The sequence below is a fragment of the Streptomyces sporangiiformans genome (assembly GCF_005768555.2).
GTDB classification, from domain to species: Bacteria; Actinomycetota; Actinomycetes; order Streptomycetales; family Streptomycetaceae; genus Streptomyces; species Streptomyces sporangiiformans.
In genome coordinates, this window is the sequence record NZ_VCHX02000345.1 from 1 (window position 1) to 48,158 (window position 48,158).

Below are 48,158 nucleotides of genomic sequence, written 5' to 3' on the forward strand. Positions count from 1 at the left end.
GAACCCGGAAGCTAAGCCTTTCAGCGCCGATGGTACTGCAGGGGGGACCCTGTGGGAGAGTAGGACGCCGCCGAACAATCTTTCAAAGAGCTGGTCCCCGAACTTCGGTTCGGCGACCAGCTCTTTTTTGTTGTGCGTCACTTGAAGTTCACGTTGCGCACGAAGCATCTGCAGCATGGGGACTGTGGGAATGCTCAGGGCAGCGGGCGTCGGCGTAGGTGACGAGGTCATCGTGCCGGCGTTCGGGAACGTCGAGGTCGCTGAGGCCGTGAGCCAGACCGGTGCGATGCCGGTGTTCGCCGACATAGATCCGACGACGTACTGCCTCGACGCCGCAGCGGTCGACGCCGTCGTCGGCCCGCGGACAGTGGCCGTCGTCGCCGTACACCGCTTCGGACGGCCCGCTGACGTCCCGCGGCTGCGGGACGTAGTGCAGCGGCACGGTCTGCTGGTGCTGGAGCAGGCGGAGTCCGAGGCACCGTACGACGAGATCGAGCAGCGAAGGGCGCACGCGGCATATCTCGACGGGCGTTTGAGCGGGGTGCGGACGCCGGAGCGCGGCAAGGGGCACACGTACCAGCAGTACGTCGTGCGTGTGCCGGGCAACGGGCGGCCGGACCGGGACGCCTTCGCACGGGCCGTACGGGCCAGAAGAGTCGACTGCCGGGTGCCGGTGAAGACACCGGTGCACCGTATGCCAGGGTTCCGACGGGACGTGTATCTGCCGGAGACCGAGCGAGCAGCCGACGAGACGCTGACGCTGCCTGTGGACGCGTCTTTGACGAAGCGTGAGATGCATCGGATCGTGTCCGCGTGCAATGCCCTCGGTGGGCTGCTGCAGCCCGCTTTCTAGGCGAACGCGGTTGGGAGCACTCAGCCGTTCGGGGTATGATCTATGTCGTTGCGGCGGGGAAACCCGAAGGCGCAACAGGCCCCTATAGCTCAGTCGGCAGAGCGTCTCCATGGTAAGGAGAAGGTCAACGGTTCGATTCCGTTTGGGGGCTCTGACAGGAAAGGCCTCCGCCCCAATGGGCGGAGGCCTTTTGCGTGCTCCGGAACTGCGGTGCCTCAGTCCTTGTGGAGGCCCGGAACGCGCATGGCCAGGATGGCCATGTCGTCGGACGGCGCATCGGACGCGAAGCGCTCGACCGCGCGCATGATGCGGGCGGCGACCGCGCCGGCCGTCAGACCCGTGCAGGTGGTGAGGACGTCCGTGAGGCCGTCGTCGCCCAACATCCTTGTGCCCTCGCGGCGTTCGGTGACGCCGTCCGTCACGCAGAGGAGGACGTCTCCGGGATCGAGCGTCACCGTCTGCTCGTACAACTCGAGGTCGTCCATGACGCCGAGGAGGGGCTGTGGTTCGGCGGCCGGTTCGACGGTGCCGTCCTGGCGCAGGCGCAGCGGGAGCGGGTGGCCGGCGCAGACGACCTTCAGCACGGCGCTGCCGTCCTCCTGGGGCCACAACTCGCCGTACAGCAGCGTCAGAAAGCGGCTGCGGGCCCCCTCGTCGAGGATCGCGGAGTTGAGGCGCTCCAGTACGGCCGGACCGCCGAAGCCCTCGCGGGCGAGGAGACGGAGGGCGTGGCGGGCCAGTCCTGTGACCGCCGCCGCCTCCGGGCCCGTACCGCACACGTCGCCGATGGCGAAGCCGTACGCGCCGTCGCGGATGGGGAAGAGGTCGTAGAAGTCGCCGCCGACCTCGTTGCCCTCGCCCGCCGCGCGGTAGATGACCTCGACCTCCACGCCCTCGATGTCGGGGAGTTCGGGAGGCAGGAGGCTGCGCTGGAGGGACTGGCTGATGGCCATGCGCTCCGAGTACAGGCGGGCGTTGTCCAGGGCCAGGGCGGCCCTTCGGGAGAGGTCCTCGGCGAGTTCCAGGATCTCCTGACGGAAGTGTTCGTCCGACGGTTTGCCGAGCGTCAGCATGCCGATGACGCGGTTGCGGGCCACCAGGGGGAGTACGACCGTCTCGCCGCCGACCGCCGAGGCCGTCTCCAGCGTCGTTCCGATGCCCGAACTCACCGTCGCGGGTTCGCCCAGGCCCAGGTTGCGCATGGAGGTCCTCAAGGCCGCCTGATGGGCGGCCTCCGCCGGCGCCGACCAGATTCGGGCGCCCGGAGTCGGTACGGGGTCCGGTGGGGCGATCTTCGACAACAGGGCCTTGAGTCCGTCGATGCGCTCCTCGTCCTCATGCAGAACGTACGAGAGATACGGGTCCGAGGCCTGGTCGGCGATCGTGTAGACGGCACACCAAGTGGCCAGGGTCGGGACCGTCATCTGTGCCATCAGGGCCAGTGTCTGATCGCGGTCCAGGGTGCCCGCGAGGAGGTCCGAGGCCTCGACGAGGAAGGACAACGATCCGCGGCGCAGGCGCTCCAGCTCGCCCAGGCGGGCCGATTCGACGGCGAGCGCGATGCGGTCGGCGGCGAACTGCAGACGCAGCGCTTCCTCGTTGGAGTACCGCGTGGGGGCCTCGGCCGCGACGCCGAGCGAGCCGGTGAGGCGGCCCTCGACCTTCAGCGGGACCGTGACGACCGATCGCATGCCCGTGCCGCTCAGCAGCGGTACGGCGCCAGGAACGGCCGTGAGGTCGTCGTGGACGGCCGGCATCCGTGCCGAGCCGTAGCGGCCGGGGCCCGCCTCGACGGGGACGCGTGCGAAGCGCTGGCGGGCGGAGGGAAGCCCGGTGGAGGCGCGCACCTCCAACTCGGTCTCGTCGTCGGTGGCCAGCAGCAGGAAGGCGGAGTCGCCGTCGAGCATGTCGCGGGCGCGCTCCACGGTGCGCTGGAGAAGGCCGTCGAGGTCGTCCGGTGCCGGGGAGCCGATGAAGACCTCGAAGGGGTCGGTGGGCTGGCCCCCTTCAGAGTGGTTCGCCGTGTCCGGGGCGGGTACGCGCAGGGGAGTCTGAAGGACGGCGCGTTCGTGATCTCGTACGAGAAGGCAGACCGTGGAAGGATCGCCGTCGGTGTCGCGGACGCGCAGATGCGAGGCGTAGACGGGCGTCACGCGGCCGTTGGCGCCGCGGATGCCGTAACTGCCCTCCCAGCGCGAGAGTTGGAGGGCATCGGCGATGCCGGTACTGGTGCCGGGGGTGTGCGGCCAGGCCGCGAGGTCGGTCAGTGGTTTGCCGATGACCTGGTCGGCCGGGTACCCGAAGAGTTCTTCCGCGTCCTCGCTCCAGGCGGAGATGGCGCCGGCTCGGTCGATCTGGACGACGGCGACGCGTACGCGGCCGTCGGCGAGGGGCAGGAGGTCGGCGGGCAGCGAGGGACCGGCGGTGCGCGTCCCCACCGCGCGTTCGGGCAGGTCGAGTTGGAACCAGACCTGCTTGTGGGTGGGCGTGTACTCGACGCCCCAGCGGCCGGACAGGGCCGCGCAGAGCTGGAGGCCGCGACCACCCTCGCGGTCGGGACTGCCCATGTTGATCGCCGCCGCCTGGAGCGGGATCTCACGCTCCGGATAGCGGTCCGCGACCTCGATGCGCACGCCGTCGTCACTGCGCAGGCACAGGACGTCCGCGGATGTGCCCGCGTGCACCACCGCGTTGGTGACGAGTTCGCTGGTGAGGACCACGGCGTCGTCGACGATATCGGCGAAGCCCCAGCCCTGGAGGGTGTCACGGACAAAGGAGCGGGCGGTCGCGACGGACCGCCCGACGGGGTCGAAACTGGCAGCCGCGCGCGCGGTGATCACAGAACTCCTTGTCCGGTTCTCGACGTGCAAGGCTTCGTGGCCGACTTGCTCCTGCCGTGGCAGAAGACGGTTCCCCGTCGGCCCGGGTTCTTGAGGCTGTCCCCCAGGATGCAGTCCGGTGGTCATGCGGCCGCCCCTCCGATGCCTGCCCGCTCGTGCTCGTGCCACCGCCCAGGCCGGGCGGACCGGCGTGGCTGGACAGCCGTATGCAAGGTTACTTACCTTCGCGGTCCATGCGGATGCCGGTCACCCGTGTTTCCGTCCGGAGGGTGTGTGCGGACGATGTGCGAAGCTGCCGAACTGTTATGGCCTGGTTCAGCCATGGTGAAACACTGGGCAAGCTTCATGAGACGGTCCGAAGACGCACAGCAGTACCCGAGCACGCCGAGCAGTAATGGTCGACCCTTGCGGGAGGGACACAGTGGAGTCTGGCGCAGCGACGCAGGGCACTAAATCGCGCGCGAAAGGCGGACAGTCCCTGAGTAACCAGCGCAAACCACGCAACGGAACCACCACGGTGGACACCGCGGCGCTGAACAGGCTGATGGCGGCCCTTGTGTCGATGCGGGAGGGGAACTTCCGCAAGCGCCTGACGGTGTCGGGTGACGGCGTGATGGCCGAGATCGCGGCGGTTTTCAATGAGGTGGCCGACCGCAATCTGCATCTGACGGGCGAGTTGTCGCGCGTACGGCGCATGGTGGGGCGCGAGGGGAAGCTCACCGAACGCCTGGAGACGGGCGTCTGCGAGGGTTCCTGGGCCTCGGCGATCGATGCCTCCAACGCGCTGGTCGACGACCTCGTACGCCCCGTTTCCGAGGTCGGACGGGTGCTGTCCGCGGTGGCCGACGGTGACCTGTCGCCGCGTATGGAGCTGCGGGCGCCGGCGGCGGACGGCAACGGGCATCCGCTGCGTGGGGAGTTCCTCAAGGTCGGGCGCACGGTCAACAACCTGGTCGACCAGCTGTCCACGTTCACCGACGAGGTCACGCGTGTGGCCAGTGAGGTGGGCACGGAGGGCAAGCTGGGCGGGCAGGCCCGGGTGCGCGGTATGTCCGGTTCGTGGAAGGATCTCACGGATTCCGTCAACACGATGGCGTACCGGCTGACCGCACAGGTGCGTGACATCGCGCTGGTGACGACGGCGGTCGCCAAGGGTGACTTGTCCCGAAAGGTCACGGTTCATGTGGCCGGCGAGATGCTGGAGCTCAAGAACACCGTCAACACGATGGTGGATCAGCTCTCCTCCTTCTCCTCCGAGGTGACGCGAGTCGCGCGCGAGGTCGGCACCGAGGGGGAGCTCGGCGGCCAGGCGCAGGTGCCGGGTGTGGCAGGAGTGTGGAAGGACCTCACCGATTCGGTGAATCTTATGGCCGGGAATTTGACGGCCCAGGTGCGTGGGATCGCCCAGGTGACGACGGCCGTCGCCAACGGTGATCTGTCGCAGAAGGTGACTGTTTCGGCGCGCGGTGAGATGGCGCAGCTCGCCGAGACGATCAACCAGATGACCGAGACGCTGCGTACGTTCGCGGACGAGGTGACGCGGGTCGCCAACGAGGTCGGCGGCGAGGGGCGGCTCGGCGGTCAGGCGAATGTGCCGGGTGCGGCGGGAACGTGGAAGGACCTCACCGATTCGGTGAACACGGTCTTCCGGAATCTCACCACCCAGGTGCGCGACATCGCCGCCGTGACGACGGCGGTGGCCAACGGTGATCTGTCGCAGAAGGTCACCGTCGATGTGGCCGGCGAGATGCTGGAGCTGAAGAACACCGTCAACACGATGGTGGATCAGTTGTCCTCCTTCGGTGACGAAGTCACGCGGGTGGCGCGGGAGATCGGCGTCGAGGGCGAGCTGGGCGGTCAGGCGCAGGTGCCGGGCGCCGCCGGTACGTGGAAGGACCTGACGGACTCCGTCAACACGGCGTTCCGCAACCTCACCGGGCAGGTCCGCAACATCGCCCAGGTGACGACGGCGGTGGCCAACGGTGACCTGTCGCAGAAGGTCACCGTGGACGTCTCCGGCGAGATGCTCCAGCTGAAGAACACCGTCAACACGATGGTGGACCAGCTGTCGTCCTTCGCCGACCAGGTGACGCGGATGGCGCGTGACGTGGGGACGGAGGGCCGTCTGGGCGGGCAGGCGCGCGTGGACGGCGTCAGCGGCACCTGGAAGGACCTCACCGACTCCGTCAACTTCATGGCGGGCAACCTGACATCCCAGGTCCGCAACATCGCCCAGGTGACGACGGCGGTGGCGCGCGGCGATCTGTCGCAGAAGATCGAGGTCGACGCGCGCGGCGAGATCCTGGAACTGAAGAACACCATCAACACCATGGTCGACCAGCTCAGCGCCTTCGCCGAGCAGGTGACCCGGGTGGCGCGTGAGGTGGGCACGGACGGCCGGCTCGGCGGTCAGGCGCAGGTGCCCGGCGTGGCCGGTGTGTGGCGCGACCTGACCGACTCCGTGAACGGCATGGCGGGCAACCTCACCGCGCAGGTGCGCAACATCGCCCAGGTCGCGACCGCGGTGGCCCGCGGTGACCTGTCGCAGAAGATCGATGTGGACGCGCGCGGCGAGATCCTGGAGCTGAAGAACACCCTCAACACGATGGTGGACCAGCTGTCGAACTTCGCCGAGCAGGTCACGCGGGTGGCCCGTGAGGTGGGCACGGAGGGCATCCTCGGCGGTCAGGCCGAGGTGCAGGGTGTCTCCGGCACCTGGAAGGACCTCACGCAGTCCGTGAACTTCATGGCGAACAACCTGACCATCCAGGTGCGCAACATCGCCGAGGTCACCACGGCGGTCGCCAACGGTGACCTGTCCAAGAAGATCACCGTCGACGCGAAGGGCGAGATCCTGGCGCTCGTCACCACCGTCAACACGATGGTGGACCAGCTGTCGAACTTCGCCGAGCAGGTGACCCGGGTGGCCCGCGAGGTGGGCACGGACGGCAACCTCGGCGGTCAGGCGCGGGTGCCCGGTGTCACGGGCATCTGGAAGGACCTGAGCGACAACGTCAACGTGATGGCGGCCAACCTGACCAACCAGGTGCGCAACATCTCCCAGGTCGCGACGGCGGTGGCCAACGGTGACCTGACCAAGAAGGTCACGGTCGAGGCGAGTGGCGAGGTCGCCCAGCTCGCGGACACCGTCAACACGATGGTGAAGACGCTGAGTTCGTTCGCCGAGCAGGTCACGCGGGTGGCCCGCGAGGTGGGCACGGACGGCATCCTCGGCGGTCAGGCACATGTCCCGGGTGTCGCCGGTACGTGGAAGGACCTCACGGAGTCCGTGAACGGCATGGCGTCGAACCTGACGGGCCAGGTGCGGAACATCGCGATGGTCACCACGGCCATCGCGAAGGGCGACCTGACCAAGAAGATCGACATCGACGCGCGCGGCGAGATCCTGGAGCTCAAGACCACCATCAACACCATGGTGGACCAGCTCTCGTCCTTCGCCGAAGAGGTCACCCGAGTCGCCCGGGAAGTGGGCACCGAGGGGCAGTTGGGCGGCCAGGCGCGCGTACGCGACGTCGACGGCACCTGGCGCGACCTCACCGAGTCGGTGAACGAGATGGCCGGGAACCTGACCCGGCAGGTACGCGCCATCGCGCGCGTGGCGACCGCGGTGACCCGTGGCGACCTCAACCTGAAGATCGATGTGGACGCCTCCGGCGAGATCCAGGAACTTCAGGACTACATCAACAAGATGATCGCCAACCTGCGCGACACCACCATCGCCAACAAGGAGCAGGACTGGCTGAAGGGCAACCTGGCCCGGATCTCCGGACTGATGCAGGGCCGCCGCGACCTCGCCGACGTGGCCTCCCTCATCATGAGCGAGCTGACTCCGGTCGTCTCGGCGCAGCACGGAGCGTTCTTCCTGGCGATGCCGCTGGATGACGGCAAGGAACTGGGCGCGGCGCAGGACGACTCGTACGAACTGCGCATGCTCGGGTCCTACGGCTACTCCATGGGGTCCATGCCGACGTCGTTCCGGCCCGGTGAGACGCTCATCGGGACGGCCGGCAAGGAGAAGCGCACGATTCTCGTCGAGAACGTGCCGCCGGGGTACCTGAAGATCGCGTCCGGGCTCGGGGAGGCGCCACCGGCGCATGTGATCGTGCTGCCGGTGCTCTTCGAGGGGACCGTTCTGGGCGTGATCGAGCTGGCGTCGTTCCAGCCGTTCACACAGATCCAGAAGGACTTCCTCAACCAGATCGCCGAGATGATCGCGACGAGCGTCAACACGATCGCCGTCAACACGAAGACCGAGGTACTGCTCAAGCAGTCGCAGGAGCTGACCGAGCAGCTGAGGGAGCGGTCGGCCGAGCTGGAGAACCGGCAGAAGGCACTCCAGGCGTCCAACGCCGAACTGGAGGAGAAGGCCGAGCTGCTGGCCCAGCAGAACCGCGACATCGAGGTCAAGAACACCGAGATCGAGGAGGCGCGCCAGGTGCTGGAGGAGCGCGCCGAACAGCTCGCGGTCTCCATGCGCTACAAGAGCGAGTTCCTCGCGAACATGTCGCACGAGCTGCGCACGCCGCTCAACTCGTTGCTGATCCTGGCCAAGCTGCTCGCCGACAACGCGGACACCAACCTCACTCCGAAGCAGGTCGAGTTCGCCGAGACGATCCACGGTGCGGGCTCCGACCTGCTCCAGCTGATCAACGACATCCTCGACCTGTCGAAGGTCGAGGCGGGCAAGATGGACGTGTCGCCGACCCGTATCGCGCTGGTCCAGCTCGTCGACTACGTAGAGGCCACTTTCCGTCCGCTGACCGCGGAGAAGGGCCTCGATTTCTCCGTACGCGTGTCGCCCGAGCTGCCCGCCACGCTGCACACGGACGAGCAGCGGCTCCTTCAGGTGCTGCGCAACCTGCTCTCCAACGCGGTGAAGTTCACCGACTCCGGAGCGGTCGAGCTGGTCATCCGGCCTGCCGGGGCGGAGGTGCCGGTCGCCATCCGGGAGCAGCTCCTGGAGGCGGGCTCACTGCGGGACGCGGACGCCGATCTGATCGCGTTCTCCGTGACCGACACCGGCATCGGTATCGCGGCCAGCAAGATGCGGGTCATCTTCGAGGCCTTCAAGCAGGCGGACGGAACCACGAGCCGCAAGTACGGCGGTACGGGACTGGGGCTGTCCATCTCGCGGGAGATCGCGCGGCTGCTGGGCGGTGAGATCCACGCTCAGAGCGAGCCGGGGCGCGGCTCGACGTTCACGCTGTATTTGCCGCTGCACCCGAGTGAACTGCCGCCTCAGGGCTACCCGCAGCTGGCGGCGCCGGCGATGGAGGGCAGGGAGCTCCTCGATGCCGTGACGAACGGGGACGGGCCCGTGGAGACGCCCGCCGAGGTCAAGTCGTACCGGGAGACCCAGAACGGGGCCGCCGCGCTCTTCAGGCGGCGCCGCAAGGCGGTGACCGCGTCCGAACCGCGACCCGCGCTGTCGGCGCAGCAGGCGCAGGCACCGGAGTCCTGGGCCATGGGCGGACAGGAGAAGTCCACCCAGCCGCGCGGGGTTTTCCACTTCGAGGGCGAGAAGGTGCTGATCGTCGACGACGACATCCGCAACGTGTTCGCGCTCACCAGCGTCCTGGAGCAGCACGGCCTGTCGGTGCTGTATGCCGAGAACGGCCGCGAGGGCATCGAAGTCCTGGAGCAGCACGATGATGTGACGGTCGTTCTGATGGACATCATGATGCCCGAGATGGACGGGTACGCGACCACGACGGCGATCCGTCGGATGCCCCAGTTCGCCGGACTGCCGATCATCGCGCTGACGGCCAAGGCGATGAAGGGCGACCGCGAGAAGGCGATCGAGTCGGGCGCTTCCGACTACGTCACCAAGCCGGTCGATCCCGATCATCTGCTCGAGGTGATGGATCAGTGGATGCGCGAGGTGTGAGTGGATGGGACCCTCTTCGGACGGAGCCGAGAGCCCGACATCGGGCAGGGCACACAGAGTTGCTGACTGACTGTGCCCGGGGCCGTGTAGAAACCCGGGATTCGGGGAACCTTCTGGTCTCCCGCTACGTTTCTGCTACGTGCACAGTGACATCGCGGTGACAGGGTGTGGCGACAGGCAGGGTGCGGCTACCATGACCGGCACAAGGACGGGCGGCGTAAGGGAGTCGTCCCCTGGGGCGGCGCCCGGTGCACTGCCGGGGCGAGGAGGGCGGGCCATGGTGCAGAAGGCCAAGATCCTCCTGGTCGATGACCGGCCGGAGAATCTGCTGGCGCTGGAGGCCATCCTCTCTGCGCTCGATCAGACACTGGTTCGGGCATCGTCCGGGGAGGAAGCGCTCAAAGCACTGCTCACGGACGACTTCGCGGTCATTCTGCTGGACGTCCAGATGCCGGGCATGGACGGTTTCGAAACCGCCGCGCACATCAAGAGGCGAGAACGGACCCGGGACATCCCGATCATCTTCCTCACGGCCATCAACCACGGGCCCCACCACACCTTCCGGGGGTACGCGGCGGGTGCGGTGGACTACATCTCCAAGCCGTTCGATCCGTGGGTGCTGCGCGCGAAGGTCTCGGTCTTCGTCGAGCTCTATATGAAGAACTGTCAACTCCGGGAGCAGGCGGCTCTGCTGAGGCTCCAGCTCGAGGGCGGCGGTGGCGGCAAGGCCGAGCTCGGCGAGGCCAAGGAGCCCGCCGGGCTGCTCGCCGAACTCTCCGCGCGGCTCGCGGCCGTGGAGGAGCAGGCCGAGGCGCTCTCCAAGCAGCTCGACGACGACTCGGCGGACGCGGCGGCGGTGGCGACCGCGGCTCATCTCGAGCGCAAACTCACCGGCCTGCGCAGGGCTCTGGACGCGCTGGAGCCGGGGACAGGGAACGGGGCGGCTTCGCTGCCTTCGCAAAACTGAACGGGTGCTCCGCGTCGGCCCGGCTCGGCTGAGAGCGGCCGGCGGGCGCGGCCACACGGCCACGCCGCCCGTTGGCAGAGCTGGATCGCGGGGCTGGGTGTGCGCCCGGTCGCCGTGCCGGTGGGCCAGTAGGCCGGGGCCACAGCATGCTCCGCGGGTTCTCACAGCGCCGTCGTGTCCGGTGTGAGCTGAGCCGAATGGCGTTGCCCGGCGGCCGCCAACTCGCCTACGCCCGACGCGGCTGCGTCAACCTGACGCCTCGGTCGGGGCGACACGAATGAGTGAAGCAGTGGGCACACGTGTCCGCAGGGGTCTCCACCGGTAACCTCACACCCATGGCCCCACGTCAGTCCGCAGCCAAGAAGTCGCCCGCGAAGAAGGCGGCCGCTCCCAAGAAGGCTGCGGCGAAGAAGGCCCCCGCGAAGAAAGCCCCGGCGAAAAAGGCGCCCGCGAAGAAGGCCGCGGCCAAGAAAGCCGCGCCCAAGCCGGCGCCCAATCCCACCGGGGGCGTGTACAAGCTGGTGCGCGCCCTCTGGCTCGGAGTCGCGCACGCCGTCGGCGCTCTGTTCCGCGGCATAGGGCGGGGCGCGAAGGGGCTCGACCCGGCGCACCGCAAGGACGGTCTCGCCCTCCTGCTGCTCGGCGTGGGGCTGGTTGTCGCCGCCGGCACCTGGTCCAACCTCCGCGGCCCCGTCGGCGACCTCGTCGAAATGCTGGTGACCGGCGCGTTCGGCCGACTCGACCTGCTCGTACCGATTCTGCTCGCAGTCATCGCCGTACGGCTCATCCGGCACCCCGAGAAGCCCGACGCCAACGGGCGCATCGTCATCGGCCTGTCCGCGCTCGTCATCGGTGTGCTCGGCCAGGTCCACATCGCCTGCGGGGCGCCCGCGCGCAGTGACGGCATGCAGGCGATAAGGGACGCCGGCGGGCTCATCGGCTGGGGTGCGGCGACGCCCCTGAGGTTCACGATGGGCGACGTCCTGGCCGTGCCGCTCCTCGTGCTGCTCACGATCTTCGGCCTCCTGGTGGTCACGGCGACTCCCGTCAACGCCATTCCCCATCGACTTCGGCTGCTCGGCGCCAAGCTCGGCCTCGCACCGTCCCACGAGGCCGCGGACGGCTTCAGCGAGGACGACGAGAGTTACGACGACGAGCGCTACGACGACCAGTGGCGCCAGGCGCTGCCCGCGCGCTCCCGCAAGCGCCGCTCCACGCCTGAGACGTACGACCCGGACGGGGCCGAGCAGGAGGCGCTCGCCAAGCGCCGCGGTCGCGCCAGGCGGCCCGCGGTGCAGCAGCCCGCCCTGGACCGGCCGATGGACGCGGTCGACGTGGCGGCGGCCGCCGCGGCGGCGCTCGACGGCGCCGTCATGCACGGGATGCCGCCCTCGGCGCTGGTGGCCGATCTGACGCAGGGCGTCGGGACCGATCGCGGCGAGCGCGAGGACACGGACGGGCGCGACGAGACCACGCCCGTACCCGCCGCGCGCGCCAAGGGCGCCAAGGCGGCCAAGGGCGGCAAGCCCAAGCAGGAGATGCTGAAGACCGAGGTCCCCGATCTGACCAAGGCCGCGCCGGACGCGCCGCGCGAGCTGCCGCCGCGCGCCGAACAGCTCCAGCTCTCCGGCGACGTCACGTACGCGCTGCCGTCGCTCGACCTCCTGGAGCGCGGCGGCCCCGGCAAGGCGCGCAGCGCCGCCAACGACGCCATAGTCGACTCGCTCACCACGGTCTTCACCGAGTTCAAGGTCGACGCCTCCGTCACCGGCTTCACGCGCGGCCCGACGGTCACGCGGTACGAGGTCGAGCTCGGGCCGGCCGTGAAGGTCGAGCGCATCACGGCGCTCACCAAGAACATCGCGTACGCCGTCGCCAGTCCGGACGTGCGGATCATCAGCCCGATCCCCGGCAAGTCCGCGGTCGGCATCGAGATCCCCAACACCGACCGCGAGATGGTCAACCTGGGCGCTGTGCTGCGCCTCGCGGAGTCCGCGGAGGACGACGACCCGATGCTGGTCGCGTTCGGCAAGGACGTCGAGGGCGGCTACGTCATGCACAGCCTGGCGAAGATGCCGCACGTCCTGGTCGCGGGCGCCACCGGATCCGGCAAGTCGTCCTGCATCAACTGCCTGATCACCTCGGTCATGATGCGCGCGACCCCGGAAGACGTCCGGATGGTCCTCGTCGACCCCAAGCGCGTCGAGCTGACCGCGTACGAGGGCATCCCGCACCTGATCACGCCCATCATCACCAACCCGAAGCGGGCCGCGGAGGCGCTGCAGTGGGTGGTGCGGGAGATGGACCTGCGCTACGACGACCTGGCGGCGTTCGGCTACCGCCACATCGACGACTTCAACCGAGCCGTCCGCGAGGGCAAGGTCAAGCTGCCCGAGGGCAGCGAGCGCGAGCTGCAGCCGTACCCGTATCTGCTGGTCATCGTGGACGAGCTGGCCGACCTGATGATGGTCGCGCCCCGGGACGTCGAGGACGCGATCGTACGCATCACCCAGCTCGCCCGCGCGGCCGGCATCCACCTCGTGCTGGCCACGCAGCGCCCCTCGGTGGACGTCGTCACCGGCCTGATCAAGGCGAACGTGCCCTCCCGCCTGGCCTTCGCCACCTCCTCGCTCGCCGACAGCCGCGTCATCCTCGACCAGCCGGGCGCCGAGAAGCTGATCGGCAAGGGCGACGGTCTCTTCCTGCCGATGGGGGCCAACAAGCCCACACGCATGCAGGGTGCCTTCGTCACCGAGGAGGAGATCGCCGTCGTCGTCCAGCACTGCAAGGACCAGATGACACCGGTCTTCCGGGACGACGTCGTGGTGGGCACCAAGCAGAAGAAGGAGATCGACGAGGACATCGGCGACGACCTCGACCTGCTGTGCCAGGCCGCCGAGCTGGTCGTCTCCACGCAGTTCGGGTCCACCTCGATGCTCCAGCGCAAGCTGCGCGTCGGATTCGCCAAGGCCGGCCGGCTGATGGACCTCATGGAGTCCCGCAACATCGTGGGTCCGAGCGAGGGTTCCAAGGCTCGTGACGTTTTGGTGAAAGCTGATGAGCTGGACGGCGTGCTCGCGGTGATCCGTGGGGAGGCTCAACCGTAAGGAATCACCGTGAGGAACCGATGCGGGCCGGGTCCCTGTGCGGAGTGGGTCGAGGGTGCGCAGGTATTCGAACGAGACTCACCCGTTAGGGAAGCGTGAGCAACCGTTTCCCTTCGGTGCGCGTCAAGTTGAGGGAGGGGACGGGTACATGTCCCACCATCGGATGTCCGGCCATTCTGATGGCGTACAAAGTCCTACCGCCCGGTTGCCCCACCCTTTCGCACCCCCCCTAAACTGAACCCCCAGCACAGGTGGCTACACGCTCGAAAGGCGCCCCCGTGTCCATCGGCAACTCCCCTGAGGACAACTCCCCTGAGGACGAGCGTCCCTTCGTAGAGGACGACCGCCCCTCGATCGGCCGTGTCTTGCAACAGGCACGTATCGAGGCAGGGCTGACCGTTGACGAAATCAGTAACGCCACCCGGGTCCGCGTCGCCATCGTGCACGCGATCGAACAGGACGACTTCGCCGCCTGCGGCGGAGACGTCTACGCGCGCGGTCACATCCGGACCTTGGCACGCGCCGTCCACACCGATCCGGCGCGGCTGCTCGCGCAGTACGACGATGATCACGGAGGGCGCCCGTCGCCGACGCCGGCGGCACCGCTGTTCGAGGCGGAGCGGATCCGTCCGGAGCGCCAGCGGCCCAACTGGACCGCGGCCATGGTCGCCGCGATAGTCGCCGTGATCGGCTTCGTCGGGTTCACGCTGCTCAACGACAGCGACGACGGGGCCGGTACGAAGACGCAGGTCGCCGAGGGGTCCACGCCCACCACCAGCAAGTCCCCCAAGCCGAAACCGACCAAGCCCAACGACCCCAAGCCCGACCCGTCGGACAGCGCCATCGCGGCCGCGCCCCGGGACAAGGTCACCGTCAAGGTGAATGCGGCAGACGGCCGCAGCTGGATCTCGGCCAAGGACCACAACGGCCGGACGATCTTCGACGGCACCTTGCAGCAGGGCGACTCGCAGACCTTCCAGGACAAGGAGCAGATCGACCTCATCCTGGGCAACGCCGGCGCGATCCAGCTGTTCGTGAACGGCAAGCAGATCGAGGACGAGTTCCAGACGGGGCAGGTCGAGCGTCTGAGGTACACGAAGGGTGATCCCGAGGTCGGCTGAGCCGCCCGGTTCTTCCGCGCGGTTCTTCCGTTCGGACGTCTTCCGTTCGGACGAGGGCAGGCCGCTGCCGGACGAACGGGCACAGGCTTTTCGGGCAGGCGGGCACGGGGTTGGCCAAGCTCGGCCAACCCCGTCGACGTGGGCTGTCACTGGGACGAAGTAGTCTTGAGCCCATGCCTGAACGCCGTACCGTCGCACTCGTCACTCTTGGCTGCGCTCGTAACGAGGTGGACTCGGAGGAGCTCGCAGGCCGTTTGGAGGCGGACGGCTGGCACCTCGTGGAGGACGCCGAGAACGCGGACGTCGCCGTCGTCAACACGTGTGGCTTCGTCGAGGCCGCCAAGAAGGACTCCGTCGACGCGCTCTTGGAGGCCAACGACCTCAAGGGAGAGGGCAGAACCCAGGCCGTGGTCGCTGTCGGCTGCATGGCCGAGCGATACGGCAAGGAGCTCGCAGAGGCACTGCCAGAGGCCGATGGTGTGCTGGGCTTCGACGACTACGCGGACATCTCCGACCGGCTCCAGACCATCCTGTCCGGCGGCATCCACGCCGCACACACGCCACGGGACCGGCGCAAGCTCCTGCCGATCAGCCCTGCGGAGCGGCAGGAGTCCGCCTCCGAGGTCGCGCTTCCGGGGCACGGCCCTGCCGATCTTCCGGAGGGCCTCGCTCCGTCTTCGGGCCCCCGTGCGCCCCTGCGGCGCCGTCTCGACGGCTCCCCGGTCGCCTCGGTCAAGCTGGCCTCCGGCTGCGACCGGCGCTGCTCCTTCTGCGCCATCCCGTCCTTCCGCGGCTCCTTCATCTCGCGACGGCCGTCCGACGTCCTGGGCGAGACGCGCTGGCTCGCCGAACAGGGCGTCAAGGAGATCATGCTGGTCTCCGAGAACAACACCTCGTACGGCAAGGACCTCGGCGACATCAGGCTCCTGGAGACGCTGCTCCCCGAGCTCGCCGACGTCGACGGGATCGAGCGGGTGCGCGTCAGCTATCTGCAGCCCGCCGAGATGCGCCCCGGGCTCATCGACGTGCTGACCTCCACGCCCAAGGTCGCGCCCTACTTCGACCTGTCGTTCCAGCACTCCGCTCCGGGTGTACTGCGTGCGATGCGGCGCTTCGGGGACACCGACCGGTTCCTGGAACTGCTCGACACGATCCGCGCCAAGGCCCCGCAGGCCGGTGTGCGGTCCAACTTCATCGTGGGCTTCCCCGGCGAGAGCGCGGACGACCTGGCCGAGCTGGAGCGGTTCCTGAACGGCGCGCGGCTGGACGCGATCGGCGTCTTCGGATACTCCGACGAGGAGGGCACGGAGGCAGCGACGTACGAGAACAAGCTGGACGAGGACGTCGTCGCCGAGCGGCTCGCGAGGGTCTCGCGGCTCGCGGAGGAACTGGTCTCCCAGCGAGCGGAGGAGCGCGTCGGCGAGACCCTGGAGGTGCTCGTCGAGTCGGTCGATGCCGTGGAGGGCGTGACAGGCCGTGCGGCGCACCAGGCGCCGGAGACCGACGGCCAGGTGCTGTTCACGAGCGGTGAGGGTTTGACCGCCGGTCGTATGGTCGAGGCGAAGGTGGTCGGTACGGAAGGTGTCGACCTGGTGGCCGAGCCGCTGCTCGGCTCGCTCGCATGTCCTGAGGAGGCGGCCAGATGACGGGAGTCCCGGCATCCGCGGCGGGCGGCCCCGGCACGCCTGGTACGCACGGTGCCGCCGGCGTTTCCGGTGCGGGCGCTGCCGGTGCTCAGGGCTCGAAGTCGCCGCGCGGCGGAAAGCTGGGTGCCGCGGCCGTCAACCAGGCCAGCCTCTGGAACGTCGCCAATCTCCTGACCATGCTCCGGCTCGTGCTCGTACCGGGCTTCGTGGCGCTGATGCTGGCCGACGGGGGATACGACCCCGTCTGGCGGGCCTGGGCCTGGGCCGCCTTCGCGGTCGCCATGATCACCGACATCTTCGACGGTCACCTGGCGCGGACGTACGACCTCGTCACCGACTTCGGAAAGATCGCCGACCCGATCGCCGACAAGGCGATCATGGGAGCGGCGCTGATCTGTCTGTCCTCGCTCGGCGATCTGCCGTGGTGGGTGACAGCAGTCATCCTCGGGCGCGAGCTCGGGGTCACACTGCTGCGCTTCGTGGTGATCCGCTACGGCGTGATCCCCGCGAGCCGCGGCGGAAAGATGAAGACGCTCGCTCAGGGCATGGCGGTCGGCATGTACGTCCTGGCGCTCACGGGGCCGCTGGCGACCCTGAGGTTCTGGGTGATGGCTGTGGCGGTCGCCCTGACCGTGGTGACCGGACTCGACTATGTGAGACAAGCCATTGTGTTGCGACGCCAGGGTCTCGCCGACCGGAAGGCCGCGGCGGAGGAGGCGGAAGGATGACTTCCGTGGCCGCTGAAGTGCTGCGACTACTCAAAGTGAGGGGCGAGACGCTCGCTGTCGCCGAGTCGCTGACGGGTGGACTCGTGGCGGCGGAGATCGCCGCATTGCCCGGGGCCTCCGAAGCCTTCCGCGGTTCCGTCACCGCGTACGCCACCGATCTGAAGCGGGATGTACTCGGCGTGGACGCCACCCTGCTGGATCAGCGCGGGGCGGTGAATCCGCAGGTCGCGGCCCAGATGGCGGCGGGCGTACGCAAGCTGCTCGGCGCGGACTGGGGCATCGCGACCACCGGTGTCGCGGGGCCCGAGCCCCAGGACGGCCAGCCGGTCGGGACCGTTTTCGTGGCCGTCGACGGGCCGCTCGGCCCGGTTTCCGGGCCGGCTGATGGCGAGAAAGTGGCGTCGCTGCGGTTGAACGGCGACCGGACGGAAATCCGTATGGAGAGTGTACGGAGCGTACTCGCACTGCTCCTGAAGGAGCTTGCGGGCGAACAGACCGGGAATGAGCGGGCACAGGATACGGAACAGAACGGGGGGACTTGATGTTTGCAGCCCTGAGTGAACACGACATCGCTCCCCGCACGGCCGCGGCGCGAGGCGGTACGGTGGGGCGAGAAGGATGCGGCTACGCGGTCCGAGGAGGGAGCCACCGATGATTCTGCTCCGTCGCCTGCTTGGTGACGTGCTGCGTCGGCAGCGCCAGCGCCAGGGCCGTACTCTGCGCGAAGTCTCCTCGTCCGCCCGAGTTTCGCTCGGCTATCTCTCCGAGGTGGAGCGGGGGCAGAAGGAGGCTTCCTCCGAGCTGCTCTCCGCGATCTGCGACGCGCTGGACGTACGGATGTCCGAGCTCATGCGAGAAGTGAGCGACGAGCTTGCCCTCGCCGAGCTGGCCCAGTCGGCAGCGGTCACTGAGCCGGTGCCCACGCCGGTGCGCCCGATGCTCAATTCTGTGTCGGTAACCGGTGTGCCACCGGAACGAGTGACAATCAAGGCGCCTGCCGAGGCGGTGGACGTCGTCGCCGCCTGACGCTTGCGGGCGTGCGGTCATGAGCTCCGTGCTCGTGGGCGTGCAGGCCATGGGTGCGAGCCCATGAGCTGAGAACGTGTGAGAGCCCCGGCCGGGGGCTTCTCCAGGGACACCTGGAGGGGTGCGGTCGGGGTTTTTGCGTTCTTACCCCGTTTGCCGGTGTGTCGTGCTGCGGCCATGGTGGAGGGGCCGGGTGCGCCTCGTCGGGGTGGCTGCGCCCTCCCGGTGGGTGACGGTGCGGTCTGGCTTCGGTTGGCGGGTTGGAGGTGGCGCCATGGCGGGGCGGACGGGATGGGCTGGGCGGGCTGGGCGAATAGAGCGCATGGAGCGGATCGGGCGCGTGCAGCGCATCGGGCGCATGGGGCGGTGGGGGCTGGCTTTGGGGGGCGGGGTGCTGTGGTGGTGGGGAGCGACGCGGTTGGCCTTCACGGCGGACGCGGGTGTGCTGGAGGGGGCGGTCATGGCGGGCGGGTGGGGGCTGAGTCTGCTTCCGGTCCACTGCGCGCCCAAGGCGCGGGTGGGGCGTGAGGCCGGTGTCCAAGGCTGGGGACGTGGGTCTGGCCGGGGCGGATCAGTGAGTGAGTCGAGTCACTGAGCCACTGAGTCGCTGAGTCGGCAGGGGTGGTGGATTTCGGAGGCTCAGGGGCGTTACCGGGCGCCTGGAGGCTCCCGGGGCGCCTATCACCTCCCGGGTGTGACCGAGGGGCGCTCAGGCCCTTCTGGGGCGAATGAGGGGCTTTTCTCTTGGGGTGGGTGAGGGGTGTCCGGGTGGTCGCCGTCACTCGCTACCAAGGCATGGCCACGCCGCCGTTCGGCCGCAGGATCTGGCCCGTCGTAAAGGCCGAGGCGTCGGAAGCGAGATGCAGGACCGCGTGCGCGATGTCCTCCGGCTCGCCGACTCTGCCCAGCGGTGACATTCGGGCCATGAACGCCTCGGTGCGCGCCTGGGCCTCGCCGTCGTGGTGGTCCGTCATGGGCGTGCGGATCCAGCCCGGCGCGACCGCGTTGACGCGGATGCCGTGCGGTCCCATCTCGGTCGCCAGGGTCTTCGTCAACTGGACGACGGCCGCTTTCGTGACGCCGTAGCAGAGCAGCCCGGCCCCGCCGGTGTCGACGGCGCCCGATGCCATGGTGATGATGCTGCCGCGGGTACTGGACGCGATCATGGCGCGGGCCGCCTCCTGGCAGGCGTACAGCACACCTTTGAAGTTGACGTCGAGGACGCGGTCGAGGTCCTCGTCCCGGGTCTCCAGGACCGGGCTGCTGTGCATGATCCCGGCGATGGCGGCCATCACGTCGAGGCGCTCGCAGGCCGCGACCGCCTGGCTCAGCTGGGTTCGGTCGGTGACGTCGAGAGGGTGTGTGTGGGGCGTGCCGCCCTTGTCCTTGATCAGGGCGGCCGTCTCGTCGAGACCCTGGGCATCGCGGTCCGCGCAGTGAACGTCGGCGCCCGCTTCCGCAAGCAACACGGCACTGGCGCGGCCGATTCCGCTCGCGGCGCCGGTGACGAATGCGGTGCGTCCGGTGAGGTCGTACGCCGTGACGGGCATGAAGTGACGGTACGAGGGTTTCTGACGGATCGTCAATTGCCCGTGCGTGACGGTTCCGTCCGCGTCCGGGGGGCTGGGCCGGGCTGGCATGCCGGGCACCAGTAGGTGGGGCGCTCGCGGGAACCGTCGCCCTGGCTCGCCACACGGATCGAGGTGCGGCAGCGCAGACAGGGGCGGGGTGCGCGACCGTACACGTAGTGGTTCTGGTCGCGGTGGCCCGTGGTGCTGCGCAGCGGCCGCTCGCGGTTGGCTTCCAGGAGTTTCCTGGCGAGGGCGGGCAGTTGGGCGGCGCGTTCGGCGGGAAGTTGGCCGATGGGCAGCCATGGGCTGGCCCGCAGGAGGAAGCAGAGCTCGCTCTTGTAGACGTTGCCGATCCCGGCGAGGTTTCGCTGGTCGAGGAGGGCTTCACCGAGGGGGCGGGCCGGGTCGCGCAGGAGATTCTCCAGGGCCTTGTCGGGGTCCCAGTCCGGGCCGAGGAGGTCGGGGCCTAGGTGGCCCACGGCCCGGTGTTCGTCGGTGGTGCGCAGCAGCTCCAGTACGGGGAGCCGGTAGCCGACGGCAGTGCGCTCCGCGGTACCGAGGATCGCGCGGATCTGGTGACCGGGGCCGCCGCTCCAGCGCTCGCCGGGTGCGTACACCTTCCAGGAGCCGTCCATCTGCAGATGAGAGTGCAGCGTCAGCCCGCCCTCGATACGAGTGAGCAGGTGCTTTCCGCGCGGGGTGACGTCCAGGACGGTGCGCCCGGTGAGGTCGGCCGTGGCGTACTTGGGCACGCGGAGGTCGGAGCGGGTGAGCAGATGGCCCGCGAGGGCGGTATGCAGGCGCCGGGCGGTCTGCCAGACGGTGTCTCCTTCGGGCATGGATCCAGAGTGGCACGGGGTGGGAGAGGGAGTCTTGTCCTGCTGTCCCGCCGTCCTCGTTGTCCCGGTGAGGCGGACCAGTGCCGGGGCTGGAGTTACGCGCGGAGGCGTAGGCCTCGCGGGGTCGCGTGGAAGCCGGCTCCCTCCAGGAGCGTGCCGAACGGGGATGTCAGGGCCGAGACGCCGTTCACACGCTCCACCGTGACCGTGCCGAGTGAGCCGGCGCGGGCGGCCGTGGCGAGTGACTCGGCGGCCATGCGCAGGCGTGGGTCGTCCAGCGGCGTGTGGTCCGGGGCCGAAGGCCAGGCCAGGAGGGTCTTGCCGCCGCGCTCCATGTACAGCGTCAGTTCGCCGTCGACCAGCACGACCAAGGAGCCCGCTTTGCGGCCGGGTTTGTGGCCCGCTCCGGTCGGAGGTTCGGGCCAGGGGAGGGCCGCACCGTACGCGTTCGCCGGGTCGGCGGCGGCCAGGACGACGGCACGCGTGGCGTTTCCCGTGTGCGGGCGGGAGGCCTGGCCGCCCGGGTAGCCGGTGTCGGTGCGGCTGGTGAGGGGGGCCGTGAGGTCAAGTCCGGTGGGGTCCGAGAACCCAGCTGCCGGCGTGCCCGGGAATCCCGGCCCGGGAAGGGCCTCGCCCCGTTCGCCGGCGTTGGCCGCCGCGCGCAGCCGGTCCACCGCACCGTCCATCGCGAACTGAGCCGCACCGAGTCCCTCCACCACATAGCCACGGCGCGCCTGCCCACTCTCCTCGAAGGCGGACAGGATGCGGTACGTCGCTGAGAAGCCGCCCTCGACGCCCTCCGCGGCGACCGCGCCCCGGGTGACCACGCCGTGCCGGTCGAGCAGGGTGCGGGCCAGAGCGTGGGCGCGCACGGTCAGGTCGGGGTCGCGGTCGGGGAGCAGCGACCAGCGGCCCGCGACGGTGGGTGGGCCGGTCCGGGAGGCGGGCCGCGCGGCAGCCGTCAGAGTGCCGTACCGCCCGCGTGGCACCGTGCGCTTCGCTCGATGGGCGGTGGAGCCCGCGGTTCGGCCCGAGCCCAGGAGGGAGCGCATCGGTCCGAGCGTGTCGTTCGTCAGGCGGCCCGACCAGGCCAGGTCCCATAGGACGTCGGACAGTTGGGGATCGGTGGCGTCCGGGTGGGTGGTGGCGCGGATCTGGTCGGCGATCTGACGGAAGAAGAGACCGTAGCCCCCGGAGAGGGCGTCCAGGACCGACTGATGAAGCGCGGTCAGCTCCAGAGGGTGCGGAGGTGGCAGCAGCAGGGGGGCCGCGTCCGCCAGATACAAGGACACCCAGCCGTCCTTGCCGGGCAGTGAGCCCGCTCCGGCCCACACGACCTCTCCGGCGGCGGTCAGCTCATCGAGCATCGCCGGAGCGTAGTGCGCGACACGGGAGGGCAGGACGAGCTTCTCGAGGGCGGACGCGGGGACTGAGGCGCCCTGCAACTGCTCGATGGCACGTACGAGGCCGTCGATGCCGCGCAGCCCGTGCCCGCCGCCCATGTGCTGCCACTGCGGCAGGAACTGGGCGAGCGCGGCGGGCGGTACGGGCTCCAGCTCATGACGCAGCGCGGCGAGCGAACGGCGCCGCAGCCGGCGCAGCACCGCCGCGTCGCACCACTCCTGGCCGATCCCCGCCGGGTGGAACTCTCCTTGTACGACACGGCCGCCCGCGGCGAGCCTCTGGAGGGCGCCCTCGGTGACCGCCGTGCCGAGGCCGAAGCGCGCGGCCGCCGCGGTGGAGGTGAACGGGCCGTGGGTGCGGGCGTACCGGGCGAGGAGGTCGCCGAGGGGGTCCTTGACCGGATCGGTGAAGGCTTCCGGGACGCCGACGGGCAGCGCTGTGCCCAGTGCGTCGCGCAGTCGGCCCGCGTCCTCGATCGCCGCCCAGTGGTCGGCTCCGGCGATCCGGACCCGGATGGCGCGGCGGGACGAGGCCAGCTCGCGGACCCACTCCGGTTCGGCTCCGCGCTCGGCCAGCTCGGCGTCCGTGAGCGGGCCGAGCAGGCGCAGCAGGTCGGCGACGCTTTCGACGTCCTTGGCGCGGCGGTCCTCGGTGAGCCACTGGAGTTCGCGCTCCAGCTCGGTCAGGACGTCGGCGTCCAGGAGCTCGCGCAGCTCGGCCTGGCCGAGGAGTTCGGCGAGGAGCCGGGAGTCCAGCGACAGCGCGGCGGCGCGTCGCTCGGCGAGCGGGGAATCGCCCTCGTACAGGAACTGCGCCACGTATCCGAACAGCAGGGACCGCGCGAACGGGGACGGCTCCGCTGTCGTCACCTCGACCAGCCGCACCTTGCGGGACTCGAGGTCGCCCATGAGCTCCGCGAGGCCGGGGACGTCGAAGACGTCCTGGAGGCATTCGCGGACCGCTTCCAGGACGATGGGGAAGGAGCCGAACTCGCTCGCCACCTGGAGCAGTTGGGCGGCGCGCTGGCGCTGTTGCCACAACGGGGTGCGCTTGCCGGGGTTGCGGCGCGGCAGCAGCAGTGCGCGGGCGGCGCACTCGCGGAAGCGGGACGCGAACAGGGCGGAGCCGCCGACCTGGTCGGTGACGATCTGGTCGACCTCGCCCTTGTCGAAGGCGACGTCCGCGGCGCCCACGGGAGCCTGGTCCGAGTCGTACTCCGTCCCCGCCTTCATGGGTTCCTGGTCGAGCAGGTCCAGGCCCAGCAGGTCGGCGTCCGGGAGACGCAGCACGATCCCGTCGTCGGCGTGCATGACCTGCGCGTCCATGCCATACCGCTCGGAGAGGCGGGCGCCCATCGCGAGGGCCCACGGCGCGTGGACCTGGGCGCCGAAGGGGGAGTGCACGACGACCCGCCAGTCGCCCAGCTCGTCGCGGAACCGCTCGACGACGATGGTGCGGTCGTCCGGGACGTGGCCGCAGGCTTCGCGCTGCTCGGCCAGGTAGGACAGGACGTTGTCGGCGGCCCAGGCGTCGAGGCCCGCGGCCAGGAGCCGGAGCCGGGCGTCGTCCTGGGGCAGTGAGCCGACCTCGCGCAGGAACGCGCCCACCGCGCGCCCCAGTTCGAGCGGGCGGCCCAGCTGGTCGCCCTTCCAGAACGGCAGCCTGCCGGGCACGCCGGGCGCGGGTGAGACGAGGACGCGGTCGCGTGTGATGTCCTCGATGCGCCAGGAGCTGGTGCCGAGCGTGAAGACGTCGCCGACCCGGGATTCGTAGACCATCTCCTCGTCGAGCTCGCCGACCCGGCCTCCGCCCTTCTTGGGATCGGCGCCCGCGAGGAACACTCCGAAGAGGCCGCGGTCAGGAATCGTGCCCCCGGAGGTGACGGCGAGGCGCTGCGCGCCGGGGCGTCCGGTGATCGTCCCGGCCACCCGGTCCCATACGACGCGTGGCCGCAACTCCGCGAAGGCGTCGGACGGATAGCGGCCCGCGAGCATGTCCAGCACCGCAGTGAACGCGGACTCCGGAAGCGAGGCGAAGGGGGCGGCCCGGCGGACCGTCGCGAGCAGGTCGTCGACCTGCCAGGTGTCGAGCGCGGTCATGGCGACCAGCTGCTGGGCCAGCACGTCCAGGGGGTTGGCGGGGATACGGAGGGACTCGATCGAACCGGTGCGCATCCGCTCGGTGACGACGGCCGCCTGGACGAGGTCCCCTCGGTACTTGGGGAAGACGACGCCGGTGGAGACCGCCCCCACCTGGTGGCCCGCGCGGCCGACGCGCTGGAGCCCGGAGGCCACCGACGGCGGTGACTCGACCTGTACGACGAGGTCCACCGCTCCCATGTCGATGCCGAGTTCGAGGCTGGAGGTGGCGACCACCGCGGGCAGACGGCCGGCCTTCAGATCCTCCTCGACCAGCGCGCGCTGCTCCTTGGAGACCGAGCCGTGGTGTGCGCGGGCGATGACCGGCGGGGCGCCCTGGGCCGCGCCCGAGCCGCCCATCAGCTCGGCCGGGGCATGGTGCTCATCGAGGGGCTCGCCCGTCGCCCTCTCGTACGCGATCTCGTTGAGCCGGTTGCAGAGCCGCTCAGCGAGACGCCGCGAGTTCGCGAACACGATCGTCGAGCGGTGTGCCTGGACGAGATCGGCGATCCGCTCCTCGACATGCGGCCAGATCGACGGGCGCTCGGCGCCTCCTTCCGAGTCGGCCACCGGGGAGCCGCCCAGCTCCGCGAGATCCTCGACGGGGACGACCACCGACAGATCGAACTCCTTGCCGGAGGCCGGCTGGACGATCTTCACCTTGCGCTGCGGCGAGAGATAGCGTGCGACCTCGTCGACGGGCCGGACCGTCGCCGACAGGCCGATGCGGCGCGCGGGCCTCGGCAGCAGTTCGTCGAGCCGCTCCAGAGTCAGCGCGAGATGGGCGCCGCGCTTGGTGCCCGCGACCGCGTGCACCTCGTCCAGGATCACCGTCTCGATACCGGTCAGCGCGTCGCGCGTGGCCGATGTGAGCATCAGGAACAGCGACTCCGGCGTGGTGATCAGGATGTCCGGCGGGCGCGTGGCCAGCGCGCGGCGCTCGGCGGGCGGGGTGTCGCCGGAGCGGATACCTACCTTCACCTCGGGCTCGGGCAGTCCGAGGCGCACCGCCTCCTGCCTGATGCCGGTCAGCGGACTTCGCAGATTACGCTCGACGTCCACCGCGAGGGCCTTGAGCGGTGACACGTACAGCACCCGGCAGCGCTTCCTCGGGTCGGCCGGCGGCGGGGTCGAGGCCAGCTGGTCCAGCGCGGCGAGGAACGCGGCCAGCGTCTTGCCGGAACCGGTCGGGGCGACGACGAGGACGTCCGAACCCTCTCCGATGGCCCGCCATGCCCCGGCCTGGGCGTCGGTGGGCGCGGAGAAGGCCCCCGTGAACCAGCCGCGGGTCGCGGGGGAGAAGCCGTCGAGGGCGCCGTGTGCAGACCTGACCATGCCCCCATCCTGCACCCGCCCACTGACAATGGCCCGGACCTGCGGAAACGGTCTTACGGGCGGGACGAACCGGCCGTCCGAACGGCGTGGGCGCGGGCCGTCTCGGCTCGTGGCGCAGAATGAGGGCATGGCACGTTCGGGGGAGAGAGCGCGGCACTGGCGGTACGAGGAACTGCCCGGCGTCGACCTGCTGCGGGCCCGGTACATCCACAAGACCTTCGTCCGGCACACCCACGAGAACTTCGTCATCGCCGCCATCGCCGACGGGGTCGAGGTGTTCCACCACGGCGGCGCGGACCAGTACGCCGGCCCGGGCTCCCTGGCCCTGGTCAATCCCGACACCCCGCACACGGGTCGCGCCGGCGGCCCCGAGGGCTGGCGGTACGGGGCCGTCTACCCGTCGCCGGACCTGGTGGCCGAGATCGCCGCAGAGACCACAGCCATCCGCGGCACTCCAGGATTCACCAGCCCTGTGCTCGACGACCCATACGCCGCCCGTCTGGTCCACCAGGTGCTGCGCGCCGCGGACGAGGGCAACGCACTCGCCGCCGACACCCTGCTCAGAGTCGCCGTGACCAGATTGCTGCGACTGAACGGCGGGTCGCTCCCGCAGCGCGCCCCGCGCACGGCGGGCGCGCGAGTAGCGGCACGCGCGCGTGCCCTCCTCGAAGCACGGATGACCGAGCCGCCCTCTCTGGAGCGACTCGCCGCCGACCTGGGCACCAGCCCCTTCGCGTTGCTTCGCGCTTTCCGGGCCGCGTACGGCATGCCGCCCCACACCTGGCTGACCGACGCCCGCGTACGCCGCGCCCGCAACCTCCTGGACTCGGGCACCACACCCGCGGAGGCCGCACTCGCCGTGGGCTTCACCGACCAGCCGCACCTCAACCGCCACTTCACCCGGATCGTGGGCGTGCCCCCGGGGGCGTACCAGCGCGAGCGCAAGAACGTACAAGACCCGCAGGAGCGGCTCCCTCTACCGTCCGGAGCGTGGCAGAACAGACAGCTCACGCAGACACGCGCACCAAGGACGGCGGAAAACCCGACGCCGCCGTCGTACGAGACGCTCTCGGAGTCGGGGTTGCCGTCGGACTGTCCGGTTTCGCCTTCGGGGTGACCTCGGCCGGCAGCGGGCTGACTCTGCTGCAGACCTGCGCGCTCAGCCTCCTGGTGTTCACCGGTGCCTCGCAGTTCGCCCTCGTGGGAGCGCTCGCGGCCGGAGGCAACCCGTTCACCGCCGCCGCGGGCGCGTTCTTCCTGGGGGTGCGCAACGCCTTCTACGGGCTGCGTCTGTCGCAGTTGCTGGCCCTCCCGCGCGCGGTGCGGCCGTTCGCCGCCCAGTGGGTCATCGACGAGACCGCGGCCGTAGCGCTCGCCCAACCGACCCGACGCAGTGCGCGGATCGGCTTCACCGTCACCGGACTCACGCTCTATGTGCTGTGGAACCTCACCACGCTGCTCGGCGCGGCAGGGGCCGAAGCCATCGGCGACACCGACGCATGGGGCCTGGACGCCGCCGGTCCCGCCGTCTTCCTGGCCCTGCTCGCGCCGATGCTCAGGACCACCACGGAGCGGGCCGTCGCCGGTCTCGCGGTGGTCCTCGGCATCGGGCTCCTGCCGGTGCTGCCCGCCGGTGTCCCCGTCCTGGTGGCCGCGCTCGCCGCCCCGGCCGTGCTCTGGGCCGGGGGCCGCCGCGGGGGACGTACGACCGATGTGAAGCCCGCCGACGACGAATCTGGGGACGACCGTTGAACATCTGGATCGCGATCGGTGTGACCGCCGTCGGCTGCTACGCCGTCAAGCTCGTCGGTCTGCTCGTCCCCACCGGTGTCCTGGAACGACCGCTCGTCAAACAGCTGGCCGCCCTGCTGCCCGTCGCACTCCTGGCCGCTCTCACAGCCCAGCAGACCTTCGCCGACGGCCGCGTCCTGGTGGTGGACGCCAAGGTTGCCGGCCTCGCGGCGGCCGCCGTGGCGCTGCTCCTGCGGGCTCCCTTCCTGCTCGTCGTCGCCGCGGCCGTGGCGGTGACGGCAGGGGTACGGGCGATGACGGGCTGATTCCGGCGGCGGCACGCGCGCGTGAGGCTTTCCCTCTCGCACGCGCGCGTGCGGGCCCTTCTCGGAGACTGTCAGGCGATCGGCATTCCGTACGCCCGCAGCGTGCGCAGCGCCTCGATCGTCACGATCGGGCGTGCTTCGAGGGCGGTGCCCGGTGCCCACTGACGCCAGCGGATCGGCCAGCCGCCGTCCTCCTGCTGTTCGCTCGCCAGGAAGTCCAAGGAGCGCGCCATCTCCTCGTCGGTGAACCACGCGCGCGCGAGCGAGTCCGGAGTCTTCGCGTAGTCGTGCGCGAAGTGACGCTCGCCCGGCGCATAGCCGGGCGCCACCGGGAACTCCTCAGGGCGGTCGGGGTCCAGCGCCGCGAGCCGCTGCTGACGCACGAGGCGTCCGAGCCGGTCGGCGGCCGCCTCCGCGCGCGGGCGGTCGGGTGCGCAGTCCAGGAAGGCCACGGCCGCCTCGATCTCGTACGGATGCGACTTGTCCAGGGACTCCACCGCCTGCCAGCAGAAATCGGTGGCCCGGAACAGCCAGGCGTGCCACACCTCGTTGCGGTGCAGCAGGCCCACCACGGGGCCGGTGGAGAGGAGCTCGCTGGGCGGGTTGTCCATGATCGGCACAAAGGGTGCGGCCGGATAGCCGCGCTGGCTGGGATGGATCGCCGGCAGCGCGCCGTCCTGCGTCGACACGGCGGTCAGATAGCGGCACACGCGCTCCACCCGCTGTCCGCCGCAGCGCCCGATCGAGTCCAGGACGCGCAGTGCGTGCCCGGTGTGCAGAGGCTGGCTGACCGGACCGCGCAGATCGGGTTCGAGCGCATGACCGTACCCCTCGTCCTCGTTGCGGTAGGCGGCCAGCGCGGTCTCGACCGCGTCGGCACCGCCACCGAGGAAGTGGTACGCGAAACGCCGCTGCTCCAGCACGCGCGCGGTGAGCCAGACGAAGTGCTCGGCGCGGGCGAGCGGTGAACGCGCCGGGGGCGTCGGGGGGAGTGGGGATGCTCCTGTTTCGGCCATGCTCCGACCGTAGGACGGAAAGCGTTCTCGGCAAGCGGGTCCCGGCTCGGCCCCACTCTCAGGGGCGGGATACTGGGGTCATGCGGTTGACGGTCTTCTGGCAGTTGATGTCGGATCACTTCGGTAAGGGGTACGCCGACACCTTCGCGCGCGATCACGTGATGTCGGAGCTCGGCGGGCGCACGGTGCGCGAGGCGCTCGACGCGGGCTGGGAGGCCAAGGACGTGTGGCGTGCGGTGTGCACGGCGGTGAACGTTCCCTACGAAAAGCGCTGACCGGCCACGAACATCTGGGGGCCGGGACCGATTGCCGGCGGCGTGGGTGAAACTTGGACCGTGGCATCGACAGACGAGTCCGCCCAGGTCGGACAGGACGCATCCCCGCCCGGCATGACGCCGCCCCCGCGACCCCCGGCCGAAGGGGCGGTCGGCGGCCGTGGGGGCGCCCGCATGCCACGCTGGCTGCCGCGAGCCATGGTGCTCGCGCTCGCCCTCATCGCCTCGTTCCAGCTGGGCAGCTGGGCCTTCCACCAGCTGACCGGACTGCTGATCAACATTCTGATCGCGTTCTTCCTGGCGCTCGCCATCGAGCCAGCGGTGAGCTGGATGGCCTCGTACGGCATGCGCCGAGGGCTGGCCACGGCGCTCGTGTTCCTCGCCGTGATAGTCGTGAGCGCGGGCTTCGTCACGCTGCTCGGCTCGATGCTCGCCGGACAGATCATCGACATGGTCGAGGACTTCCCGAAGTACGTCGACTCGGTGATCAGCTGGGTCAACACGACCTTTCACACAGAGCTCAGCCGCGTCGACATCCAGGACAGCCTGATCCGCTCCGACTGGCTCCGGAGGTACGTGCAGAACAGCGCGAGCGGCGTCCTGGACGTGTCCGCGCAGGTGGTGGGCGGTCTCTTCCAGCTCCTGACGATCACGCTGTTCGCGTTCTACTTCGCCGCCGACGGACCGCGACTGCGGCGAGCGCTGTGCTCAGTACTGCCGCCCGCCCGCCAGGCCGAGGTGCTGCGCGCGTGGGAGATCGCCGTCAAGAAGACCGGGGGCTATCTGTACTCACGCGGTCTGATGGCGCTGATCTCGGGCATATCCCACTTCATCCTGCTGGAGGCCCTCGATGTGAACTACGCGCCCGTGCTCGCCGTCTGGGTGGGCCTGGTCTCGCAGTTCATCCCCACCATCGGTACGTATCTCGCCGGCGCCCTGCCGATGCTGATCGCCTTCACGGTCAACCCCTGGTACGCGCTGTGGGTGCTGATCTTCGTCGTGATCTACCAGCAGTTCGAGAACTACGTGCTGCAGCCCAAGCTGACCGCGAAGACCGTGGACGTCCACCCGGCGGTCGCCTTCGGGTCGGTCATCGCGGGCACCGCGCTGCTCGGTGCCGTCGGCGCGCTGATCGCCATCCCCGCGATCGCCACGCTCCAGGCGTTCCTGGGGGCGTACGTGAAGCGGTACGTCGTCACGGACGACCCTCGGGTGCACGGGCACCGCGAGCGGGGCTCGGGCACCTTCCTCGCGCGTCTGCGGGGTGCTGTGCGCGGGCCGGGGGCGACGCGGCCGGCCGCGGACGACACGGCGCGGGAGTCTTCGTAGCGCGTCCCCGAGCGGTCCGCGCATCCCTGCGGCACCGCCCGTACGGGCTGGGATCGTCCGGGCGTCGAGCCGTGAAGCTGCCCGCGGCGGAGCCGTGTCGTGCGCTTGACACAAAAATCGAACATCCATTCTTATGGAGTCTCCGGCCGGGTTCTGACGGCGATTTCGCTGGGAAGTGCCCGAGTTATCCACAGGCTGGGCGGCTGTCGGGACGCATTGTCAGTGGCAGGCGTTAGCGTCTTTGACGTGAAGCGATCGACTCAAGCAAATCGGGTGGAACCCATGGCAGGAACCGACCGCGAGAAGGCGCTCGACGCCGCGCTCGCACAGATTGAACGGCAGTTCGGCAAGGGCGCGGTCATGCGCATGGGCGAGCGGCCGAACGAGCCCATCGAGGTCATCCCCACAGGGTCGACCGCGCTCGACGTCGCCCTCGGCGTCGGCGGCATCCCGCGCGGCCGAGTGGTGGAGGTGTACGGCCCGGAGTCCTCCGGTAAGACGACCCTGACCCTGCACGCGGTGGCGAACGCGCAGAAGGCCGGAGGCCAAGTCGCCTTCGTGGACGCGGAGCACGCCCTCGACCCCGAGTACGCGAAGAAGCTCGGCGTCGACATCGACAACCTGATCCTCTCCCAGCCGGACAACGGCGAGCAGGCCCTGGAGATCGTGGACATGCTGGTCCGCTCCGGCGCCCTCGACCTCATCGTCATCGACTCCGTCGCCGCGCTCGTCCCGCGCGCGGAGATCGAGGGAGAGATGGGCGACTCGCACGTGGGTCTGCAGGCCCGACTGATGAGCCAGGCGTTGCGGAAGATCACCAGCGCGCTCAACCAGTCCAAGACCACCGCGATCTTCATCAACCAGCTGCGCGAGAAGATCGGTGTGATGTTCGGCTCCCCGGAGACCACGACCGGTGGCCGGGCCCTGAAGTTCTACGCCTCGGTGCGCATGGACATCCGCCGCATCGAGACTCTGAAGGACGGTACGGACGCGGTGGGCAACCGCACCCGTGTCAAGGTCGTCAAGAACAAGGTGGCGCCCCCCTTCAAGCAGGCCGAGTTCGACATCCTCTACGGGCAGGGCATCAGCCGCGAGGGCGGCCTGATCGACATGGGCGTGGAGAACGGCTTCGTCCGCAAGGCCGGCGCCTGGTACACGTACGAGGGCGACCAGCTCGGCCAGGGCAAGGAGAACGCGCGCAACTTCCTGAAGGACAACCCCGACCTCGCCAACGAGATCGAGAAGAAGATCAAGGAGAAGCTGGGCGTCGGCGTGAAGCCGGAGGAGCCGACCGCCGAGCCGGGCGCTGACGCGGCGGTCTCGGCCGCCCCGGACGCGGCCGTGAAGCCGGCGGCCGCGCCTGCGGCCAAGGCCGCCAAGTCCAAGGCCGCGGCGGCCAAGAGCTAGCCCGTGACGCGACGAACCGACTGGGCCGAGTACGTCTCCGCCGGTGTTCCGGAAGGGCCGGGGCATGGGGGCGGCATCGGCTCCGAAGGAGACAGCGACAGGGCGTACGGCGGTGAGGGGCCGCTGGACACCGGGCACTCGGGCGACGACGATCCGCGTGGCGGTGGCCGTGGTGGAGGAGGCCGAGGTCGCCGGCACGGATTCGGTGAACCGTCCGGCGGCCCGCAGGACCGGGGCTCCCCTTCCTCGTCGAGGGCCGAGAAAGGGGAGCCCCCAGGGGACCCGGCTGAGCGGGCGCGGGCCATCTGCCTACGCCTGCTCACCGGGACCCCGCGCACGCGGAAGCAACTGGCGGACGCGCTGCGCAAGCGAGAGATCCCGGACGACGTGGCGGACGAGGTGCTGTCCCGCTTCGAAGAGGTCGGCCTGATCAACGACAGCGCCTTCGCGGACGCCTGGGTGGAGTCCCGGCACCACGGGCGGGGTCTGGCCCGGCGGGCGCTCGCACAGGAGCTGCGGACCAAGGGCGTGGACTCGACGCTGATCGACGAGGCCGTCGGACAGCTCGACTCCGAGCAGGAAGAGGCGACGGCGCGCGAGCTCGTGGCCCGCAAGTTGCGCTCCACCCGCAGCCTCGACCGAGACAAGCGGCTACGGCGCCTTGCGGGGATGCTCGCCCGCAAGGGCTACTCCGAGGGCATGGCCCTACGGGTGGTCCGCCAGGCCCTGGAGGAAGAGGGCGAGGACACGGAGGGGTTGGGAGAAGAGGGCTTCTGACCCGAAGGGCCTTGGAAAGCACCGTCCTTCCAAGGTCCCTTGGGGATCGGGAAACCTTGGGACCGAGTTCTCCGGCCGGGCCCGGAACACGGTAGACGCGCGGGGGCGCCGATCGCGTTCAGGGCCCGGATCTTCGCCCGGATCTCGAGGTGCGCACGGCCCAATTCCCCTAGGCCGCACGGAGAGTGGGGTCAACCCGCTGCTGAAGACGCCGGGCCGCCGCAGTGCACGGATACCTGTGCACGGCGATACATGCCCAGGATGCCGACGGCCAAGAACTCACGCTAAGAGTCCACGCTAAGAACTCACCGGAAGCCCGGCAGCCCTCCACGCCTGAAAGCCCCCCACCAGGTCCGTAGCCCGATGGATCCCCAACTGCCGCAGTGACGCGGCCGCGAGGCTCGACGCGTAGCCCTCGTTGCAGACCACCACGACCCGCAGATCGTGGCTCGTGGCCTCGGGGGCGCGATGGCTGCCCTGCGGGTCGAGCCGCCACTCCAGTTCGTTGCGCTCGACGACGAGGGCGCCGGGAATGAGCCCGTCGCGCTCGCGCAGGGCGGCGTACCGTATGTCGACCAGCAGAGCCTCGTCGGCCTGCGCGGCCCGGTAGGCCTCGGTGGCCTGGACCCGGTCGAGGCCCGCACGGACGCGTTCCAGCAGCTCATCGATGCCGACGGGACGGTCGGCGCTCACTGCCAGTCCGCCGGACGCTCGACCTGCTCGAGGCGCAGAACCTGGCCGGTGCGGCTGTAGCGACGGATCTGCGGCAGCGGCGGGTAGTACGCGTGGACGGAGACGGCATGCTCATCGGTGGACTCGTTGAGCACCTCGTGGACATGGTGGCGGCCGAAGGCGCGGCCCTTGCCTGCCGGCAACCGGCGTTCCCGGTCGACCCCCTCAGAGAGTTCCAGCGTCTTCCAGCCGTCGGCGGGCAGCCGGGCGGTGAGCGAGTTCTCCTTCAGCTCGCCCGACGCGGTGAGGAACGCGCCGACGGACTCGGCGTGGTCGTGCCAGCCGGTGCCGGTGCCGGGGGGCCAGCCGATGAGCCAGGCCTCGCTGCCGCCGGGGCCTTCGAGGCGTACCCACGTACGACCCTCGGGGTCCAGCGGGAGCGAATCGATCAACTCGGTGTCGGCGGCCGTCCGCCGGACGAAGTCGAGGAGCTCGGTCTGATCGGGGCCGTGTACCGGCGTGGAGACGGTGGGAGTCGAGTGGGAGACAGAGGGTGACGAAGACACGGGTACCGTCCAGTGAGTGTTCGCGTGGGAGTGCGCGGCGGCACAAGCGGCTCGCGCGGGGGAGTGGAAGGCGAATTCAGCAGGACGTGTGACACACGCAGCCCGCATAGCGGAGGAGGTCCATATGGACCCTCCGCCACAGGCGCACACAGGTGTCGGTCACGATCCGGAGTAGACCATGACGGTGCGGACCGGTCAACTCAGTGTCACTGAATGGACGGCGGCTCAACTGGTGCCCGCAGCCTGGGTGGTGGCCCGCGGGCCACCCAGAGCCGCCTCGGCTGCCTCGTACAGATCGGCCGGCCGCACCCCGTTCAACGCCGTGACCAGGTGGCCGTCCGGACGGATCAGCAGCACCGTGTGCGCGGCGGCTCCCGGGTAGCTCTCGGCGACCAGTAGTTCGGCACGGTGCGGGAGCGCGGTCACGGCGGCCGCGAGCCGGGGCATGATCCCAGCCGTCACCCAGTGCCTGCGTTCCCACACACCGGTGCCCGGCGCGATCAGCAGTACGAGGAGTGCCCCGCGCCCCAGCCTCTCCCGCAGCCGTACGAACGAACCGTCCTCCGCCGTCACCCGCACATCGGTGACCGGAGCACCCACCGCTGTGGCGACGTCGAGAGCCGACTCGGCGCGTGGAGGCGCGAGGGGCGAATCGGCGTACGCCCCCGGCTCACCCAGCGGGCCGCGCCCCAGGTGACCATCTGTGAGCAGCGCGTCATGACCACGCGCCGATCCGGGCACGACAGCGCGCAGACCTCCGCCGGAGCGCAGCACCGGCAGGGCCTGGTCGGCGGCGCGCAGCCGTGCGGCGACGATGGCACGCCGCTCCACCTGGTAGCTGTCGAGCAGCGCCTCGTGCGGCCCGTGATGCCAGGCGAGGGCCAGCTTCCAGGCGAGGTTGTCGGCGTCGCGCAGGCCCTCGTCGAGTCCCTGGGAGCCGAGCGCGCCGAGCAGATGCGCGGCGTCCCCGGCGAGAAAGACACGGCCGACCCGCCAGCGACGGGCGAGGCGGTGGTGGACGATGTGGACTCCGGTGTCGAGCAGTTCGTACGGCGGTGTGGAACCTCCGCACCAGCCCGCGAGGGTCTCCCGGACGCGCGCCACCAGCAGGTCGGGTGTGACCAGGTCCTTCCCCGGCGGCAGCAGCCAGTCCAGACGCCACACACCGTCGGCGAGGGGACGCCCGGTCACCTCCCCGGCCGAAGGTCCTGACGTCCGCCACGGCGGCATCCGGTGCAACAACGCCTCGCCGGGCCATGGAAGTTCCGTACGCAGTGCCGCGACGGCGTGTCGCTCCACGGCCGTACGTCCCGGGAAGCGGATGTCCTCGAGCTTGCGCACCGTCGAGCGTGGGCCGTCGCAGCCGACCAGGTAACTGCCGCGCCACCACGTGCCCTTGGGGCCGCGCGTGTGCGCGGTCACGCCTTGCGTCTCCTGCTCTATGGAGTCGAGGCGGCTCTCCACGGCGACCTTGATCAGGGGCTCGTTCGCGATCGCTTCCCGCAGGGCGCCGGTCAGCTCGTGCTGGGCGATGTGCAAGGGAGCGGGATCGTCGTCGCTGAACGTGATCTGCCGCATCACCTGCTTGCGCCGCATCGAACGCCATCCGGACCAACGGAAACCGGTCTCGGTGAGGGAGGATCCCGTGAGCCGCGCCATCAGTGCCGCGGTGTCCTCACGCAGTACGACGGTTCGTGCCAGCCGCTGTTCGTCCTTACCGGACCCCTCGTCCAGGACGACGGAAGGCACCTCCTGACGCGCCAGCGCCAGGGCGAGCGTGAGCCCGACGGGCCCCGCTCCGGCGATGATCACCGGATCCACGGCGTGGCTCCCCCTGCCTGGAGCGGTGTCCTGAGTGTGTTGCCGGAACTGGCAGGTGGGGCGGGGTGCACGATCACAGAACGTATGCAACCCACTGCCGGTACTTGCGTCAAGTGACGGAGGCAGTGGCGATCATGCCACTGCCTCCGTACCGCTCATGCCACTTGACTGTTCATCAGATGGTGCCGCCGCCACCGGTCGCGGTCGTGCCCCCCACCTCGCCGGCGTTGATGTCGTCCACGTCGTCGACCCCGAGGACCGCACCCGTGCCCTTCTTGCTGCGCCGCAGCCTGCCCTCCAGCCAGCTCGCGAAGCTGGTGAGGATGAAGTTGAGCACGATGTAGATGACCGCCACCACGACGAAGCTCTGAACGACGTTGGCGTAGTTGGCCGCGAGCGTTTGGCGCGTGTTGAGCAGCTCGGTGAACCCGATCATCACGCCGCCCAGCGCGGTGTCCTTCACGATGACCACGAGCTGGCTGACGATGGCCGGCAGCATGGCCGTGACGGCCTGCGGCAGCAGGACGTTGTTCATCGTCTGGCCCTTGCGCAGGCCGATCGCCATCGCGGCCTCCGACTGGCCCCTGGGCAGGGACAGGATGCCGGCCCGTACGATCTCCGCGAGGACGGACGCGTTGTAGAGCACCAGTCCGGTGACGACCGCGTAGAGGGGCCGCTGTTCGCTGGTGACGTTCGTGTAGCGGTCGTAGAACTCGTTGGCGAACAGCATCAGCAGCAGTACCGGGATCGCCCGGAAGAACTCGACCACCACGCCGGCTGAACCCCGCACCCACCGGTGGTCGGAGAGGCGCGAGATGCCGAAGACCGCGCCCAGCGGAAGGGCGATCAGCATGGCCATTGACGCGGCCTTCAGCGTGTTGGCCAGGCCCGGCAGCAGATACGTCGTCCAGGCCTGGGACTCGGTGAACGGCTTCCACAGGGCCCAGGTCAGCTGGTTCTTCTCGTCCATCGTCCGCCAGACCCACCACAGGAGCAGGGCGAGCAGGACGAAGAAGACCACCGAGAGGAACACGTTGCGCCGCTTGGCGCGGGGCCCCGGAGTGTCGTAGAGAACGGAGCTCATCGCTTCACCGCCAGTCGCTTGCTCAGCCAGCCGAGGATGAGGCCGGTGGGCAGAGTCAGTACCACGAACCCGAAGGCGAAGATCGCGCCGATGAGCAGCGTCTGGGCCTCGTTCTCGATCATTTCCTTCATCAGGAGGGCGGCCTCGGCCACGCCGATCGCGGCTGCCACGGTCGTGTTCTTGGTCAGGGCGATCAGCACGTTGGCCAGCGGGCCGATCACCGAACGGAAGGCCTGCGGCAGGACGATCAGCCGCAGGATCTGGGTGAAGTTCAGCCCGATGGCACGGGCCGCCTCGGCCTGTCCGAGCGGCACCGTGTTGATGCCGGAACGAATCGCCTCGCAGACGAAGGCCGCGGTGTAGGCGACGAAACCGAGGACCGCCAGGCGGAAGCCCCGGACCTCGAAGTCGGACGCACCCATCGTCACGCCGAAGATGTCGGAGAGGCCGAGCGAGGTGAAGACGATGATGACGGTCAGGGGGATGTTCCGGACGATGTTGACGTAGGCCGTGCCGAACCCGCGCATGAGCGGCACCGGGCTGACCCGCATCGCGGCCAGGATGGTGCCCCAGACCAGGGAGCCGACGCCGGAGAGGACGGTGAGCTGTACCGTCGTCCAGAAGGCGCCCAACAGGCTCGGGTCGTCATAGTCTGAAAGAAAGTCGAACACGATTTCCCGCGCTTCCGGGTGTGTGGCGTACGTGGACAGCGCGGCGTGCCGCCGCCTTGATCGCAGTCGGCGACGGCACGCCCGTGAACCCTCGCGCTACTTGACGATGTTGCCGATCTTCGGCGCGGGCTCGTTCTTGTAGTTGGCCGGACCGAAGTTGTCCTTGACGGCCTTCTCCCAGGCGCCGTCGCTGACCATCTTCTCCAGGGCGGTGTTGATCTTGTTGAGCGTCTCGGTGTCGCCCTTCTTCACACCGATGCCGTAGTTCTCGTTGCTGAGCTTGAGGCCGAGGAGCTTGAACTGGCCCTTGTACTGCTCCTGTGCGGCGAAGCCCGCGAGGATCGAGTCGTCCGTGGTCAGCGCGTCCACGGCGCCGCTCTGCAGAGCGGAGATGCACTCCGAGTAGCCGCTCCTCTCGGTGAGGTTGGCCTTCGGGGCGAAGTCGTTCTTGACGTTCTGCGCCGAAGTGGAGCCCGTCACCGAGCACAGGTTCTTGTCGTTGAGGTCCGTGGCCTCGGTGATGTCCGAGTCGGCCTTGACCAACAGGTCCTGGTGGGCCAGCAGGTAGGGGCCGGCGAAGTCGACCGACTTCTTGCGCTCGTCGTTGATCGAGTAGGTGGCCGCGATGAACTTCACGTCACCGCGCTTCAGTGCGTTCTCCCGGTCGGGGGTCTTCGTCTCGACGAACTCGATCTGGTCGGCGTCGTAGCCGAGCTCCTTGGCCACGTAGGTCGCGACGTCCACGTCGAAGCCCGAGAAGGTACCGTCCGGCTCCTTCAGGCCGAGGCCCGGCTGGTCGTACTTGATGCCGACCTTGATCTTGTCGCCGCCACCGGAACCACTGCCGGAGGCGGAGCTCTTGTCGTCGTCACCGCCGCAGGCGGTCGCCGTCACGGAGAGGACGATCGCGGTGGCGGCCGCTGCCGTAACCTTGCGGAACTTCATGGTGAACATCCTTTGCTGGTGAAGAAATGCTGGCCGTTCGATGCTGGTGGCACGGGCTCCTGTTCGTGGCCCGGTGCGCAGGCGCCTCAGTGGTGCAGGATCTTCGACAGAAAGTCCTTGGCACGGTCGCTGCGCGGGTTGCTGAAGAACTGGTCCGGCACAGCCTCCTCGACGATCCGGCCGTCAGCCATGAAAACGACACGGTTGGCAGCCGAACGGGCGAAGCCCATCTCGTGCGTGACGACGATCATCGTCATACCGTCACGGGCGAGCTGTTGCATGACTTCCAGGACCTCGTTGATCATCTCGGGGTCGAGAGCCGATGTCGGCTCGTCGAAGAGCATCACCTTGGGGTCCATGGCCAGCGCCCGGGCGATCGCGACACGCTGCTGCTGACCGCCCGAGAGCTGTGCGGGGTACTTGTCCGCCTGTGTGCTGACGCCCACCCGGTCGAGCAGCGCGCGTGCCTTCTCCTCGGCCGCCTTCTTGTCCGCCTTGCGGACCTTGAGCTGGCCCAGCGTCACGTTCTCGAGCACCGTCTTGTGGGCGAAGAGATTGAAGGACTGGAAGACCATGCCGACGTCGGCACGCAGTCGGGCGAGCGCCTTGCCCTCCGCGGGCAGTGGTTTGCCGTCGATCGATATGGCTCCCGAATCGATCGACTCCAGACGGTTGATCGTGCGGCACAGGGTGGACTTTCCGGACCCGGAGGGCCCGATGACCACGACAACCTCACCACGAGTGATGGTCAAGTCGATGTCCTGAAGCACGTGCAACGCGCCGAAGTGCTTGTTGACGTTCTGCAGTACGACCAGATCGTCGGCCATGGGTACGGCGTCCTTGGTCACCGATACTTCGGTCATCGGCCTTTTGCTCCGTCCTCCTCGGTTGCGGAGACAGTAGTAATGCCTGACGACCAGCGTCATTACATCTGAGGGGAAATTGAGCATAACGATCTGGTAGCAAGCGGACACTCTTCGTGAAGGGAGCCATCCAGGGTGTACCTGTACGAGCTGAGTACCGGCTGAGTAACGGAAGCCGCCCTCGACCCGCTCCCCCTTGACGCCGTCCTTGTCCATCGGCGTGACTTCCTTGGAGCATCCGCGCGTGCACACGTATATGTGTCGACATTGTATGACTGATGAAGGGAAGGGGGCCGGAATGAGACTGCTCCTCGTCGAGGACGACAACCATGTCGCCGCCGCGCTGTCCGCGGTCCTCGCACGGCACGGCTTCGAGGTCGTGCACGCCCGCAGCGGCGAGGAGGCCCTGCAGGCGCTCGTCCCGGAAAGCGAGGGCTTCGGGGTGGTACTTCTCGACCTCGGCCTCCCCGACCAGGACGGCTACGAGGTCTGCGGCAAGATCCGCAAACGCACCAGCATTCCGGTGATCATGGTGACCGCGCGTTCCGACGTACGCTCCCGGATCCACGGCCTCAATCTCGGTGCCGACGACTACGTGGTGAAGCCCTACGACACCGGGGAACTGCTCGCCCGTATCCACGCCGTCAGCCGGCGCACCGCTCCCGACGACGCGGCGGTTTCCGGGGAGACCGCGCTGAAACTCGGGTCCGTGCACATCGAACTGCCCACCCGCCAGGTCAGTGTTGACGGTTCGGTCGTCCAACTGACCCGCAAGGAGTTCGACCTTCTCGCGCTTCTCGCCCAGCGCCCCGGAGTGGTGTTCCGACGGGAGCAGATCATCAGCGAAGTGTGGCGCACCAGCTGGGAAGGGACCGGCCGCACCCTGGAGGTGCACGTCGCCTCCCTGCGTTCCAAGCTGCGGATGCCGACCCTGATCGAGACCGTGCGCGGCGTCGGCTACCGGCTCGTCGCCCCCGCGTCGTAGCGGGCCCGGGTGAGCGCACGCCTCCTTCCGCTGCTCATCGTTCTGATGGCGGCCGTACTGCTCGCTCTCGGCCTCCCGCTCGCCATCAGCGTGGCCGCGGCCGAGCAGCAGAAAGTGGTCGTCGACCGCATCGACGACACGGCACGCTTCGCGTCGCTGGCACAGTTCGTCACCGACCGCCCGACCGGTTCCCGGGTCGCCTCCACCCCCACGGACGAGCGCCGCGAGACCCTCCGCCAGGAACTCACCAAGTACCACGGCGTGTACGGCATCCGGGCCGGGGTCTTCTACCGCAGCAAAGAACCCATGGCCAACGCGCCCACGGACTGGTACCTCCCCGACGAGAGCGAAGGCCTCCAGGCGTTCAACGAGGCGCTCCTGGGCCGCCGCAGCCACGACCCGGAGCAGGTCTGGCCCTGGCAGCGCAACCGGCTCGTCGTCGCGTCCCCGGTCATCCGGGACGGCGACGTCATCGCGGTCGTGGTCACCGACTCGCCCACCGGGCAGATGCGTTCGAAGACCCTCCACGCCTGGCTGATCATCGGCGCGGGAGAGGCCGCCGCGATGCTCCTCGCCCTCGGCGCCGCGCTGCGCCTCACCGGCTGGGTGCTCCGGCCGGTGCGCGTCCTGGACGCCACCACGCACGACATCGCGACCGGACGCCTCAAGTCCCGGGTCGCGGTCGCCGGAGGCCCACCGGAACTCCGGCGTCTGGCCCGCTCGTTCAACGAGATGGCCGACAACGTCGAGGACGTCCTGGAACAGCAGCGCGCCTTCGTCGCCGACGCCTCGCACCAGCTGCGCAACCCCCTGTCCGCCCTGCTGCTGCGCATCGAGCTGCTCGCCCTGGAGCTCCCTCAGGGCAACGAGGAGATCGCCTCCGTCCGCACCGAGGGCAAGCGCCTCGCCAACGTTCTGGACGACCTGCTCGATCTGGCCCTGGCCGAGCACGCCGAGGCGGATCTGCGGCTCACCGACATCGGCGAACTGGCCGCCGAGCGCGTGGCCTCCTGGTCGCCGGTCGCCGACGACAAGGGCGTACGCCTGGTCGGGAACTGCCCGGCCACGACCGCCTGGGCCGACCCGGTCGCTCTCTCCAGCGCACTGGACGCGGTGATCGACAACGCGCTGAAGTTCACGCCCGAGGGCGAGTGCGTGGAGGTCGAGGTGGCGTCCAACGGGGTGACCTCGACCATCGTGGTCACCGACCGCGGTCCGGGGCTCAGCGACGACGAACTCGCCCGTATCGGTGACCGGTTCTGGCGCAGCGCCGGCCACCAGAACATCAAGGGTTCGGGTCTCGGACTGTCGATCTCACGGGCGCTGCTCGCGGCGGGCGGCGGGTCGATCGCGTACGCCCATCACGAGCCGCACGGTCTGAAGGTGACGGTGATCGTGCCGCGCTCGGCACCTACGGCCTGATGACTCGGCACCTACGGCCTGATGACTCGGCAACTACCGGCTGAAGGCTCGGCGCCCACGCCCTGATGCCAGGGCTGGACCGGGTTACGGCTTGACCGAGCGGTAGTAGCGGCGCGCGCCCTCATGCAGGTCCAGGGGATCGGTGTAGATCGCCGTCCGGAGGTCCACGAGCTGCGCCGCGTGCACCTCGCCGCCGATGCGGTCGCGGCTGTCGATCACCGTACGCGTCAGCCCCTCGGTCAGCTCGGCGTCGGTGTCGGCCCGCGTCACGAGCAGGTTCGCCACCGCCAACGTCGGTACGGCGGTGCCCGCCTGGGCCTTGGGATAGGCGTCCGCGGGCATGACGGCGGCGCGGTAGTAGCGGGACTCGCGGCCCTGCTTGTGCAGCTTCGCGATGAGGTCTTCGTCGATCGGGACCAGCCTGATGTCGACGCTCGTCGAGAGGTCGGTCACGGCACTGGTCGGCAGCCCGCCGGACCAGAAGAAGGCGTCGATCTTGCCCTCCTCAAGCAGCTTCGGCATGGTTCCTATGCCCTCGGACACCGGGGTGATGTCCTTCCCCAGGTCGAGACCGGCCGCCTCGAGCACATGCCCCGCGATCAGCCGTACGCCCGAGCCGGGCTGCCCCACGGCCACCTTCTTCCCCCGGAGATCCCTGATGGAGTCCACGGAGGACGCGCGCGGAACGACCACGTGCATGTAGTCGTCGTACAGCCGGGCGCAGCCGCGCAGCTGGTCCGCACCCGGTCCGCCCGCCAGCTTGTACTTCTCCACCGCATCGGCCGCCGCGATCGTGAAGTCCGCCTCCCCGGTGGCCACCCGCGCCACGTTCTCCTGCGAGCCCTCGCTGTTCAGCAGCTTCACGTCCAGGCGCGGCATGTCCTTCGCCAGTGCCTTCTGCAGCAGCTCCCCGTAGAGCTGGTAGACCCCCGTCCGCGTACCCGTGCTGAAGGTGACCGTCCCGCCCGGCGAGCTCTCGCCCAGGGGCAGCAGCCACCACAACAGCAGCCCGAAGGCCACGAAGGCGGCGGTCGAACCCTGCAGGACGCGGCGTCTGCCGATGCGGCCGAGTACCTGGAACATGCGCGCGATCCTGCCAGCTCACGGGCGGCGATGACCAGGGCAGGGCCCATGAGCCACCCTCCATGCGCCGGTGCCGGCCCGGGCCCGCCGGGAATACCCGGCCACGCGCGCGTGGCGACCCCGTACCCTGGTGTACGAGATGAGCGCGAAGACTTACGAGGTGCGCACCTACGGGTGCCAGATGAACGTCCACGACTCCGAGCGGCTCTCCGGGCTGCTGGAGGACGCAGGTTACGTGCGGGCACCCGAGGGTGCGGACGGCGACGCGGATGTCGTCGTCTTCAACACGTGTGCCGTGCGGGAGAACGCCGACAACCGCCTGTACGGCAATCTCGGCCGTCTCGCGCCGATGAAGTCGAAGCGGCCCGGGATGCAGATCGCCGTCGGGGGCTGTCTCGCGCAGAAGGACCGCGACACCATCGTGAAGAAGGCGCCCTGGGTGGACGTCGTCTTCGGCACGCACAACATCGGCAAGCTGCCCGTCCTCCTGGAGCGCGCCCGCGTCCAGGAAGAGGCACAGGTCGAGATCGCCGAGTCGCTCGAGGCGTTCCCCTCGACGCTGCCGACCCGCCGCGAGAGTGCCTACGCCGCGTGGGTCTCCATCTCCGTCGGCTGCAACAACACCTGCACGTTCTGCATCGTCCCGGCGCTGCGCGGCAAGGAGAAGGACCGCAGGACCGGTGACATCCTCGCCGAGATCGAGGCGCTGGTCGGCGAGGGCGTCAGTGAGATCACGCTGCTTGGCCAGAACGTCAACGCCTACGGCGCCGACATCGGCGACCGCGAGGCCTTCAGCAAGCTGCTGCGGGCCTGCGGGAAGATCGACGGCCTGGAGCGCGTGCGGTTCACCTCGCCGCACCCCCGTGACTTCACGGACGACGTGATCGCGGCGATGGCCGAGACGCCGAACGTGATGCCCCAGCTCCACATGCCGCTGCAGTCCGGCTCCGACCCCGTCCTGAAGGCGATGCGCCGCTCGTACCGGCAGGACCGGTATCTCGGGATCATCGAGAAGGTCCGTGCCGCGATCCCGCACGCCGCCATCACCACGGACATCATCGTGGGCTTCCCCGGCGAGACCGAGGAGGACTTCGAGCAGACCCTGCACGTGGTCCGCGAGGCGCGTTTCGCCCAGGCGTTCACGTTCCAGTACTCCAAGCGCCCCGGCACCCCGGCGGCCACCATGGAGAACCAGATCCCCAAGCAGGTCGTGCAGTCGCGCTACGAGCGCCTCGTCGCCCTCCAGGAGGAGATCTCCTGGGAGGAGAACAAGAAGCAGGTCGGCCGCACCCTGGAGCTGATGGCCGCCGAGGGCGAGGGCCGCAAGGACGGCGCCACGCACCGTCTCTCCGGCCGTGCCCCCGACAACCGCCTGGTGCACTTCACCAAGCCCGACGTCGAGGTGCGCCCCGGCGACGTGGTCACCGTGGAGATCACGTACGCCGCCCCGCACCACCTGCTCGCCGAGGGCGCCGTCCTCGACGTGCGCCGCACGTGCGCGGGAGACGCCTGGGAGAAGCGCAACGCGGCCGAGACCGCCAAGCCGGCGGGCGTGATGCTCGGGTTGCCCGCCGTGGGTGTCCCGGCGCCGCTGCCGGCCGCCACGGGCGGCTGCTCCGCTCACTGACCGCACCGAGCGCTGACCGCACCGAGCGCGACCATTTGGACGGGCAGCCGCGGCAGTAGGCTGCGATCATGCTGGTCGCCGCCGCCGTCTGCCCCTGCCCGCCCCTGCTCGTGCCGGAGGTCGCGGCGGGCGCGGCGCCCGAGCTGGACACCGCGCGAGCGGCCTGCGAGGACGCCCTAGGGGTACTCGCCGCGGCGCGGCCCGACCGGCTGATCGTCGTCGGCCCCGCCGAGCCGAGCGGACGCGGACCGTATCCGGAAGGCTCGCACGGCTCGTTCCGCGGCTTCGGCGTGGACCTCGACGTCCGCCTCGGTGAGCACGGGCCGGGCGTCGACTCGTCGGAGACGTCGGCACGTGAACTTCCGCTGTCGCTGGCCGTCGCGGCCTGGCTGCTGAGACGAACGGACTGGTCCTACGCCCCGGTCGAGGGTCTCGGCGTGGAGGAACGTCTCTCGGTCGAGCGCTGCCTTCGGGCCGGAGAGGACATCGCCGCGCGGGCGGGACGGGTGGCGCTGCTGGTGATGGGCGACGCCAGCGCGTGCCGGACGGTCAAGGCGCCGGGATATCTGGACGAGCGGGCGGCGGAGTTCGACGCGGGGGTCGCGCGTGCGCTGGGGACGGCGGACGTGGCGGCACTCAAGGCACTGGACGCCGACTTGGCGTACGAGCTGAAGGCCTCCGGCCGCGCCTCCTGGCACGTGCTCGCGGGCGCGGCCGAGGGTGCGGGCCTCGGCGGCGCGCTGCTGTACGAGGACGCGCCCTACGGCGTGGGGTACTTGGTGACGGCCTGGTCTTAGGCACTCGACGCCGGACGGCTACGAGGTGCGGGCCTCGGGGCGCCGCCAATATCTGGGCGTGGCTGCCGAGTTGGCCCCCAGGCGTGGTGGCCGGGCCCCGGGGCGTGACGGCCGGACCCCGGGCCGTGCGTGGCTTCGCCCGGCAGCAGATGGCGTCGGCCAAGCACACGGCGGACGGCCCGGAGCCTCATGTGCTCCGCGAAGCCGTCCGCCGAGGTGCTGTTTCACGATGTCGGGGGCGGCGGAGGCGCAGCGCCGCCGTCCGTCCCACCGCGCTCCTTGTGCGCGAGCCGGTCCAGGGCGTCCTTGGCCTTGCCGGCCCTTGTCTGGATCTTGTCGCTGTACTTGCCCTTGGTCTTCTCATCGGCCAGCTTGGCGGCCCTGTCGAGACCGTGCTCGATCTTGTCGATCGGGCCGGGATGCCGCTGTGCGAGGTCTGAGACCTTCTCCTTGGCAGGCGCGAGCCTGCCCTTCAGATTGTCCAGGAGACCCATGGTTCACCCACCCTCGCGGGACCGTTACTTGTGGGCGCCCTCGTCGGCCTGGTTGTCGGCCGCCGCCTCGGCGGACTGCTGCTTGGGGATCTCGACGCCGTCCCCCGACGCGGTTTCGGCGGGCTCGGCCGACGTCGCCGCGGACTCGGTCCCCGTCTCGGCCGCCCCCTTCACGGCGTCCTCCGTCTCAGCCTTCACCTCGGGGTCGGCCGTCAGTGTGTCGGCCTGTGCCTCGGTGCTTGACGCATCTTCGGACTTCTTGGACTTGGATCCATCTTTCCTAAGAAGCCTTGCAAAAACGCCCATATCATCTCCATACCCTACTCGTGCGGGCGAAATTCCGCGTCGCCCGGTGCGTCCCATTGCCTCGCCCGGGTCGCCGCCCCTCGAAACCGGCGGCTGGAACCTCCCAAGAGGCAACGACCCCGGGCCCGTGGCGTCACGTATCTCGTTCGAGAAGAGGCCCTGGGGTTTGCGAGACTGTTGCGGTGAGTAGTTCAGCCCCCGCTCCGCGGGTCATCGCCGTCGTCGGTCCGACCGCCGCAGGAAAGTCCGATCTGGGTGTCCACCTGGCCCAGCGTCTCGGGGGTGAGGTCGTCAACGCCGACTCCATGCAGCTCTACCGGGGAATGGACGTCGGCACCGCCAAGCTGACGCCCGAGGAACGCGCCGGCGTCCCCCACCACCTTCTGGACATCTGGGACGTGACGGTGACCGCGAGTGTCGCCGAGTACCAGCGGCTCGCCCGCGCCCGTATCGACGCGCTGCTCGCCGAGGGGCGCTGGCCGATTCTCGTCGGCGGTTCCGGCCTGTACGTCCGCGGGGCCGTCGACAATCTGGAGTTCCCCGGCACCGACCCCGAGGTGCGGGCCCGCCTCGAGGACGAGCTCACCCTGCGCGGCTCCGGCGCCCTGCACGCCCGGCTGGCCGCCACCGACCCCGAGGCCGCCCACGCGATCCTGCCCAGCAACGGCCGCCGTATCGTCCGTGCCCTCGAAGTCATCGAGATCACCGGGCAGCCTTTCACCGCCAACCTTCCCGGCCATGACTCCGTGTACGACACCGTGCAGATCGGCGTCGACGTGGCGCGCCCCGAGCTCGACGACCGCATCGCCCGCCGGGTGGACCGGATGTGGCAGGCCGGACTGGTCGAGGAGGTGCGCGCACTGGAAGCACAGGGGTTGCGCGAGGGGCGTACGGCATCGCGGGCGCTCGGTTACCAGCAGGTACTGGCGGCGCTCTCCGGGGAGTGCACCGACGACGAGGCGCGAGCCGAGACCGTACGCGCCACCAAGCGCTTCGCGCGCCGCCAGGATTCCTGGTTCAGGCGCGACCCGCGGGTGCATTGGCTGAGTGGGGCCGCGACGGATCTCACGGAACTTCCGCAGCGTGCGCTGGCATTGGTCGAACGACCGGTTACAGCCTGATCACGTCATGGCATCGGGACGCTCCGCCCGCCATCCCGGCCGCCGGGGCCGTGCCATCATCGAGCTTCGATCGACCAAGTGGAGTCCGAGTTGGGAGGGCGCGTGGCGATGGAGGCCGGCCCTCGCGACACCGCACAAGGCGCGGAGCTTGACACCGCACAGGATCCGCGGGAACCGGAAGGGGAGCGACTGAGCCCCGACGGGCCCGACGAGACGTCGGGCGGCGTGACCGCCGACGGACCCGAGCCCGACGAGATGTTCGCGGAGCCCGAGGTCGAGGTCGAGCTGCGCCCGCAGCGCCGGCTGCGCATCTGGCAGCTCGCGCCCATCGTGGGCCTCGCCGCCCTCGGGTCCCTGATGTTCGCCTTCCCCCTGGCGTTCAACTTCGGCGACAGCGGCGCCATGATCGCCATGCTCGGTCTGCTGATCTCCTCCTGCGCCGCGGGCTGGGGCATGATGGCCGCCCGCCGCGTCGGCCACACCTGGCCGGGCCTGCCGCAGCGCGGCTCCGGCGGTCGCTCGGACTGGCGGGTCGTGATCGCGTACGCCGTGGTGGTCGCCGTGGTCGTCGTCCTCGCCGTGTGGCGCGTGGCCCGCCTGCGCTGAGGCCCCGGAGCCGTCACGGTGTCGTACCGACCCCGTACGATCGAGGAATGAGCACGCGGATCGCCTTCCTCAAGGGACACGGGACCGAGAACGACTTCGTGATCGTCCCCGACCCCGAGAACGCCATCGACCTGCCCCCGGCCGCCGTCGCCGCCCTCTGCGACCGCCGCGCGGGCATCGGCGGGGACGGTCTGCTGCATGTCGTACGGTCCGCGGCGCATCCCGAGGCCAAGGACATGGCGGCCGAGGCGGAGTGGTTCATGGACTACCGCAACGGCGACGGTTCGATCGCGGAGATGTGCGGCAACGGAGTGCGGGTGTTCGCCCGCTACCTCCAGCGCGCCGGCCAGGTCACCGAAGGGGACCTCGCGGTCGCCACGCGTGGGGGCGTGAAGTCGGTCCACATCGCCAAGCAGGGCGACGTCACCGTCGGCATGGGCAAGGCGTTCCTTCCCGAAGGCGACGTGACCGTGAGTGTCGGGGAGCGCAGCTGGCCCGCGCGCAACGTGAACATGGGCAACCCCCACGCGGTCGCCTTCGTCGACGACCTCGACCACGCCGGAAACCTGTTCGCACCCCCGCCGTTCAGCCCGGTGTCCGCGTACCCGGACGGGGTGAACGTCGAGTTCGTCGTCGACCGGGGCCCGCGGCACGTGGCGCTGCGCGTGCACGAGCGCGGCGCCGGCGAGACCCGCTCGTGCGGCACGGGCGCGTGCGCCGTCGCCGTGGCCGCGGCGCGACGGGACGGGGC

38 protein-coding genes, 1 tRNA gene, 1 rRNA gene and 1 pseudogene are annotated in these 48,158 nt (G+C 69.7%); 25 read left to right on the top strand and 16 right to left on the bottom strand.

Annotation, left to right across the window (positions count from 1 at the left end; all coding sequences use genetic code 11):
* The 3 genes from rrf to FGD71_RS44430 all read left to right on the top strand — a co-directional run.
* Positions 1 to 76: ribosomal RNA gene (gene rrf, locus FGD71_RS44420) — 5S ribosomal RNA — on the top strand; the annotation flags it as partial.
* Positions 77 to 190: 114 nt separating this feature from the next.
* The gene (locus tag FGD71_RS44425; protein WP_119106299.1) at positions 191 to 853 is read left to right on the top strand and encodes a DegT/DnrJ/EryC1/StrS family aminotransferase; all 663 of its coding nucleotides are present in this window, start codon (positions 191 to 193) and stop codon (positions 851 to 853) included.
* A 78-nt stretch (positions 854 to 931) separates the two neighbouring features.
* A tRNA-Thr gene (locus FGD71_RS44430) sits at positions 932 to 1,004 on the top strand.
* 64 nt (positions 1,005 to 1,068) lie between these two features.
* Here FGD71_RS44430 and FGD71_RS44435 read toward each other — a convergent pair.
* On the bottom strand, positions 1,069 to 3,819 hold the full coding sequence (locus tag FGD71_RS44435; protein ID WP_119106300.1) for a SpoIIE family protein phosphatase: 2,751 nt from the start codon (positions 3,817 to 3,819) through the stop codon (positions 1,069 to 1,071).
* Positions 3,820 to 4,114: 295 nt separating this feature from the next.
* Here FGD71_RS44435 and FGD71_RS44445 point away from each other — a divergent pair, with 295 nt between their 5' ends.
* From FGD71_RS44445 to FGD71_RS44480, 8 genes are all read left to right on the top strand, one after another.
* Positions 4,115 to 9,601: a HAMP domain-containing protein gene (locus FGD71_RS44445; protein ID WP_119106301.1), complete on the top strand. Its 5,487-nt coding sequence runs from the start codon at positions 4,115 to 4,117 to the stop codon at positions 9,599 to 9,601.
* Between the two features lie 277 nt (positions 9,602 to 9,878).
* Complete coding sequence (locus FGD71_RS44450; RefSeq protein ID WP_119106302.1) at positions 9,879 to 10,568, top strand: response regulator; 690 nt, start codon at positions 9,879 to 9,881, stop codon at positions 10,566 to 10,568.
* Between the two features lie 335 nt (positions 10,569 to 10,903).
* Positions 10,904 to 13,675, top strand: coding sequence for a DNA translocase FtsK (locus FGD71_RS44455; protein ID WP_420878404.1), 2,772 nt, complete (start codon positions 10,904 to 10,906; stop codon positions 13,673 to 13,675).
* Between the two features lie 278 nt (positions 13,676 to 13,953).
* Complete coding sequence (locus FGD71_RS44460; RefSeq protein WP_119106304.1) at positions 13,954 to 14,796, top strand: helix-turn-helix domain-containing protein; 843 nt, start codon at positions 13,954 to 13,956, stop codon at positions 14,794 to 14,796.
* Positions 14,797 to 14,969: 173 nt separating this feature from the next.
* On the top strand, positions 14,970 to 16,442 hold the full coding sequence (rimO, locus tag FGD71_RS44465) for a 30S ribosomal protein S12 methylthiotransferase RimO (RefSeq protein ID WP_119106305.1): 1,473 nt from the start codon (positions 14,970 to 14,972) through the stop codon (positions 16,440 to 16,442).
* Complete coding sequence (pgsA, locus tag FGD71_RS44470; RefSeq protein ID WP_119106306.1) at positions 16,439 to 17,170, top strand: CDP-diacylglycerol--glycerol-3-phosphate 3-phosphatidyltransferase; 732 nt, start codon at positions 16,439 to 16,441, stop codon at positions 17,168 to 17,170. The genes rimO and pgsA overlap by 4 nt, the downstream gene beginning before the upstream one ends.
* On the top strand, positions 17,167 to 17,712 hold the full coding sequence (locus tag FGD71_RS44475) for a CinA family protein (protein WP_119106307.1): 546 nt from the start codon (positions 17,167 to 17,169) through the stop codon (positions 17,710 to 17,712). The genes pgsA and FGD71_RS44475 overlap by 4 nt, the downstream gene beginning before the upstream one ends.
* A gap of 109 nt (positions 17,713 to 17,821) precedes the next feature.
* Complete coding sequence (locus FGD71_RS44480; RefSeq protein WP_119106308.1) at positions 17,822 to 18,196, top strand: helix-turn-helix domain-containing protein; 375 nt, start codon at positions 17,822 to 17,824, stop codon at positions 18,194 to 18,196.
* Between the two features lie 785 nt (positions 18,197 to 18,981).
* On the opposite strand, the gene FGD71_RS44490 is transcribed toward FGD71_RS44480, so the two are convergent.
* The 3 genes from FGD71_RS44490 to FGD71_RS44500 all read right to left on the bottom strand — a co-directional run bounded on the left by FGD71_RS44490 (position 18,982) and on the right by FGD71_RS44500 (position 25,483).
* Positions 18,982 to 19,746, bottom strand: a complete 765-nt coding sequence (locus tag FGD71_RS44490) for an SDR family NAD(P)-dependent oxidoreductase (protein ID WP_119106335.1) — start codon at positions 19,744 to 19,746, stop codon at positions 18,982 to 18,984.
* A gap of 32 nt (positions 19,747 to 19,778) precedes the next feature.
* A complete protein-coding gene (locus tag FGD71_RS44495; protein WP_119106310.1) occupies positions 19,779 to 20,606 on the bottom strand; it encodes an Fpg/Nei family DNA glycosylase in 828 nt (275 codons plus the stop codon).
* A 95-nt stretch (positions 20,607 to 20,701) separates the two neighbouring features.
* Entirely contained in the window at positions 20,702 to 25,483 is a 4,782-nt protein-coding gene (locus FGD71_RS44500; protein ID WP_119106311.1) for an ATP-dependent helicase, read from the bottom strand.
* Between the two features lie 127 nt (positions 25,484 to 25,610).
* Here FGD71_RS44500 and FGD71_RS44505 point away from each other — a divergent pair.
* The 3 genes and pseudogenes from FGD71_RS44505 to FGD71_RS44515 form a co-directional block, all read left to right on the top strand.
* Positions 25,611 to 26,360, top strand: a pseudogene (locus FGD71_RS44505) (AraC family transcriptional regulator); the annotation flags it as partial.
* A 113-nt stretch (positions 26,361 to 26,473) separates the two neighbouring features.
* Complete coding sequence (locus tag FGD71_RS44510; protein ID WP_119106312.1) at positions 26,474 to 27,235, top strand: AzlC family ABC transporter permease; 762 nt, start codon at positions 26,474 to 26,476, stop codon at positions 27,233 to 27,235.
* Positions 27,232 to 27,540, top strand: a complete 309-nt coding sequence (locus FGD71_RS44515; RefSeq protein ID WP_119106313.1) for an AzlD domain-containing protein — start codon at positions 27,232 to 27,234, stop codon at positions 27,538 to 27,540. Before FGD71_RS44510 ends, FGD71_RS44515 begins: the two co-directional genes overlap by 4 nt.
* 71 nt (positions 27,541 to 27,611) lie before the next feature.
* Here FGD71_RS44515 and FGD71_RS44520 read toward each other — a convergent pair whose 3' ends face one another.
* A complete protein-coding gene (locus FGD71_RS44520; RefSeq protein ID WP_119106314.1) occupies positions 27,612 to 28,556 on the bottom strand; it encodes a hypothetical protein in 945 nt (314 codons plus the stop codon).
* An 80-nt stretch (positions 28,557 to 28,636) separates the two neighbouring features.
* Between FGD71_RS44520 and FGD71_RS44525 the strand changes: the two genes are divergently transcribed.
* The 4 genes from FGD71_RS44525 (at position 28,637) to recX (ending at position 32,344) form a co-directional block, all read left to right on the top strand.
* Positions 28,637 to 28,831, top strand: coding sequence for a DUF3046 domain-containing protein (locus tag FGD71_RS44525; RefSeq protein ID WP_119106315.1), 195 nt, complete (start codon positions 28,637 to 28,639; stop codon positions 28,829 to 28,831).
* A gap of 60 nt (positions 28,832 to 28,891) precedes the next feature.
* Positions 28,892 to 30,160 carry an AI-2E family transporter gene (locus FGD71_RS44530; RefSeq protein ID WP_119106316.1) on the top strand — a complete coding sequence of 423 codons (1,269 nt, stop codon included), beginning with the start codon at positions 28,892 to 28,894 and terminating at the stop codon, positions 30,158 to 30,160.
* Positions 30,161 to 30,442: 282 nt separating this feature from the next.
* Positions 30,443 to 31,567 (top strand): recombinase RecA, encoded by a 1,125-nt coding sequence (gene recA / locus FGD71_RS44535; RefSeq protein ID WP_119106317.1) that lies wholly within the window; start codon positions 30,443 to 30,445, stop codon positions 31,565 to 31,567.
* Positions 31,568 to 31,570: 3 nt separating this feature from the next.
* A complete protein-coding gene (gene recX / locus FGD71_RS44540; RefSeq protein WP_119106318.1) occupies positions 31,571 to 32,344 on the top strand; it encodes a recombination regulator RecX in 774 nt (257 codons plus the stop codon).
* 297 nt (positions 32,345 to 32,641) lie between these two features.
* Here the strand turns inward: recX and FGD71_RS44545 are convergent, their stop codons facing one another.
* The 8 genes from FGD71_RS44545 to FGD71_RS44575 all read right to left on the bottom strand — a co-directional run bounded on the left by FGD71_RS44545 (position 32,642) and on the right by FGD71_RS44575 (position 38,966).
* Complete coding sequence (locus FGD71_RS44545; protein WP_420878405.1) at positions 32,642 to 33,037, bottom strand: rhodanese-like domain-containing protein; 396 nt, start codon at positions 33,035 to 33,037, stop codon at positions 32,642 to 32,644.
* Positions 33,034 to 33,582: a cupin domain-containing protein gene (locus FGD71_RS44550; RefSeq protein ID WP_119106320.1), complete on the bottom strand. Its 549-nt coding sequence runs from the start codon at positions 33,580 to 33,582 to the stop codon at positions 33,034 to 33,036. The genes FGD71_RS44545 and FGD71_RS44550 overlap by 4 nt, the downstream gene beginning before the upstream one ends.
* A gap of 76 nt (positions 33,583 to 33,658) precedes the next feature.
* Entirely contained in the window at positions 33,659 to 33,745 is an 87-nt protein-coding gene (locus FGD71_RS50350) for a putative leader peptide (RefSeq protein ID WP_420878406.1), read from the bottom strand.
* 62 nt (positions 33,746 to 33,807) lie between these two features.
* Positions 33,808 to 35,403 carry an FAD-dependent monooxygenase gene (locus FGD71_RS44555; protein ID WP_119106321.1) on the bottom strand — a complete coding sequence of 532 codons (1,596 nt, stop codon included), beginning with the start codon at positions 35,401 to 35,403 and terminating at the stop codon, positions 33,808 to 33,810.
* A gap of 175 nt (positions 35,404 to 35,578) precedes the next feature.
* Positions 35,579 to 36,487, bottom strand: coding sequence for an amino acid ABC transporter permease (locus FGD71_RS44560; RefSeq protein ID WP_119106322.1), 909 nt, complete (start codon positions 36,485 to 36,487; stop codon positions 35,579 to 35,581).
* A complete protein-coding gene (locus FGD71_RS44565; protein WP_119106323.1) occupies positions 36,484 to 37,158 on the bottom strand; it encodes an amino acid ABC transporter permease in 675 nt (224 codons plus the stop codon). Before FGD71_RS44565 ends, FGD71_RS44560 begins: the two co-directional genes overlap by 4 nt.
* A gap of 96 nt (positions 37,159 to 37,254) precedes the next feature.
* Entirely contained in the window at positions 37,255 to 38,103 is an 849-nt protein-coding gene (locus tag FGD71_RS44570) for a glutamate ABC transporter substrate-binding protein (protein ID WP_181359401.1), read from the bottom strand.
* Between the two features lie 86 nt (positions 38,104 to 38,189).
* Positions 38,190 to 38,966 (bottom strand): amino acid ABC transporter ATP-binding protein, encoded by a 777-nt coding sequence (locus tag FGD71_RS44575; protein WP_119106325.1) that lies wholly within the window; start codon positions 38,964 to 38,966, stop codon positions 38,190 to 38,192.
* Positions 38,967 to 39,264: 298 nt separating this feature from the next.
* Here FGD71_RS44575 and FGD71_RS44580 point away from each other — a divergent pair, with 298 nt between their 5' ends.
* Both FGD71_RS44580 and FGD71_RS44585 read left to right on the top strand, forming a co-directional pair.
* Positions 39,265 to 39,951 (top strand): response regulator transcription factor, encoded by a 687-nt coding sequence (locus tag FGD71_RS44580; RefSeq protein WP_119106326.1) that lies wholly within the window; start codon positions 39,265 to 39,267, stop codon positions 39,949 to 39,951.
* Positions 39,952 to 39,960: 9 nt separating this feature from the next.
* The gene (locus tag FGD71_RS44585) at positions 39,961 to 41,373 is read left to right on the top strand and encodes a HAMP domain-containing sensor histidine kinase (RefSeq protein WP_119106327.1); all 1,413 of its coding nucleotides are present in this window, start codon (positions 39,961 to 39,963) and stop codon (positions 41,371 to 41,373) included.
* A gap of 84 nt (positions 41,374 to 41,457) precedes the next feature.
* Here FGD71_RS44585 and FGD71_RS44590 read toward each other — a convergent pair whose 3' ends face one another.
* On the bottom strand, positions 41,458 to 42,456 hold the full coding sequence (locus FGD71_RS44590; RefSeq protein WP_119106328.1) for a TAXI family TRAP transporter solute-binding subunit: 999 nt from the start codon (positions 42,454 to 42,456) through the stop codon (positions 41,458 to 41,460).
* Between the two features lie 139 nt (positions 42,457 to 42,595).
* Here FGD71_RS44590 and miaB point away from each other — a divergent pair, with 139 nt between their 5' ends.
* Together miaB and FGD71_RS44600 are read left to right on the top strand one after the other, a co-directional pair.
* Positions 42,596 to 44,083: a tRNA (N6-isopentenyl adenosine(37)-C2)-methylthiotransferase MiaB gene (gene miaB, locus FGD71_RS44595; protein WP_119106336.1), complete on the top strand. Its 1,488-nt coding sequence runs from the start codon at positions 42,596 to 42,598 to the stop codon at positions 44,081 to 44,083.
* Between the two features lie 68 nt (positions 44,084 to 44,151).
* A complete protein-coding gene (locus tag FGD71_RS44600) occupies positions 44,152 to 44,880 on the top strand; it encodes a class III extradiol dioxygenase subunit B-like domain-containing protein (protein WP_119106329.1) in 729 nt (242 codons plus the stop codon).
* Between the two features lie 224 nt (positions 44,881 to 45,104).
* Here FGD71_RS44600 and FGD71_RS44605 read toward each other — a convergent pair whose 3' ends face one another.
* The gene (locus tag FGD71_RS44605; RefSeq protein WP_119106330.1) at positions 45,105 to 45,374 is read right to left on the bottom strand and encodes an antitoxin; all 270 of its coding nucleotides are present in this window, start codon (positions 45,372 to 45,374) and stop codon (positions 45,105 to 45,107) included.
* A gap of 24 nt (positions 45,375 to 45,398) precedes the next feature.
* Complete coding sequence (locus FGD71_RS49980) at positions 45,399 to 45,572, bottom strand: gliding motility protein (protein WP_338120115.1); 174 nt, start codon at positions 45,570 to 45,572, stop codon at positions 45,399 to 45,401.
* Positions 45,573 to 45,862: 290 nt separating this feature from the next.
* Here FGD71_RS49980 and miaA point away from each other — a divergent pair, with 290 nt between their 5' ends.
* From miaA to dapF, 3 genes are all read left to right on the top strand, one after another.
* Entirely contained in the window at positions 45,863 to 46,801 is a 939-nt protein-coding gene (gene miaA / locus FGD71_RS44615; RefSeq protein WP_119106332.1) for a tRNA (adenosine(37)-N6)-dimethylallyltransferase MiaA, read from the top strand.
* A gap of 108 nt (positions 46,802 to 46,909) precedes the next feature.
* A complete protein-coding gene (locus FGD71_RS44620; protein ID WP_119106333.1) occupies positions 46,910 to 47,407 on the top strand; it encodes a hypothetical protein in 498 nt (165 codons plus the stop codon).
* A 47-nt stretch (positions 47,408 to 47,454) separates the two neighbouring features.
* Positions 47,455 to 48,158 (top strand): diaminopimelate epimerase (dapF, locus tag FGD71_RS44625; RefSeq protein WP_119106334.1); only part of this gene is annotated, 704 nt, incomplete at its 3' end.

What these genes read in the sequence shown, in the direction of transcription:
- FGD71_RS44620 (WP_119106333.1), top strand. Translation starts at nt 46,910, where the DNA reads ATGGAGGCCGGCCCTCGCGACACCGCACAAGGCGCGGAGCTTGACACC.
- FGD71_RS44580 (WP_119106326.1), top strand. Translation starts at nt 39,265, where the DNA reads ATGAGACTGCTCCTCGTCGAGGACGACAACCATGTCGCCGCCGCGCTG.
- miaB (WP_119106336.1), top strand. Translation starts at nt 42,596, where the DNA reads ATGAGCGCGAAGACTTACGAGGTGCGCACCTACGGGTGCCAGATGAAC.
- FGD71_RS44500 (WP_119106311.1), bottom strand. Translation starts at nt 25,483, where the DNA reads ATGGTCAGGTCTGCACACGGCGCCCTCGACGGCTTCTCCCCCGCGACC.
- FGD71_RS44570 (WP_181359401.1), bottom strand. Translation starts at nt 38,103, where the DNA reads ATGAAGTTCCGCAAGGTTACGGCAGCGGCCGCCACCGCGATCGTCCTC.
- FGD71_RS44520 (WP_119106314.1), bottom strand. Translation starts at nt 28,556, where the DNA reads ATGGCCGAAACAGGAGCATCCCCACTCCCCCCGACGCCCCCGGCGCGT.
- FGD71_RS44575 (WP_119106325.1), bottom strand. Translation starts at nt 38,966, where the DNA reads ATGACCGAAGTATCGGTGACCAAGGACGCCGTACCCATGGCCGACGAT.
- FGD71_RS44605 (WP_119106330.1), bottom strand. Translation starts at nt 45,374, where the DNA reads ATGGGTCTCCTGGACAATCTGAAGGGCAGGCTCGCGCCTGCCAAGGAG.
- FGD71_RS44590 (WP_119106328.1), bottom strand. Translation starts at nt 42,456, where the DNA reads ATGTTCCAGGTACTCGGCCGCATCGGCAGACGCCGCGTCCTGCAGGGT.
- FGD71_RS44600 (WP_119106329.1), top strand. Translation starts at nt 44,152, where the DNA reads ATGCTGGTCGCCGCCGCCGTCTGCCCCTGCCCGCCCCTGCTCGTGCCG.
- FGD71_RS44475 (WP_119106307.1), top strand. Translation starts at nt 17,167, where the DNA reads ATGACTTCCGTGGCCGCTGAAGTGCTGCGACTACTCAAAGTGAGGGGC.
- FGD71_RS44450 (WP_119106302.1), top strand. Translation starts at nt 9,879, where the DNA reads ATGGTGCAGAAGGCCAAGATCCTCCTGGTCGATGACCGGCCGGAGAAT.
- pgsA (WP_119106306.1), top strand. Translation starts at nt 16,439, where the DNA reads ATGACGGGAGTCCCGGCATCCGCGGCGGGCGGCCCCGGCACGCCTGGT.
- FGD71_RS44525 (WP_119106315.1), top strand. Translation starts at nt 28,637, where the DNA reads ATGCGGTTGACGGTCTTCTGGCAGTTGATGTCGGATCACTTCGGTAAG.
- FGD71_RS44480 (WP_119106308.1), top strand. Translation starts at nt 17,822, where the DNA reads ATGATTCTGCTCCGTCGCCTGCTTGGTGACGTGCTGCGTCGGCAGCGC.
- rimO (WP_119106305.1), top strand. Translation starts at nt 14,970, where the DNA reads ATGCCTGAACGCCGTACCGTCGCACTCGTCACTCTTGGCTGCGCTCGT.
- FGD71_RS44455 (WP_420878404.1), top strand. Translation starts at nt 10,904, where the DNA reads ATGGCCCCACGTCAGTCCGCAGCCAAGAAGTCGCCCGCGAAGAAGGCG.
- FGD71_RS44490 (WP_119106335.1), bottom strand. Translation starts at nt 19,746, where the DNA reads ATGCCCGTCACGGCGTACGACCTCACCGGACGCACCGCATTCGTCACC.
- FGD71_RS44495 (WP_119106310.1), bottom strand. Translation starts at nt 20,606, where the DNA reads ATGCCCGAAGGAGACACCGTCTGGCAGACCGCCCGGCGCCTGCATACC.
- FGD71_RS44425 (WP_119106299.1), top strand. Translation starts at nt 191, where the DNA reads ATGCTCAGGGCAGCGGGCGTCGGCGTAGGTGACGAGGTCATCGTGCCG.
- FGD71_RS44560 (WP_119106322.1), bottom strand. Translation starts at nt 36,487, where the DNA reads ATGAGCTCCGTTCTCTACGACACTCCGGGGCCCCGCGCCAAGCGGCGC.
- recA (WP_119106317.1), top strand. Translation starts at nt 30,443, where the DNA reads ATGGCAGGAACCGACCGCGAGAAGGCGCTCGACGCCGCGCTCGCACAG.
- FGD71_RS44435 (WP_119106300.1), bottom strand. Translation starts at nt 3,819, where the DNA reads ATGACCACCGGACTGCATCCTGGGGGACAGCCTCAAGAACCCGGGCCG.